The organism is Limnohabitans sp. 2KL-3 (genome assembly GCF_001269405.1).
GTDB lineage: Bacteria > Pseudomonadota > Gammaproteobacteria > Burkholderiales > Burkholderiaceae_C > Limnohabitans_A.
Genome location: NZ_CXON01000011.1, coordinates 1 through 56079 on the forward strand (window position 1 = coordinate 1; position 56079 = coordinate 56079).

At 58.1% G+C, this 56079-nt stretch carries 56 protein-coding genes and 2 pseudogenes (1 of these 58 only partly in view); 25 read left to right on the forward strand and 33 right to left on the reverse strand.

All coding sequences use genetic code 11. The features are described from left to right. Positions 1 to 743: 743 nt before the first annotated feature. The gene (locus tag AMM41_RS13595; RefSeq protein WP_228769279.1) at positions 744 to 2303 is read right to left on the reverse strand and encodes a fatty acyl-CoA synthetase; all 1560 of its coding nucleotides are present in this window, start codon (positions 2301 to 2303) and stop codon (positions 744 to 746) included. A 108-nt stretch (positions 2304 to 2411) separates the two neighbouring features. Here AMM41_RS13595 and AMM41_RS13600 point away from each other — a divergent pair, with 108 nt between their 5' ends. Then, complete coding sequence (locus AMM41_RS13600; RefSeq protein ID WP_089959590.1) at positions 2412 to 2933, forward strand: DUF2889 domain-containing protein; 522 nt, start codon at positions 2412 to 2414, stop codon at positions 2931 to 2933. A 235-nt stretch (positions 2934 to 3168) separates the two neighbouring features. Here the strand turns inward: AMM41_RS13600 and AMM41_RS13605 are convergent, their stop codons facing one another. After that, complete coding sequence (locus AMM41_RS13605; protein ID WP_089959595.1) at positions 3169 to 3861, reverse strand: RloB family protein; 693 nt, start codon at positions 3859 to 3861, stop codon at positions 3169 to 3171. Then, positions 3851 to 5131 (reverse strand): AAA family ATPase, encoded by a 1281-nt coding sequence (locus tag AMM41_RS13610; RefSeq protein WP_089959599.1) that lies wholly within the window; start codon positions 5129 to 5131, stop codon positions 3851 to 3853. The genes AMM41_RS13605 and AMM41_RS13610 overlap by 11 nt, the downstream gene beginning before the upstream one ends. Before the next feature lie 193 nt (positions 5132 to 5324). On the opposite strand from AMM41_RS13610, the gene AMM41_RS13615 reads away from it, so the two are divergent. The 4 genes and pseudogenes from AMM41_RS13615 to miaB all read left to right on the forward strand — a co-directional run bounded on the left by AMM41_RS13615 (position 5325) and on the right by miaB (position 9712). Further along, positions 5325 to 5717 carry a helix-turn-helix domain-containing protein gene (locus AMM41_RS13615; RefSeq protein ID WP_089959604.1) on the forward strand — a complete coding sequence of 131 codons (393 nt, stop codon included), beginning with the start codon at positions 5325 to 5327 and terminating at the stop codon, positions 5715 to 5717. An 11-nt stretch (positions 5718 to 5728) separates the two neighbouring features. Then, positions 5729 to 6961: pseudogene (locus tag AMM41_RS22280) on the forward strand (VIT and VWA domain-containing protein); the annotation flags it as partial. A gap of 573 nt (positions 6962 to 7534) precedes the next feature. Continuing rightward, a pseudogene (locus tag AMM41_RS22285) lies at positions 7535 to 7654 on the forward strand (cell division protein FtsZ); the annotation flags it as partial. Positions 7655 to 8374: 720 nt separating this feature from the next. Beyond that, positions 8375 to 9712, forward strand: a complete 1338-nt coding sequence (gene miaB, locus AMM41_RS13625; RefSeq protein WP_089959612.1) for a tRNA (N6-isopentenyl adenosine(37)-C2)-methylthiotransferase MiaB — start codon at positions 8375 to 8377, stop codon at positions 9710 to 9712. 117 nt (positions 9713 to 9829) lie between these two features. Here the strand turns inward: miaB and AMM41_RS13630 are convergent, their stop codons facing one another. Further along, positions 9830 to 10225, reverse strand: a complete 396-nt coding sequence (locus tag AMM41_RS13630; protein ID WP_089959615.1) for a gamma-glutamylcyclotransferase family protein — start codon at positions 10223 to 10225, stop codon at positions 9830 to 9832. Positions 10226 to 10417: 192 nt separating this feature from the next. Here AMM41_RS13630 and AMM41_RS13635 point away from each other — a divergent pair, with 192 nt between their 5' ends. Genes AMM41_RS13635 through AMM41_RS13645 form a run of 3 tightly spaced genes read left to right on the forward strand, consistent with a single transcriptional unit; the run spans position 10418 to position 13631 of the window. Then, a complete protein-coding gene (locus AMM41_RS13635; protein ID WP_089960059.1) occupies positions 10418 to 11809 on the forward strand; it encodes an aromatic ring-hydroxylating dioxygenase subunit alpha in 1392 nt (463 codons plus the stop codon). Further along, positions 11806 to 13287 carry a glutamine synthetase family protein gene (locus AMM41_RS13640; RefSeq protein ID WP_089959620.1) on the forward strand — a complete coding sequence of 494 codons (1482 nt, stop codon included), beginning with the start codon at positions 11806 to 11808 and terminating at the stop codon, positions 13285 to 13287. Before AMM41_RS13635 ends, AMM41_RS13640 begins: the two co-directional genes overlap by 4 nt. 14 nt (positions 13288 to 13301) lie before the next feature. Next, entirely contained in the window at positions 13302 to 13631 is a 330-nt protein-coding gene (locus AMM41_RS13645) for a 2Fe-2S iron-sulfur cluster-binding protein (RefSeq protein WP_089959624.1), read from the forward strand. 109 nt (positions 13632 to 13740) lie between these two features. On the opposite strand, the gene ffh is transcribed toward AMM41_RS13645, so the two are convergent. After that, complete coding sequence (gene ffh, locus AMM41_RS13650) at positions 13741 to 15126, reverse strand: signal recognition particle protein (protein WP_089959628.1); 1386 nt, start codon at positions 15124 to 15126, stop codon at positions 13741 to 13743. Positions 15127 to 15203: 77 nt separating this feature from the next. On the opposite strand from ffh, the gene AMM41_RS13655 reads away from it, so the two are divergent. From AMM41_RS13655 to AMM41_RS13680, 6 genes are all read left to right on the forward strand, one after another. After that, entirely contained in the window at positions 15204 to 16007 is an 804-nt protein-coding gene (locus tag AMM41_RS13655; protein WP_089959632.1) for a cytochrome C assembly family protein, read from the forward strand. After that, complete coding sequence (locus tag AMM41_RS22385) at positions 16004 to 16237, forward strand: PP0621 family protein (RefSeq protein ID WP_089959637.1); 234 nt, start codon at positions 16004 to 16006, stop codon at positions 16235 to 16237. The genes AMM41_RS13655 and AMM41_RS22385 overlap by 4 nt, the downstream gene beginning before the upstream one ends. A gap of 56 nt (positions 16238 to 16293) precedes the next feature. Further along, on the forward strand, positions 16294 to 16878 hold the full coding sequence (ampD, locus tag AMM41_RS13665) for a 1,6-anhydro-N-acetylmuramyl-L-alanine amidase AmpD (RefSeq protein ID WP_194944787.1): 585 nt from the start codon (positions 16294 to 16296) through the stop codon (positions 16876 to 16878). Positions 16879 to 17246: 368 nt separating this feature from the next. Next, a complete protein-coding gene (locus AMM41_RS13670) occupies positions 17247 to 20159 on the forward strand; it encodes a ribonucleoside-diphosphate reductase subunit alpha (protein ID WP_089960065.1) in 2913 nt (970 codons plus the stop codon). 143 nt (positions 20160 to 20302) lie between these two features. Next, a complete protein-coding gene (locus tag AMM41_RS13675) occupies positions 20303 to 21442 on the forward strand; it encodes a ribonucleotide-diphosphate reductase subunit beta (protein WP_089959641.1) in 1140 nt (379 codons plus the stop codon). 192 nt (positions 21443 to 21634) lie between these two features. Further along, the gene (locus AMM41_RS13680) at positions 21635 to 22207 is read left to right on the forward strand and encodes a histone (RefSeq protein ID WP_089960068.1); all 573 of its coding nucleotides are present in this window, start codon (positions 21635 to 21637) and stop codon (positions 22205 to 22207) included. 79 nt (positions 22208 to 22286) lie between these two features. Here the strand turns inward: AMM41_RS13680 and AMM41_RS22465 are convergent, their stop codons facing one another. From AMM41_RS22465 to AMM41_RS13710, 6 genes are all read right to left on the reverse strand, one after another. Next, on the reverse strand, positions 22287 to 23177 hold the full coding sequence (locus AMM41_RS22465) for a zinc-ribbon and DUF3426 domain-containing protein (RefSeq protein ID WP_089959646.1): 891 nt from the start codon (positions 23175 to 23177) through the stop codon (positions 22287 to 22289). Between the two features lie 33 nt (positions 23178 to 23210). After that, positions 23211 to 24104, reverse strand: coding sequence for a 50S ribosomal protein L11 methyltransferase (prmA, locus tag AMM41_RS13690; protein ID WP_089959649.1), 894 nt, complete (start codon positions 24102 to 24104; stop codon positions 23211 to 23213). 6 nt (positions 24105 to 24110) lie between these two features. Continuing rightward, on the reverse strand, positions 24111 to 25460 hold the full coding sequence (accC, locus tag AMM41_RS13695) for an acetyl-CoA carboxylase biotin carboxylase subunit (protein WP_089959652.1): 1350 nt from the start codon (positions 25458 to 25460) through the stop codon (positions 24111 to 24113). Positions 25461 to 25475: 15 nt separating this feature from the next. Continuing rightward, on the reverse strand, positions 25476 to 25922 hold the full coding sequence (gene accB, locus AMM41_RS13700) for an acetyl-CoA carboxylase biotin carboxyl carrier protein (protein WP_089959658.1): 447 nt from the start codon (positions 25920 to 25922) through the stop codon (positions 25476 to 25478). 161 nt (positions 25923 to 26083) lie between these two features. After that, on the reverse strand, positions 26084 to 26626 hold the full coding sequence (locus AMM41_RS13705; RefSeq protein WP_089959664.1) for a TlpA family protein disulfide reductase: 543 nt from the start codon (positions 26624 to 26626) through the stop codon (positions 26084 to 26086). A gap of 14 nt (positions 26627 to 26640) precedes the next feature. Further along, the gene (locus AMM41_RS13710; RefSeq protein ID WP_089959668.1) at positions 26641 to 27225 is read right to left on the reverse strand and encodes a hypothetical protein; all 585 of its coding nucleotides are present in this window, start codon (positions 27223 to 27225) and stop codon (positions 26641 to 26643) included. Positions 27226 to 27296: 71 nt separating this feature from the next. Here AMM41_RS13710 and mpl point away from each other — a divergent pair, with 71 nt between their 5' ends. Both mpl and AMM41_RS13720 read left to right on the forward strand, forming a co-directional pair. Continuing rightward, on the forward strand, positions 27297 to 28667 hold the full coding sequence (mpl, locus tag AMM41_RS13715) for a UDP-N-acetylmuramate:L-alanyl-gamma-D-glutamyl-meso-diaminopimelate ligase (RefSeq protein WP_089959671.1): 1371 nt from the start codon (positions 27297 to 27299) through the stop codon (positions 28665 to 28667). 5 nt (positions 28668 to 28672) lie between these two features. Further along, positions 28673 to 29557 carry a DMT family transporter gene (locus tag AMM41_RS13720; protein ID WP_089959674.1) on the forward strand — a complete coding sequence of 295 codons (885 nt, stop codon included), beginning with the start codon at positions 28673 to 28675 and terminating at the stop codon, positions 29555 to 29557. A gap of 57 nt (positions 29558 to 29614) precedes the next feature. On the opposite strand, the gene AMM41_RS13725 is transcribed toward AMM41_RS13720, so the two are convergent. The 9 genes from AMM41_RS13725 to AMM41_RS13765 all read right to left on the reverse strand — a co-directional run bounded on the left by AMM41_RS13725 (position 29615) and on the right by AMM41_RS13765 (position 38025). Beyond that, positions 29615 to 30736 carry a 3-deoxy-7-phosphoheptulonate synthase gene (locus AMM41_RS13725; protein ID WP_089959677.1) on the reverse strand — a complete coding sequence of 374 codons (1122 nt, stop codon included), beginning with the start codon at positions 30734 to 30736 and terminating at the stop codon, positions 29615 to 29617. A 230-nt stretch (positions 30737 to 30966) separates the two neighbouring features. Continuing rightward, entirely contained in the window at positions 30967 to 32427 is a 1461-nt protein-coding gene (gene tldD, locus AMM41_RS13730; RefSeq protein WP_089960074.1) for a metalloprotease TldD, read from the reverse strand. 111 nt (positions 32428 to 32538) lie between these two features. Further along, positions 32539 to 33615 carry a DmpA family aminopeptidase gene (locus AMM41_RS13735; protein ID WP_089959680.1) on the reverse strand — a complete coding sequence of 359 codons (1077 nt, stop codon included), beginning with the start codon at positions 33613 to 33615 and terminating at the stop codon, positions 32539 to 32541. A gap of 67 nt (positions 33616 to 33682) precedes the next feature. Further along, positions 33683 to 34570 (reverse strand): NAD(P)-dependent oxidoreductase, encoded by an 888-nt coding sequence (locus AMM41_RS13740; protein WP_089959684.1) that lies wholly within the window; start codon positions 34568 to 34570, stop codon positions 33683 to 33685. Continuing rightward, complete coding sequence (gene rodA, locus AMM41_RS13745; protein ID WP_089959690.1) at positions 34567 to 35721, reverse strand: rod shape-determining protein RodA; 1155 nt, start codon at positions 35719 to 35721, stop codon at positions 34567 to 34569. Before rodA ends, AMM41_RS13740 begins: the two co-directional genes overlap by 4 nt. After that, entirely contained in the window at positions 35722 to 36720 is a 999-nt protein-coding gene (locus AMM41_RS13750) for an NAD(P)H-dependent glycerol-3-phosphate dehydrogenase (RefSeq protein ID WP_089959693.1), read from the reverse strand. Between the two features lie 27 nt (positions 36721 to 36747). Further along, on the reverse strand, positions 36748 to 37212 hold the full coding sequence (secB, locus tag AMM41_RS13755) for a protein-export chaperone SecB (protein ID WP_089959696.1): 465 nt from the start codon (positions 37210 to 37212) through the stop codon (positions 36748 to 36750). 118 nt (positions 37213 to 37330) lie between these two features. Continuing rightward, on the reverse strand, positions 37331 to 37591 hold the full coding sequence (gene grxC, locus AMM41_RS13760; protein WP_089959699.1) for a glutaredoxin 3: 261 nt from the start codon (positions 37589 to 37591) through the stop codon (positions 37331 to 37333). Between the two features lie 32 nt (positions 37592 to 37623). Then, the gene (locus tag AMM41_RS13765; RefSeq protein WP_089959702.1) at positions 37624 to 38025 is read right to left on the reverse strand and encodes a rhodanese-like domain-containing protein; all 402 of its coding nucleotides are present in this window, start codon (positions 38023 to 38025) and stop codon (positions 37624 to 37626) included. Positions 38026 to 38139: 114 nt separating this feature from the next. On the opposite strand from AMM41_RS13765, the gene gpmA reads away from it, so the two are divergent. The 3 genes from gpmA (at position 38140) to AMM41_RS13780 (ending at position 41204) form a co-directional block, all read left to right on the forward strand. Further along, complete coding sequence (gene gpmA / locus AMM41_RS13770) at positions 38140 to 38877, forward strand: 2,3-diphosphoglycerate-dependent phosphoglycerate mutase (RefSeq protein WP_089959705.1); 738 nt, start codon at positions 38140 to 38142, stop codon at positions 38875 to 38877. 99 nt (positions 38878 to 38976) lie between these two features. Further along, positions 38977 to 40425, forward strand: coding sequence for a S41 family peptidase (locus AMM41_RS13775; protein WP_089959709.1), 1449 nt, complete (start codon positions 38977 to 38979; stop codon positions 40423 to 40425). Positions 40426 to 40448: 23 nt separating this feature from the next. Then, positions 40449 to 41204: a HesA/MoeB/ThiF family protein gene (locus tag AMM41_RS13780; protein ID WP_089959714.1), complete on the forward strand. Its 756-nt coding sequence runs from the start codon at positions 40449 to 40451 to the stop codon at positions 41202 to 41204. Between the two features lie 144 nt (positions 41205 to 41348). On the opposite strand, the gene AMM41_RS13785 is transcribed toward AMM41_RS13780, so the two are convergent. Together AMM41_RS13785 and AMM41_RS13790 are read right to left on the reverse strand one after the other, a co-directional pair. Next, positions 41349 to 41798 (reverse strand): thermonuclease family protein, encoded by a 450-nt coding sequence (locus AMM41_RS13785; protein ID WP_228769280.1) that lies wholly within the window; start codon positions 41796 to 41798, stop codon positions 41349 to 41351. After that, positions 41795 to 42367, reverse strand: a complete 573-nt coding sequence (locus AMM41_RS13790) for a MarR family winged helix-turn-helix transcriptional regulator (protein ID WP_089959716.1) — start codon at positions 42365 to 42367, stop codon at positions 41795 to 41797. Before AMM41_RS13790 ends, AMM41_RS13785 begins: the two co-directional genes overlap by 4 nt. A gap of 114 nt (positions 42368 to 42481) precedes the next feature. Between AMM41_RS13790 and AMM41_RS13795 the strand changes: the two genes are divergently transcribed. From AMM41_RS13795 to AMM41_RS13810, 4 genes are read left to right on the forward strand one after another with little or no spacing between them, the layout of a single operon-like run. Next, positions 42482 to 43480, forward strand: a complete 999-nt coding sequence (locus AMM41_RS13795) for a Bug family tripartite tricarboxylate transporter substrate binding protein (RefSeq protein ID WP_089959720.1) — start codon at positions 42482 to 42484, stop codon at positions 43478 to 43480. Between the two features lie 28 nt (positions 43481 to 43508). Continuing rightward, positions 43509 to 44483, forward strand: a complete 975-nt coding sequence (locus AMM41_RS13800; RefSeq protein WP_089959723.1) for a Bug family tripartite tricarboxylate transporter substrate binding protein — start codon at positions 43509 to 43511, stop codon at positions 44481 to 44483. A gap of 32 nt (positions 44484 to 44515) precedes the next feature. After that, a complete protein-coding gene (locus AMM41_RS13805) occupies positions 44516 to 45847 on the forward strand; it encodes a sulfatase family protein (RefSeq protein WP_089959728.1) in 1332 nt (443 codons plus the stop codon). A gap of 23 nt (positions 45848 to 45870) precedes the next feature. Next, positions 45871 to 47556 (forward strand): SulP family inorganic anion transporter, encoded by a 1686-nt coding sequence (locus tag AMM41_RS13810; protein WP_089959732.1) that lies wholly within the window; start codon positions 45871 to 45873, stop codon positions 47554 to 47556. A 9-nt stretch (positions 47557 to 47565) separates the two neighbouring features. Here the strand turns inward: AMM41_RS13810 and AMM41_RS21940 are convergent, their stop codons facing one another. The 5 genes from AMM41_RS21940 to AMM41_RS13840 all read right to left on the reverse strand — a co-directional run bounded on the left by AMM41_RS21940 (position 47566) and on the right by AMM41_RS13840 (position 50899). Next, positions 47566 to 48285, reverse strand: a complete 720-nt coding sequence (locus AMM41_RS21940; RefSeq protein WP_194944789.1) for a hypothetical protein — start codon at positions 48283 to 48285, stop codon at positions 47566 to 47568. Between the two features lie 136 nt (positions 48286 to 48421). Next, positions 48422 to 49378, reverse strand: a complete 957-nt coding sequence (locus tag AMM41_RS13825) for a putative transporter (RefSeq protein WP_089959747.1) — start codon at positions 49376 to 49378, stop codon at positions 48422 to 48424. A 12-nt stretch (positions 49379 to 49390) separates the two neighbouring features. Continuing rightward, the gene (locus tag AMM41_RS13830) at positions 49391 to 49780 is read right to left on the reverse strand and encodes a cupin domain-containing protein (RefSeq protein ID WP_089959752.1); all 390 of its coding nucleotides are present in this window, start codon (positions 49778 to 49780) and stop codon (positions 49391 to 49393) included. 184 nt (positions 49781 to 49964) lie between these two features. Continuing rightward, positions 49965 to 50420, reverse strand: a complete 456-nt coding sequence (locus tag AMM41_RS13835; protein ID WP_089959755.1) for a GNAT family N-acetyltransferase — start codon at positions 50418 to 50420, stop codon at positions 49965 to 49967. After that, complete coding sequence (locus AMM41_RS13840) at positions 50417 to 50899, reverse strand: pyridoxamine 5'-phosphate oxidase family protein (RefSeq protein WP_089960082.1); 483 nt, start codon at positions 50897 to 50899, stop codon at positions 50417 to 50419. Before AMM41_RS13840 ends, AMM41_RS13835 begins: the two co-directional genes overlap by 4 nt. Before the next feature lie 186 nt (positions 50900 to 51085). Between AMM41_RS13840 and AMM41_RS13845 the strand changes: the two genes are divergently transcribed. Next, entirely contained in the window at positions 51086 to 51382 is a 297-nt protein-coding gene (locus AMM41_RS13845) for a BrnT family toxin (protein ID WP_089959759.1), read from the forward strand. Further along, positions 51345 to 51683: a BrnA antitoxin family protein gene (locus tag AMM41_RS13850; protein ID WP_089959762.1), complete on the forward strand. Its 339-nt coding sequence runs from the start codon at positions 51345 to 51347 to the stop codon at positions 51681 to 51683. The genes AMM41_RS13845 and AMM41_RS13850 overlap by 38 nt, the downstream gene beginning before the upstream one ends. A gap of 15 nt (positions 51684 to 51698) precedes the next feature. On the opposite strand, the gene AMM41_RS13855 is transcribed toward AMM41_RS13850, so the two are convergent. From AMM41_RS13855 to AMM41_RS13880, 6 genes are all read right to left on the reverse strand, one after another. After that, on the reverse strand, positions 51699 to 52793 hold the full coding sequence (locus tag AMM41_RS13855; protein ID WP_089959766.1) for a DNA glycosylase AlkZ-like family protein: 1095 nt from the start codon (positions 52791 to 52793) through the stop codon (positions 51699 to 51701). Positions 52794 to 52845: 52 nt separating this feature from the next. After that, positions 52846 to 53058, reverse strand: coding sequence for a DUF4287 domain-containing protein (locus AMM41_RS13860; RefSeq protein WP_089959769.1), 213 nt, complete (start codon positions 53056 to 53058; stop codon positions 52846 to 52848). 117 nt (positions 53059 to 53175) lie between these two features. Then, positions 53176 to 53700, reverse strand: a complete 525-nt coding sequence (locus AMM41_RS13865; protein WP_089959774.1) for a GNAT family N-acetyltransferase — start codon at positions 53698 to 53700, stop codon at positions 53176 to 53178. Then, complete coding sequence (locus AMM41_RS13870; RefSeq protein WP_228769281.1) at positions 53691 to 54257, reverse strand: GNAT family N-acetyltransferase; 567 nt, start codon at positions 54255 to 54257, stop codon at positions 53691 to 53693. Before AMM41_RS13870 ends, AMM41_RS13865 begins: the two co-directional genes overlap by 10 nt. Beyond that, positions 54220 to 54825, reverse strand: coding sequence for a cysteine hydrolase family protein (locus tag AMM41_RS13875; RefSeq protein WP_089959782.1), 606 nt, complete (start codon positions 54823 to 54825; stop codon positions 54220 to 54222). The genes AMM41_RS13870 and AMM41_RS13875 overlap by 38 nt, the downstream gene beginning before the upstream one ends. A gap of 453 nt (positions 54826 to 55278) precedes the next feature. Continuing rightward, on the reverse strand, positions 55279 to 56079 hold the 3' portion of the coding sequence (locus tag AMM41_RS13880) for a DUF429 domain-containing protein (protein ID WP_194944791.1). Its footprint extends 24 nt past the window's final position; the window shows 801 of its 825 coding nt (coding positions 25–825); the start codon falls outside the window, past its right edge — the gene reads right to left on this strand; the stop codon is at positions 55279 to 55281.

Genomic DNA, 56079 nt, shown 5'->3' on the forward strand with positions numbered 1-56079 from the left:
ACGGGGAGCCGCCAACCACATGGGTGGCCCGCATGTCGTTTTATCCACCAAAACAACGCATGCGATGTGTTTCAGGCTTCGCCTTCTCCCAGCCAGCTCGCCGCCACTCCCTGCCGAATCGAGTTCGCTTTACTGCGCACCGCCAGTTCGCCTCCGGTTGCTCTCCACCCCGCTTCGCAGCGACGCAGTTACCTTCGACTACGGGGCCTTGGCTTACCCCGACATGGACTCTCACCATGCTGTGTACGCGCCTTCACGGGCGCACTGGAAGCGACGCCCTCGTCGCGATCACCCTTGCAGACCCCCAACCATCGCCCCGAGGGCGGGGCTCCCACAAAATGCAGGGCATTCCCCCTGTAGGAGCGGCGCCCTCGTCGCGATCAAGCCTCGCAGACCACGCCCCATCGCCCCGAGGGCGGGGCTCCTACAAAATGCAGGGCAATGCCCTTGTAGGAGCGACGCCCCCGTCGCGATCAAGCCTCGCAGACCACCAACAATCGCCCCGAGGGCGAGGCTCCCACAAAACACAGGGCAATGCCTCCGTAGGAGCGACGCCCTCGTCGCGATCAAGCATCGCCGACCACCCACCATCGCCCCAAGGGCGGGGCTCCTACAAAATGCAATCGCCCCGAAGGCGGGGCTCCTACAAAAAGAACATCGCCCGGAGGACGGAATGCCCACACCGATCGCTATGCCAAGTCAAGCCTTTCACTTGAAACTTCACAGGGCCGGCTCAATGAGCTTCAGGCATAGTGCACCCGCAAATCGCGCTTGAGCAGTTTGCCGCTGGGGTTCTTGGGCAGCGTGTCGGTGAAGACCACCCGTTTGGGGCACTTGAAACCGGCCATGTGCTGGGCGCAGTGCGCGATCACCACCGCCTCGTCCAAGGTCTGACCGGCCTTGACCACCACCACCGCCGTCACAGCCTCCACCCATTTGGGATCGGGCAGGCCAATCACCGCCACTTCGCTCACTTGCGGCAAGCGGTAAATCATTTCCTCGACCTCGCGGCTGGCCACGTTTTCGCCGCCGGACTTGATCATGTCCTTCTTGCGGTCCACCACGGTGATGTAGCCCTCCTCGTCGATCATGCCCAGATCCCCGCTGTGGAACCAGTCGCCCTCAAACGAAGCTTGGGTGCGCTCGTCGTCGTGAAAGTAACCCAGCATCAAATGCGGCGAGCGGTGCACGATCTCGCCCACCTCGCCCACAGCCACGTCTTGCATGGCGTCATTCACCACACGGGTTTCGACGTTGCGCACGGCCTTGCCACAAGAACCCGGTTTGCGCAGCTGGTCTTCGGGGGCCAGCATGGTGGCCAGCGGCGCGATTTCGGTCTGGCCATACAGATTCCACAGCCGCACTTGGGGCAGGCGCGAAGCCAGTTCTTTGAGCACCTCCACCGGCATGATGGACGCGCCGTAGTAGCCCTTGGCCAGTTGGACGAGTTTGCCCGCATCCATCAGCGGTGAGCGCAGCAGCGCGATCCACACCGTGGGCGGCGCAAAGAAGCTGGTGATGCCGAACTTTTCGAGCATGGGCAGCAGGTTGTCGGGCGTGGGTTTGGATGTGATGACGTTGGTGCTGCCCATGTAAATGGCTGGGCCAAAGAACACATCAAGCTGGGCGCAGTGGTAAAGCGGCAGCGCGTGCAGGGCCACATCGGACTCGGCAATTTCGGCGTCGATCACGCAGCTGACGTATTGCCACATCACCGCGTCGTGCGTGAGCTGTGCGCCTTTGGGCGACGACTCGGTGCCACTGGTGTAGACGATCTGCGCCACGTCGTAGCTGCCCAGCCGCAAATCGGGCAATGCATCGGTGCAGGCTGCCAGCACATCAAAGCTGTGCATGCCCGCCACGCTCTGGCTCGGGTCTTCGGAGGGCAGCCAGATGAACTGCTCAACTTTTGTGTCCAGCTTGCTGGCGGCCTGCGCCAGCTCGGCCAGGCCGCTGTCGGTGGCCAAAGTTTTAGCCCCCGCGTGGCGCAAGATGTAAGCGACTTCTTCGGCCTTGAGCATGAAGTTGATCGGCACCATGACCGCGCCCCGGCGGGCCAGCGCAAAGCGAAGCGCCGCAAACCCGTGCGAATTGCGGGCCAACACTGCCACCTTGTCGCCCTCGGCCACGCCGATGCTGGCCAGGCCTGCGGCCAGACGGCTCACCAGGGCGTCGAACTCGGCATAGGTCCAGGTGGTGGCACCACACACGATGCCGGTCTTGGTGGGCAAGCGGATCGCGGTGCGGCGCAAGGCATCGGCAATGGTCTGGCGGCGAACGGCGGGGTGGATGGACTGCGACATGCTCAGGACTCCTCTGTAGATATGATTGAAGCATTCAACATCACCCATCAGAGAATTCCATTGGCACTACCCCCAGCATCCCCCCGAAAACTGTCACATACGCGAACCGTGGTGTACCAAGGTTTTGACCGCGAAGACGGTCTGTGGGACATCGAAGCCCAACTGACCGACGTCAAGACCTTCAACTTTCAGGTGCCCAATGAACGGCTTTTCCCTGGCGATGCGCCAATCCACAACCTGAAAATCCGCGTCACATTGGACAACCAGATGGTCATCCAGGACATCGCCACCTCCATGGACGACATCCCCCACGCCGAATGCACCGGCGCTCCACACAACATGCACAAACTCATCGGCTGCACCATGGGTCCGGGCTGGCGCAAGGTCATCAACCAACATGTGGGCGGCACCGACGGTTGCACACACCTGCGCGAGATGTTGTTCAACATGGCCACAGCCGCTTACCAAACCTTGCCTTCCGGCCAATGGCAGCGCCGCGAACTGGCAGGCCAGCCCCACCCCGAAATGACCCAAGCGCCCTATTTCCTGGGCCAATGCCACAGCTGGGCTTTTGACAGCCCGACGGTGCAGAGGGCGTATCCGATGTTTTTCAGGCCGAAGGCTGTGTAGGGGTCCAATGAATCTTGAGAAAAAATTGCACCCAATCCAGTCGTCCCCCCAGCGCCATGCCGACTTTCTGACGCGTGTTCTCATCACGATTGAGATGCCCCCCAGTCCGGAAATGACGTGCCAACAGAACTTGTAATGGCCATACTGGATGCCAAATTGGCGATAGCTCGTGAACAGTTGACGAATTTTAAAAACCGTCAAACCCTAGAAGAGTCTCGATAAGCCTCAAGCGGTATCAACGCTTCAAGCCTTCGATGTACTGCACCACTTCATCCACATTGGTCCAAGGGTTGGCGTGGATTTGCGGGTCTTGTTTGAGCGTTTTGACAGCGGACTGACGCAACTGGCTGGCGTGCTTGCTTGCGAGCGCCAATTTGTCTTGTAACAGCGCTGCCAAGCCGCGCTGAGCCTTGCCATATTGCGCCAAACCCGCTTTGGTTTTGAATTGGCTGACCACCACATCGCCCACCGATTTGTTGCCTGCCTTGGCAAAAGGCGCATCCGAATAGCCAAAATGCAGCAAAAACCAAAACTCAAAACAAGGCGTTGACGTGATGGCTTGGAAAGGCTTGCCACCAGCTGCCAGCTCGCGTGTGCGTTGCACGGCGGGACTGAATGTCGGGTGAGCATCGCGGTCAAAGACGCAAAAAACCTGGTCAAAACTGTCGCCCATCCGAGCATCTTCGGCATACAGTTTCTCAGCCGTTTGCACCACACGGTCTGGTGAAGAACCCTCGCTGGGCTTGATGCTCACCCATGAATGGGGAATGCCCCACACCTCGCGCAGCTCAGCCAGATAATGCGGCTCGGTCTTGCTGCCTTCACAAACGATCAAGCAGCGTGGACTTTGCGCCCGCTGCTGCTGCAGCCGGGCCAGGGAATTACTGGCCCTGGCCTTGCGCTTTTTGAAAAGATCGTCAGACCCCATAAAAGTCCAAATCCTTCAAAAATGGAATACCGCCATAACGGCCATTCAAATAACCACGCTCAATCGCTTCGTTTTCGCGTGGGCTGAAATCTGACAGGGGATACAACTTGGACGCCCGTTGCGCGTCTTTCTCCATGAACCACACCTGATCACGCCGCAGAATTTTTTGGCTCAACAACGTGGTGTCGTGTGTCGTGAAAATCAACTGCGCTTTGGCGTTTTCCAAATGCAAACGCTTGACCAGGTAATGGACCAGCATCGGGTGCAAGCTGGTATCGAGCTCATCCACCACCAGCACGCGGTTGTTTTCGGTCACGTCCAGCCAAGGCCCGGCAAAAGCAAACAAGGCGCGGGTGCCGTCAGACTCTTCCTCTTCTGCAAATTCAACGCCCTCGCCAGTGACCACATCTTGGTGCACAAACTTGACCGAAGTGATTTTCTTGCCATCCAGGTCCTTGGCCATTTGATCGCGCACAGCAGACGGCATCCCTTTGGGCAACTGGTCAACTGCAAACGTGGACTCTTCCAGCCGAAGGTCTGCAATGCACAGATCGGCCATGTTCATGAATTCCACAATCCGTTGTCGGTCTGCAGCGTTTTGGCAGCGCTGCAGGGTGTACCCCGCGCTCAGACTGTGCGGTGCGGCCACCACGCGCAATCGGTCTTTGAACCAATCAAACACGGGGCGAAGTTGCTCCTGCTTGTTTTGAACCGCTTTGGAGAAATACAGCGTGTTCTCCAAGGTTTCATCGGCCCAGTCCTGGCGTTTGCGCCCGCCAACAAACTGGGCGCTGAACTTGTAAACGTCTTTGCCTGCCTCTCCATCCCACACACGGTGGAACCACTTTTGAGCACGTCCTTGCGGATAAGCAAACAGCCACTCTTCGGTCACCCGTACGGCGTTACAGCGCACGCCGTATTCATAGCGCACACCCGCTTCCAGAAAAGTGATTTCAAACTCGCTGTCTTCTGCCCGGGACTGGGGAGACAGCTTGAAAGGAACCACGTCAAGTGAGTCACCCGCCTGATGCAGGTGCGAACGCAAGACCAAGGCTTGCAGGAAATCGAGCGCCGCAATGAGCGTGCTTTTGCCAGAAGCATTGGGGCCGTACAACACGGCCGAACGCACCAAACGCGGCAGGCTGGTGCCTGCACTGGCCTCAAACGTGTTCGACGCCAGCAACTCGTCATAAGCAGGCGCAGCCGCCATGCTCAGGGTCTGGCGTTGGTGGATGGAGCGGTAATTACTCACTGAAAATTCAATCAACATAGATGAAATTATGCATCAGATGCATTTTTTTGCATGTTATACGCAAAAATTATGATGGAAATTTAATTTATCCGGGATGAGGTGAACCACAACCACAGCCCCTGCAAGTTTTGAAACGCCCAACTTAACGACAGGATAAGGTTCGTTTTATTAATGACAGTTATTGCGACAGCAGTTGTGTCACAATAACCCCATGACCACCATCTACTCCATTGACCAGCTCTGTGCGCTGACCGACTTGCCCAAGCGCACGGTTCGCTACTACATGCAGCTGGGCCTGGTGGACCGCCCTGTGGGCGAGACCCGGGCGGCGCATTACACGCCTGTGCATTTGGGCCAGCTCATGCAGATACGCAAGTTGGCCGATGCCGGGGTGTCGCTGGAGCGCATCCGCACCGTCTTGGCCGGCGGCGAATCGCCCGTGCCCGAGGGCGAGCGCCAACCCGGGGCCATCCGCGTGCACAGCCATGTGTTCATCGCGCCGGGCATAGAGCTGCAAATCGACCCGCAAGAAGCGGGCTTGTCGCCCGAACAACTCCGCGCCTTTGTGCGCAGCGTCATGACCGAATGGGAGAAAACAAAATGAACCACACTGTGATGGGCCTCAAAAGCCGAGACAAAGATGAAGCAGTGGCCCTTCAATCGGTGCATGCCCAAGGCCAACTGCAAGGACTGGTGCTGCGCATGAAGCTGCGGCAGGTTTACCGCAACACCTCCAGCGACAACCTCGAATGCGTCTACACCTTTCCGCTGGCCTGGGGCAGCGTGCTGCTGGGCATGGCGGTCGAACTCAACGGCAAGCGCATGACCGGCACGGTGGTCGAAAAAAAAGAAGCCGAAGCCACTTACGAAAAAGCCATCCAGTCGGGCGACCTGCCCGTGATGCTGGAGCGCTCGGGCAAAGACCTCTACACCGCCAACCTGGGCAACATCTTGCCCGGCGACAACGTGGTGATTGAGCTGGAATATGCCCAACTGCTGCGCCTCGAAGGCGGCATGTTGCGCCTGGCCCTGCCCACAACAATAGCCCCGCGCTATGGTGACGAGCACCTCCAAGGTGGCCTGGCCCCGCACCAAACCGCTGTGGCCAGCCCCCTGGCCGAATACCGCCTGCATGTGTCGCTGGACATTGCCAACCCCTTGGCCCAGGCCACCATCACCAGCCCATCACACGGTGTGCAACGGGTCCAACACCACAACGGTGTGCTGGTCAAACTGCAAGACAAAGCCTGGCTGGACCGTGACTTTGTGCTGACACTGCACGGCCTGAAAGACATGGCTTTTGCCATGGCCAGCGCCGATGCCACCCAACCGGGCCAATACACCCTGCTGAGCAGCGCCACCGCCCACTGGGACGCGGCCCGCACGCCACCCGCCCCGCTGCGCATGAAAGTGCTGGTAGATGGCTCAGGCTCCATGCAAGGCGACAGCAACGCACAAGCCCGGGACGCGCTGGACTGGCTGTTTCACCAACTCGCAAGCCAAGACGAAGTGTCGATGACCCGGTTTGGAAACAAACCCTTGCATGTGCTGCCGCGCCTGCAAAAGTGCACCGAAGCCTACCAACGCCGTCTGCGCTCAGAAGCCCGCAACCTCCAGGCCGACTTGGGCGGCACCGAAATGGACGCCGCACTGCAGGCCGTGATCCGCATCACCACCGAGGACGAGCGCCCGGTGGAAGCCGCCAGCATCTTGCTCATCACCGATGGCGAGGTCTGGAACATCGAACACATCGTGGCCACCGTGCGCCAATCGGGCCACCGCCTTTTTGCGCTGGGCGTGGGCAGTGCCCCGGCCGAAAGTCTGCTGCGCGAGCTGGCCGAAGTCAGTGGCGGTGCCTGCGAAATGGTCAGCCCCCAGCAAAGCATGCAACAAGCCGTGGCCCGTTTGCTCGAACGCATGCGCCACGCCTGCGCCATCGACTGCCGCCTGGAAAGTGATGAAGAGCTGCTCTACCAATCGCCCAGCCCGCGCGAAATCAGCCAAGGCGACACCGTGCACCAATGGGCACAAAGCAGCCACAAGCCGCTGGCTGCCCCCCGCCAGCGCTGGACACTGTCTGGCCAAACCCTCATTCACCAAGCCGAACAACTGCTGTGGGACACCGACGGCGTGCTGCCGCGCCTGTGCGCCGCACAACGCTTGCATGACACCACCGACATCCAGCGCCAGCGAGCGCTGGCCGTGCAATACCAACTCGTCACGCCACACACCCACTTCATCTTGGTGCACACACGCGCAGAAGGCGAGAAAGCGCAAGACCTGCCCCTGCTGCAACAAGTGGCGCAGATGCAGGCGGCGGGCGTGGGGGGGCATGGCACGGTGATGCGTGAGCTACAGGTCAATTTCAGCATGGCAGCCGATACTGTTTTTCGCATGGAACCGACAAGACAACATGTGCCCATGAATACACCTGCCGTCTGGCGATCCGTCCGCACCCACGCAGCCGCCAAGATCGATGGCATGGCCAATGCGGGCATGGACGACATTGAGATTCCGGCCTTCTTGCGCAAAGCCGCGGACGGTGCGGACACGCCTGCCTTGCCTTTACCCAAGTCCATCAGCAAAGCCTACAGCCCGCCGCCAAACACCACAGTGTCAGCGCCTGTGCCCACGCCCGTACGCCCCCCACCACCCGCACCCACCCGGCAGGCCCTGCCACCGGACTATTGGCAACAACAACGCCAGCGCACCTACAGCAACACCTTCACCCAACTGAGCGTGGTGCTGCAAAGCCTGGACGCCCCCAACAACCCACTGGTGGACCTGCTGCAACAGTTCAACACCCAGGCCTACGGCAAACGCAGCTTCCGCGCCGCCCTCTCGGTCAGCCTGGGCACCGCACGCACCGCCTTCATGGCCGACTTTGTGCTGCACCACGCCAAAGCCCTGGGCAGCCCCGCCCTGGTCTGGGCCGTGTTGCTGCTGTGGCTGGCCGACGAAAAAAGCTTGCCCCTGGACCGCCATGCACGGCGCTTGCTGGAGGTGGAATTGGCCAACGTGGACAGCAGCGCCAAGACCCGCTTGATCACGGGTTTGGAGGGGGCGCTGAGTTCGAGGGGCGAGGACAAGGCGGCGTAGCAGCGATAATCCCCCCTCCCCAGCGCCCCAAGCGCTTCCCCTCAACAGCCTCTGGATCTACACCATGAACCGCTGCACTTTGGCCCTTTCCGGGCGTGCTTTACTTTGGCGTGCTTTGCTTTGCCTTGACTTCATCACATCCCTTGATTCCGTGGAGGCTGCATGAGCAAGAAGGTCTTCATCAAAACATTTGGCTGCCAGATGAACGAGTACGACTCGGACAAGATGGCCGATGTGCTGGGCGCGGCCCAGGGCTATGAGCCCACGCAGGACGTGGACGAGGCCGATCTAATTTTGTTCAACACCTGCTCGGTGCGCGAGAAGGCGCAAGAAAAAGTGTTCAGCGACTTGGGCCGGGTGCAGCACCTGAAAGCCAAAGGCGTGCTGATTGGCGTGGGCGGCTGTGTGGCCAGCCAGGAAGGCGCCGAGATCATCAAGCGTGCACCTTATGTGGACGTTGTATTTGGCCCACAGACCCTGCACCGCCTGCCCGAATTGCTGGCCGAGCGCGAGCGCAAGCAGCGCCCGCAGGTGGACATCAGCTTCCCCGAGATTGAAAAGTTTGATCACCTGCCGCCTGCCAAGGTGGACGGTGCCACCGCCTTTGTGTCGATCATGGAAGGCTGCAGCAAATATTGCAGCTACTGCGTGGTGCCCTACACCCGGGGCGAAGAGGTCTCTCGCCCGTTTGACGACGTATTGGTCGAGGTGGCGGGCCTGGCCGCGCAGGGCGTGAAAGAGATCACGTTGCTGGGCCAGAACGTGAACGCTTACCGGGGCAAGATGGGCGGCACGGCAGACATTGCTGACTTTGCCTTGTTGCTGGAATACGTGGCCGACATGCCGGGCATCGAACGCATCCGTTACGTGACCAGCCACCCCAACGAATTCACCCAGCGCCTGATCGATGCGTACGAAAAGATCCCCAAACTGGTGAGCCACCTGCACCTGCCGGTGCAGCACGGCTCGGACCGCATCTTGATGGCCATGAAGCGCGGCTACACCGCCATGGAATACAAGAGCACGATCCGCAAGCTGCGGGCGATCCGCCCCGACATGTCGCTCAGCAGCGATTTCATCGTGGGCTTTCCCGGTGAGACCGAGGACGACTTCCAGAAGATGATGAAGCTGATCACCGATGTGGGCTTTGACACGAGTTTCAGCTTCATCTTCAGCCCCCGCCCTGGGACACCAGCGGCGAACCTGCACGACGACACGCCACACGCCGAAAAACTGCGCCGCCTGCACCACCTGCAAGCCACCATCGAAGAGAACGTGCAGCGCATCGGCGACAGCCGTGTGGGCACGGTGCAGCGCATTTTGGTCGAGCGCCCCTCACGCAAGGACGCCACCGAGCTGGCGGGCCGCACCGAGTGCAACCGGGTGGTCAACTTCCCCGGCGGCCCCAACATGGACCGGCTGATTGGTCAGATGGCGGATGTGCGCATCACCCAAGGGCTGTCGCATTCGCTGCGGGGGGAGTTGGTGATTCGGGATTGATGCGTCCATGTCGGATTTGAAAGTGCCGATCTGCGTTTTTTGTAGGTCGGTGGCTTCAGCCCCGACACAGCACATCCCCAAGGCATGTCGGGGCTGAAGCCACCGACCTACGGGGAATCAGGAGTCGCGACCGACTTCGCGGATATAGCGGCGGTAGTCGCCGTGCGGGATGGGCGTGCAGCCATCCACAGGGTGGTTGTACACATAGGTCTGCACATGCTGGCCTTGCAGCGGGCCGCTGAGCACAGTTACTTCTTCGCGCCAGTATTGAGAGGCGTTGCGGTCACCGGGCACCACGCCTTCCACCTCATCCAGACGAGCCAGGTGAGCATCATCCACTTCATAGACTTCACCAGTGACTTGCCCGTCTCCCTGAAGTAGCCCGGGGTAACGGCCCACATCGATCAATCGCCCCGCGATATGGGCTGGCCCCACAAAGCGGGCGCCGTGCATTTCGGCTTCCAAGCGCAGGCCGGGCATCAAGGTACCGTAGATGAAAAGTGTGTGTTGCATGAACTGGATTTTGCGTCATGGCGGTCTATCTGGTCAGCTCAAAATTGACACACATCAAGCCCCAATCACCGTGTCGCCTGTTGGCAGGACCCGCCCATGCAGCCGTTTAAACTGACTGGCAAGAAACCTGCGTGGTCCCTCAAAATCGGACGCACGCCAACGGCAGACACACAGCGCAAGCCAGAGACCCCCATGAAAGCAGAACAAAACGAACTCATCACCCGCATTGGCCCGGGCACACCCTGCGGCGCGGTGATGCGCCACTATTGGCAGCCCGTGGCGCTGGTGGACGAGTTCAACCCCGCGCTCGACCCGCGCATGGCGATTCGCCCCGTGAAGGCGGTGCGCATATTGGGACAAGACCTGGTGCTGTTTCGCAACGCGCAGGGCGACTATGGTTTGCTCGACCGCGACTGTCCACACCGGGGCGCGGACCTGTCCTTTGGCCGAAACGAAGGCGATGGCCTGCGTTGCCCTTTTCATGGCTGGAAGTTTGACGTGACGGGCCAGTGCATCGAAACGCCCGCCGAGCCCACCGGCAGCACGCTGTGCAAGCGGGTGCGCCAACGCAGCTACCCGATCATCGAGCGCAGTGGCATTTTGTTTGGCTGGTTCGGCCCCGAAGGCCAGACCCCGCCGCCTCTGCCGGGCATCGACGCTTTCAGCGCCCCGGCCACCCACACCTTTGCATTCAAGGGTCTGTGGCACTGCAACTGGCTTCAGGCCTTTGAGGTGGGCATTGACCCGGCGCATGCGTCGTACCTGCACCGATTCTTCAATGACGAGTCGCTCGAAGGCAGTTATGGCCGCCAGTTTCGCGGCGCGAGTGCGGGCGATGTGCAGGGCGAGCGCTGGCCCATGACGCGCGTGATGCGCGAGCTGGACCAGCCGGAAATTTCGTTTGAGCCCACCGATGCGGGCCTGCGCCTGACGGCCCTGCGCCCGATCAACGAGGCGCTGACCCATGTGCGAGTGACCAATGCGCTGTTCCCGCACACCTTTGTGATTCCGCTGTCCGAGACCATGACCATCACGCAGATGCATGTGCCGGTGGACGACACGCACACTTATTGGTACTCGGTGTTCACCAGCTTTGACGGCCCGGTGGACAAAGAGGCCATGCGCAACCAGCGCTTGCCCTCGGTCACGCTGCCCGACTACATCCCCAAAGCGGGCAAGCACAACCACTGGGGCTTCAACCCCGAAGAGCAGGTCTCGCGCACTTATCTGGGCATGGGCGAGGACGACATCAACGTGCACGACCAGTGGGCCTGCGAGAGCATGGGCGCGATCCAGGACCGCACCCGCGAGCACTTGGGCACCAGCGACAAGGTGATCATGGCGAACCGGCGCATCTTGCTCAAAGCCATCGAGACGGTACAGGCCGGAGGCTTGCCGCCCGGCTTTGCGCAAGCGGGTGTGGCCAGCCAGCGTTTGGGCCCCGACACGGTGGATGGCATCGCCCCCAGCGGCCAGTGGCCACAGTGGTGGCGCGAAGCCTGCGACGCCAAGCGCAGCAGCGCACCGTGGGACGCGGCACTGCCGGGTGATGTGGCCGCTTCAGCCGACACGAGCGCGGCATGAGCTTCGCTGAACGCTGCGGCCTGCACAGCCGCGAACGTGAAGCCGCTTGCGAGCAGCTGGTGCGGCAGGTGGAAGCCTCGGGCATCGAGCTGATCCGCCTGGGCTGGTGCGACCTGCACGGCGTGGTGCGCGGCAAAACCATCGTGGCCTCGCAGCTGCGCAGTGCGCTGGCCAATGGCATCGGCATGGTCAGCACCTTGCTGCTCAAAGACAGCTCGGACCGCACCGCCTTCAAGGTGTTCGAGCCGGGCATTGAAGAGACCCTGCCCGGCTTTGCCGGGGCCAGCAATTTCACGCTCATGCCCGACCCGGCCAGCTGGCATGTGCTGCCCTGGACCGAAAAAACCGGCTGGCTGCAGTGCCAGCCCTATTTCGCGGATGGGCGCATCGTGCCGCTGGATTCGCGCCATGTGCTGCAGCAAGCCGTGAAGCGCTTGGCCGATCGCGGCTGGCAGATGCAATGCGGGCTGGAAGTTGAATTCCACATCTACCGCCTGAAAGACCCGCTGCATGGGGCAGACCTGGACCCGGACCGCGCCGCCTGGCCCGGCCCCGCGCCCGAGGTCAGCCTGATCCATCCGGGCTACAACCTGCTGACCGAAGCCTGGATGGACAGGTCCGAAGAGCCGCTTCGCATCGTGCAGCGCACCGCCCAAGCGCTGGGCCTGCCGCTGATCTCGCTCGAAATTGAACTCGGCCCCAGCCAGGTGGAGGCGGTGTTTGACGTGCGCGATGTGCTGACGGCCGCCGACCACATGGTGCTGTTTCGCAACGCCACGCGCCAGGCCCTGCGCCGCGCTGGGTACCACGCCACCTTCATGTGCCGCCCGCCGTTTGAACACATCATGTCGAGCGGCTGGCACCTGCACCAATCGGTTTGTGAATTGACCACGGGAAGTAACGTGTTCATGCGCGATGCTGCAGCATCGGGTTTGGGTGCACTGGATGCAAAACAGGTGCTGAGCGATGTGGGTGCGTCTTGGCTGGCGGGTCTGCTGGCACATGCACCGGCATTAACGGCCCTGTGCACATCCACCAGCAATGGCTACGGGCGTTTCAGGCCCAATGCCATGGCGCCACAGTCGATTTTGTGGGGCCGTGACAACCGGGGCGCCATGCTGCGGGTCATTGGTGCGCCGGGCGACAGCGCCAGCCGCATTGAAAACCGCTTGGGCGAACCGGCGGCCAACCCTTATCTGTACATGGCCTCGCAAATCCACGCCGGGCTGGCCGGGGTGGACGCACAGCTGCAAGCGCCGCCCGCCACCGAAACGCCCTACTCTGCAGGCGCTGCCACCATCCCGAGCAGTCTGGCCGATGCGGTGCGGGCGCTGCAAAAAGATACGGCGTTGTGCCAGGCGCTGGGCCAGCCCTTTGTGGACTACTACAGCACCATCAAGCAGGCAGAACACCAGCGCATGGCGCAGGCCGAAGACGCCCAGGAATTCCACCGCCGCGAATACTTCGGGCGCATTTAAAAAACCCCTTGAACATGATCACCATCCACCTGCAACCCCACGACCCCACACAAGCGGTGCACACCCTGCAAGCCCAGCCCGGCCAAAGCCTGATGCAGGCTGCGGTCGATGCCAACTTGACGGGCATTCAAGCCGATTGCGGCGGGCTGCTCACCTGCGCGACTTGCCATGTGGTGGTGTCAGGGGACTGGCTGGCGAAGTTGCCAGCCATGACCGGCGACGAAGACGGCATGCTGGCCTTCACCGCCCAAACGCGCGAGCCGGGCAGTCGCCTGTCATGCCAGATCATGCTGACGCAAGAACTGGATGGCCTGCTGGTGTCGCTGCCCGCGAACCAGTATTGAACAGTATTTGTAGGTCGGCGGCTTCAGCCCCGACATGGGCCTGTGCCGGAGCGAACAATCGTCGGAGCTGAAGCTACCGACCTACAGGGCATCTGGTAGGTCGGCAGCTTCAGCGCGGCATGCCGGGAAAGCCCCCGCCACCGCCCATCATGCCTTTCATGGCACCCATGCGTTTCATCATCTTCATCATGCCGCCGCCGGACATCTTTTTCATCATGTCCTGCATCTGCTCAAACTCCTTGAGCATGCGGTTGACGTCCTGCACCTGAACGCCTGCGCCAGCGGCAATGCGCCGCTTGCGGGTGGCTTTGATCAATTCAGGCTTGCTGCGCTCTTTGGGCGTCATGCTGTGGATGATGCCTTGCTTGCGGCCAATGTCTTTTTCGACTTTGTCCATGTCCATAGACCCGGCCTTGGCGGTCAACTGGCTGGGCAGTTTGTCCATCAGGCTCGACAGGCCGCCCATTTGCTTCATCTGCTGGATCTGGGCCAAAAAGTCATTCAGGTCAAAGCTGCCGCCACTCTTGACCTTGGACGCCAGCTTTTGCGCGGCTTCCATGTCCACACCCGCTGTGACCTGCTCGACCAAGGCCACGATGTCGCCCATGCCCAGCACCCGGCCTGCGTGGCGTTCGGCGTCGAACACTTCCAGGCCGTCAATTTTTTCACTCGTACCCGCAAACTTGATGGGCACACCCGTGATCTGGCGCACCGACAGGGCCGCACCACCGCGTGAATCGCCATCGAGTTTGGTCAGCACGATGCCCGTGAGCGGCAAGGCGTCGCTGAAGGCGCGAGCGGTGTTGGCCGCGTCCTGACCCTGCATGGCATCGACCACGAACAGGGTTTCAACAGGCTTGAGTTCAGCGTGCAGCGCCTTGATCTCGGCCATCAGGGCTTCGTCAATCGCCAGGCGACCGGCCGTGTCGACCAGCAACACGTCAAAAAAGTGCTTGCGGGCGTAGTCAATGGCGGCGCGGGCAATGTCGATTGGCTTTTGGTCGGGCGAGCTGGGGAACCATTCGGCACCGGCTTGGGCGGTGACGGTTTTGAGCTGTTCGATGGCGGCGGGGCGGTACACGTCACCCGAGACCGTGAGCACTTTCTTTTTGCGCTTTTCAATCAGGTGCTTGGCCAGCTTGGCGGTGGTGGTGGTTTTACCGGCACCTTGCAAACCTGCCATCAGGATCACGGCGGGCGGCTGCGCGGCCAAGTTGATGTCCGACACCCCCTCGCCCATGGTGGCGGCCAGCTCGCGGTTGACCACACCCACCAAGGCTTGGCCGGGCTTGAGCGAGCCCATGACCTCTTGGCCCAGGGCTTTTTCCTTCACGCGGGCGATGAAATCGCGCACCACCGGCAGGGCCACATCGGCTTCGAGCAAGGCCATGCGCACCTCGCGCAGCATGTCGGCCACGTTCGATTCGGTGATGCGGGCCTGTCCGCTGAGGGTCTTGACGAGGCGTGAGAGTTTGTCGGTCAGGGCGGAGGCCATGGGGGAATCCAGAAAAAACCGGTCAAGCGTGTTGGCGAAGCCCCTGTGGCTGCGCCTGAAAGGCTAAACTCGGACCCATGATTTTAGCGAGTGCTCCTTTCTGGACGCTGCCCTTCTCTGCATTGGCGGCGCTGACCTATGCCTTGCCCGCTTTGGTGCCTCGACACCTCAGTGATGTCCACGCCAGACGACTGTTGCTGCTGGCCTGGGCATTGCACGCGCTGAGTTTGCTGATGCTGCTCATGGGTCCGGTGCGTTTTGGTTTTGCCCCTGCACTGTCGGTCACGGCTTGGTTGGTGGTCACGGCTTACATGATCGAGACCCAGTTTTTCCCCAAACTCAAGGTCCGCTGGGCCGTGGGGAGTTTGGGTGCCGTCACGGTGGTTTTGGCTTGGGTCTTTCCCGGTACGCCTTTGACCGCACAAGCTTCGGCCTGGCTGCCCCTGCACTGGGCCTTGGGTTTGTCGGCCTACGGCATGTTTGCAGCTGCTGTGGTCCACGCCTGGATGATGACGCGCACCGAACACGACATCCGTCTGGCCCATGACGCCACCAGCGGCCTTCCTTTGCTCACCCTGGAACGCCTGACCTTTCGCTTTGTGACTGCAGGCTTTGTGCTGCTGACGGCCACCTTGGTGGCGGGAGCGCTGTTTGGCGAAGCCTTGTATGGACAAACCCATACCCAATGGCACTGGGACCACAAGCGGGTTTTTGCCCTCTTGTCCTGGATCACTTTTGCCACTTTGTTGATTGGACGCCAGCAATGGGGCTGGCGAGGTCGCCGCGCCGTGCGGGTGCTCTACATTGGCGCGGCACTGCTGCTCTTGTCCTATGCTGGCTCACGCTTTGTTTTGGAAGTTTTGATCGGGCGCGTTGGATGAAATATCTTTTGTTGATTTTGCTGGTATTGGTGGTCATTTGGGCCCTCAAACGAAACCGCAGGGACACGCCAGCACCTCCACCACAAGACAGCCCAAACCAGCCTTCCAACATGGTTGCATGCACACACTGCGGCATCCATCTTCCCCAAGACGAAACCGTGAACGGTGAAAAAGGCGTGTACTGCAGCACCGATCACCGAACTGCGGCACAAGACCGCAATCCGTCCTGATCCTTGGCCAGTCTTTCTCGTTCTTATTCAATTCTGTGGTCCAACAAATCCAGCACTTGGAAAAACTCCTCTCAGAACCCATCGGTCTTTGGCAAGACGGTTGGTACCGTCATGCCACACGCTTGGACTCGCCAAATTTTGGATTGCGACCCAACGGGGCCTGTGTTGACTTGGTGGTTATCCACTCGATCAGCCTGCCACCCGGCCAATATGGTGGCAACGAAGTTCAAGCGCTGTTTACCAATCAGCTGGACTGGGAGGCTCACCCCTATTTTTCGCAAATCCGGGGTTTAGAGGTGTCAGCCCACTTTTATATCCGGCGCGACGGCACCCTTTGGCAGTTTGTCAGTATCGATCACCGCGCTTGGCATGCAGGCCAATCTGAGTACCGGGGCAGAAACCAATGCAACGATGACTCCATCGGCATAGAACTGGAAGGCCTGGAAGGTGAAACATTTGAAGAGGCTCAGTACACACAACTGAGCCAACTTTGCCAAGCCTTGCAGCTTCACTGCCCCATTGCCCATGTCGCGGGGCATGAGCACATTGCCCCCGAAAGAAAACAAGACCCCGGTGCTGGTTTTGACTGGAATCGACTGAAATCAATGTTAAATTTCCCACCTAGCGTTTACCCTAGGTAGCTCTCAGTTTTTCAATCGGATCGCCGTCCATCTGCAGATCCGCCATCGCCCCAAAGCATCAGGCATGCAAGACGAAAATCACTTGCATGCCCCATCACCACTGACCTTTTCGTGAAAAAACCCATTTTGACGGGGCTTGAAGCGCCCCATTTCAAGTTCTGAAAAGACCCATCACTCTTACCCAGTGTGGTCTGGCCCACCTGAGTAGAGTGTGGTGTCTTTTGGAGACGGATACACTACCTGTAGTGGCTTGCCATGCCCCGAGACACCAGATATAGTGTCTTTTACAAAATCTCACAATTGATCAAAAGAGGCTTTGCACTCTTTTGATCGGCCTCATCTTTGACTTTTCCCATACAAAAATGAACATGCAAACCGATCTGACCCCTCCTTTGTCGCCCACCAGCCAGACGAACTTGTCCGAAGCCGATCGTGCGGGCCATTCTTCTGCGCAACCCTTGAACCATTACCAAATCATTCGCCGCAACGGTGCCGTTGTGCCGTTCGAACCCAGCAAAATCGCCATCGCGATGATGAAGGCGTTTTTGGCCGTGCATGGCACCCAAGGCGCTGCGTCTGCCAGCGTGAGAGAGGTGGTAGAGCAACTGACCCAAAACGTGGTTCGTGCACTCATGCGTTCACGACCCGGGGGAGGCACTTTTCACATTGAAGATGTGCAAGACCAAGTGGAACTGGGTCTGATGCGCAGCAGCAATCACGAAGTCGCTCGCGCCTATGTGCTCTACCGTGAACGCCGCACCCAAGAACGCAGCCAACAGTCACATGCTGAGCCTGCCGTTCAAGAGCCCGTGTTGCATGTTCTGGACGGTGGCCAACGCGTGGCCCTGGACCTGAATTACCTGAAGTCCTTGATGATCAATGCTTGCGCCGGTTTGGGCCCTGACGTGAGTCCTGAGCCGATCGTGGCGGAAACCATGCGCAACCTGTACGACGGTGTGCCCATGGAAGAGGTGTACAAAGCCTCCATCTTGGCATCGCGAACCCTCATTGAAAAAGACCCAGACTACACCTACGTCACGGCCCGATTGTTGATGCACACCATTGCCAAGGAAATTTTGGGCAAGGAAGTGACCCAAGATCAGATGGCTGGCGAATACATCCAATACTTCCCCAAGTTCATCCAAAAAGGCATCGACAACGAACTGCTTGACCCCAAACTGGCGCAGTTTGACTTGAAAAAACTGGCAGAAGCGCTCAAGCCTGAACGCGATTTGCAGTTTGATTACCTGGGTCTGCAAACCCTGTATGACCGTTATTTCCTTCATGTGCGCAAGCAACGCATTGAAATGCCCCAAGCATTTTTCATGCGTGTGGCCATGGGTCTGTCGGTCAGCGAGGCCAATCGCGAAGCCCGTGCCATCGAGTTTTACGAAGTGCTGTCCTCCTTCGATTTCATGTCTTCGACGCCGACCTTGTTCAACAGCGGCACATTGCGTCCGCAGCTGTCGAGCTGTTACCTGACGACTGTGCCTGACGACCTCGATGGCATCTACGAATCCATCAAAGAAAATGCCTTGTTGTCCAAGTTCGCTGGGGGATTGGGCAACGACTGGACCCGTGTGCGAGCCATGGGGTCGCACATCAAAGGCACCAATGGCGAATCACAAGGCGTGGTGCCGTTCCTCAAAGTGGTCAACGACACCGCAGTTGCCGTCAATCAGGGTGGTAAACGCAAAGGCGCGGTCTGCACTTACCTTGAGACTTGGCACCTGGACATTGAAGAATTCCTGGAATTGCGCAAAAACACCGGCGATGATCGCCGCCGCACGCACGACATGAACACCGCGAACTGGATTCCTGACCTGTTCATGCGTCGCGTCATGGAAAAAGGTGACTGGACACTGTTCTCTCCTTCAGATTGCCCAGATTTGCATGACAAGTACGGGGCTGATTTTGAAAAAACCTACACGGCCTACGAAGCCAAGGCCGAACGGGGTGAAATCAAACCCAGCAAAAAATTGCCGGCCAATGACTTGTGGCGCAAGATGCTGTCCATGCTGTTTGAAACAGGACACCCTTGGATCACCTTCAAGGACCCTTGCAATATCCGCTCGCCACAGCAACACGTTGGCGTGGTGCATTCGTCCAATCTGTGCACAGAGATCACACTCAACACCAGCGACACCGAAACTGCCGTCTGCAACTTGGGTTCGGTCAACCTGTCCCGACACCTCAAAGACACGGCCAACGGCAAAGTGCTTGACCACGACAAGCTCAAAAAGACCATCTCGATTGCCATGCGGATGTTGGACAACGTGATCGACATCAACTACTACGCAGTCAAAAAAGCGCGTGATTCCAATGTGCGTCATCGGCCTGTGGGCTTGGGTCTCATGGCTTTCCAAGACTCGTTGTATGAAATGCGCATCCCTTACGCTTCGCAAGCAGCGGTGGAATTTGCTGACCGCTCCATGGAAGCCATTTGCTACTTCGCCTACTGGGCCTCGACCGATTTGGCCAAAGAGCGTGGCGAATACTCCAGCTACAAAGGCTCTTTGTGGGATCGCGGCATTTTGCCTTTTGACACGATCGACTTGTTGGCACGCGAACGAGGCGGCTATGTTGAGGTCGACCGCTCGTCCGCCCTCGATTGGGATGCTTTGCGTCAAAAAATCAAGACAGACGGCATGCGCAACTCCAACTGTGTCGCCATTGCACCCACAGCCACCATCTCCAACATCATTGGCGTGGATGCGTCCATCGAGCCGTGCTTTGGCAACCTGTCAGTCAAATCCAATTTGTCAGGCGAATTCACCGTCATCAACAGTTATTTGGTGCGCGATCTGAAGCGCTTGGGCTTGTGGGATGACGTGATGGTCATGGACTTGAAACACTTTGACGGCTCTTTGCGGCCCATCGATCGTGTGCCTCAAGACATCAAAGCGCTCTACGCCACAGCATTTGAAGTCGAAACGACTTGGCTGGTTGAAGCTGCTGCACGACGTCAAAAATGGATTGACCAAGCCCAATCTCTCAACATTTACATGGCTGGTGCGTCGGGCAAAAAACTCGATGACACCTACAAACTTGCATGGCTGAGGGGTCTTAAAACCACTTATTACCTGCGCACATCCAGTGCCACCCAGGTTGAAAAATCCACGGTCAAAGCTGGCTCACACAATGCGGTGTCTTCTGGCTCTCCCGCTTCTGGAAGCAGTGCTGTGGCATCCACGGTGGCGGCACCGGCCATGAATGCTGTACCCGCAACAGACGTTAAATTTACAGCCATTGACGATGTTGGCTGTGAGGCTTGTCAGTGATGTCATGACCTCGCATCGCACTGCGCCAGCCTGCAATGTGCGATGCAATTGAACAACACTTCAAGCGTGTGGTTTTGCATCATGTCAATGACTTCTTTGCAATTTCACCGCATGCTTTCATAATCTGAGAATTGGAATTTTTTATGTTGTCTTGGGACGATCAAGTTAAACCCGCATCGCAAACTGCAATGCCTTCCGTTCATGGCTCTGATGCATCGACCATCACCGAGGCAGCGCTGTTTCACGCCACGACTTCGGCAGCGCCGCGACGAATGAATGCAGCGGACAAGCGGATCATCAATGGCCAAACCGATGTGAACCAGTTGGTTCCTTTCAAGTACAAATGGGCTTGGGAAAAATACTTGGCCACTTGCGCAAACCATTGGATGCCGCAAGAAGTCAACATGAACCGAGACATCGCTTTGTGGAAAGATCCCAATGGCCTGACAGAAGATGAGCGTCGCATTGTCAAACGCAATCTTGGTTTCTTCGTGACAGCAGACTCTTTGGCTGCCAACAACATCACACTGGGTACTTACCGGCACATCACGGCACCTGAGTGCCGTCAGTTTCTGTTGCGTCAAGCCTTTGAAGAAGCCATCCATACCCACGCCTACCAGTACATCGTTGAATCTTTGGGGCTCGATGAAAGCGAGATTTTCAATGCATACAACGAAGTCAAATCCATCCGCGACAAAGACGAATTCCTCATTCCCTTTATCAGTGCGATCATGGATCCGCACTTTAAAACCGGCACATTGGAAAACGATCAGACCTTGCTCAAGTCGCTGATTGTTTTCGCTTGCTTGATGGAAGGCTTGTTTTTCTACGTTGGTTTCACACAAATTTTGGCTTTGGGTCGCCAAAACAAGATGACGGGCGCGGCTGAACAGTACCAATACATTTTGCGCGACGAGTCGATGCATTGCAATTTCGGTATCGACTTGATCAATACCGTCAAGCTTGAAAATCCTCAACTCTGGACTGCCGAGTTCAAAGCAGAAATCAATGAGCTTTTCTTGAAGGCGGTGGAACTGGAATACCGTTATGCCGAAGACACCATGCCCCGCGGTGTGCTGGGCATGAATGCCTCCATGTTCAAAGGCTACTTGCGCTACATTGCCAACCGCCGCGCCACACAAATCGGTTTGGACGCCTTGTTCCCCAACGAGGAGAACCCTTTCCCATGGATGAGCGAAATGATTGATCTGAAAAAAGAGCGTAACTTCTTTGAAACTCGGGTCATCGAATACCAATCAGGCGGCGCTTTGTCTTGGGATTGATGGTCTGACCTGCAAATCAATGAAATCCATTAAACAGCCACGCACCACAATGCCCTCGGGTGATGTGGTGTGTGGCTTTACTGCGTTCATGGTGCTGAGGAGCCCCTCAACACCATGGATCGTTTTGTGCAGTCCAACAAGCACAAAGCGTTCCCTTTCCGTTGAGATCTCAACTTGATCAAGGAGAAAATCATGGCAACTGCAAAAAAAGCAACAGCAAAAAAAGCTGCTCCCGCGAAAAAGGCCGCTCCGGCCAAAAAAGCTGCTGTAGCAAAGCAACCCGCAGCCAAAAAAGCTGCACCGGCCACCAAGGCAGCACCGGCTAAAAAAGCGGCTGTCGCCAAAAAGCCAGCAGCTAAAAAAGTAGCACCTGCAACCAAAGCTGCTCCCGCCGCTAAAAAGGCTGCAAGCGCTAAAAAAGCCGCTCCTGCTAAAAAGGCCGTAAGCGCTAAAAAAGCAGCTCCAGCGAAAGCAACCGCTCCAGCGAAAGCAGCTGCTCCAGCGAAAGCAGCTGCTCCAGCTAAAAAAGCCGTTGCAGCCAAAAAAGCTGCTCCAGCGAAAAAAGTCGCAGCAGCGCCTAAGGCAGCACCTGCAAAAAAAGCTGCAGCCAAAAAAGCAGCTGTCAAAAAACCAGCAGCCAAAAAAGCCGTTGTGAAGAAGGCAGCCAAAAAACCAGCGGCAAAGAAGGCATCCAAAGCGCCTGCTGCTCAAACCACTCTGAATCCTCAAGCAGCCTGGCCGTTTCCTTCAGCAGCCAAGCCCTGATTCAACAGGTCATACCTGACCGCCAAACCCGTCACTGGTTTCAGTGCCGGGTTTTTTTGTTGTCAAAAAAGGGATTTACTCAGGGGTAGAAACTCAAAATTCGATAATCGCTGAACGGCGTCTCATGGGCTGTGCGCAAACTCAATTGCCCCGTCCAAGTTTGACCTGCTGGGAGAGACTTCGGTGCGCCCATTTCTTGGGGCAAAACCACTTTGCGTAAAACCGGTTGTTGGTTTCCAGACAAAAGAGTCAACTCCAATGCCGTCATGGCCACCATGCTGTCCGAGGTATTTCGAAGGGTCCAGGAAAGTAAAAAATCGTCAGTGCGTCGCACCAAAGTCGAGCTTTCAATGACCAAAGCCTCCACATCTTGCGAAGGCTCGAGCGTACATCCCACGGATTGACACACAGCATCAAAACTCACCGCAACTGCAGGCCAATGCAAAGCAAGGACATGCCTCTGCACAAACGCAGCCTGCAAGATCAACATCAAGACCAACAATACAAATGTGGCGGGCCAAAGCTTGGATGGATTGACTGTATTGGGTCTGTGCGCAAGCGACAATTCGCCCGTGACCTGAGGGGCATCTGCGCGAAGGACGGTGGATGCCAGGTCGGAAGGCAAACTCAGTGGTTGACGAAAAGACGACAAAGCATTTTCAAATGAGACCAAGGCCTCGTTGCTTGGAGAACTGGCTTGCAAAGTGCCTGGATCTTCGACTTTTAACAGTCCATCTGTTGGGACAGATTCATGGCCCAAGGGCATGGCGGTGGCTGCGCTGACCGGCGTTTCACGAGTGACATGCGTGAGATCCGACTCTGCCAAGGGTTCCCAAAACAAAACCAAGCCAGTGCTGTCAAAAGCATGCTCGCAATGTCCACATCTTAACCAACCGCCCGCAGCTTGCAACTGTTCTGAGTCCACACGGTAGACTGTGGCGCAAGCTGGGCAGCGAGTTATCCTGTTCATCCGCTGATTGTAGTCAGGCGATTGAGCAGATTGCTATGCATGCTCGTTGGCTTTGGCGGTCATCAAAATCCAGCCTTCTTGGGTATCTGCCACCTCTAAACGGATCCAAGGGGCATAGGCCAGCTTGAGTTCATCAGCCTGTCGCTCCAAAATACCCGCCAAGACCAAGGAACCTCCAGGGGCCACATGGGCACAAAGCAATGGGGCAAGCACCTTGAGCGGTGTGGCCAAAATATTGGCCAGAACTGTTTGGTACTGGCCTTTTGCCTTGTCTGGCAAACCTGCCGTCAATTGCACACCATTGGCTTGCGCATTGAGTTCGGTCGATGTCACGGCCGCATCGTCAATATCCACAGCATCAATGGCTGTTGCACCGTACTTGGCTGCACCAATGGCCAAGATTCCGGAGCCGCAACCGTAATCGAGGACACGTTGGTTTTGAACACCATTTTGAGCAATCCAGCGCAAACACATGCGCGTGGTGGGGTGGGTGCCCGTACCAAAAGCCAAACCCGGATCCAGCCGGATGATTTGGCGAGCCTGACTGGGGGGTTCATGCCAAGTGGGGACAATCCAAAAGTCGGAGGTCACCTCGACAGGCGCAAATTGGGATTGCGTGAGTCTCACCCAATCTTGATCCTCCAATGTCTGAATGCCTAAAACTTCGCAGTCTTCAAAAAAATCTTGAAGCTCCAGCAAGGCCAATGCATCGTTAGCTTGCACCTCTTGTGCAAACAAGGCAACGACTTTGGACCGTTGCCATCCCTCTTTGGGCGGGGGCATGCCGGGCTCACCAAACAAGGCTTGCTCAGCAGGGGTTTGGGCATCGGCATCTTCGACAGACACACTCAAAGCATCCAACGCATCGAGTGCATCGCTCAAGACATCGACCCGGTCTTCTGGACACAACAGACTCAGTTCAAACATATGGCCTCAGCGTTTGTGCTGGCTCAGCCAGTGTTCAAGGTAATGGATGTTGGTGCCACCTTGCATGAATTTGGCATCGACCATCAACTCCCGGTGCAAGGGCACATTGGTGTTGATGCCCTCGATCACGGTTTCATTCAAAGCCGTTTGCATCCGGGCCAAAGCTTGCTCGCGGGTGTCACCATGAACGATCAATTTGCCAATCATCGAGTCGTAATTGGGCGGCACAAAATAATTGTTGTAGACGTGCGAGTCAACACGCACACCCGGGCCACCCGGCATGTGCCATGAAGTGACGCGGCCAGGTGATGGCGTGAACTTGAACGGATCTTCGGCATTGATGCGGCACTCGATGGCATGACCCCGAATTTGGATCTGCTTTTGCGTGAAGGGCAGTTTTTCGCCCGCAGCGACCATGATCTGGGTTTTGACGATGTCGACCCCAGTGATCCATTCGGTCACAGGGTGCTCCACCTGCACGCGGGTGTTCATCTCAATGAAATAAAATTCACCATTTTCAAACAAGAACTCGAAGGTGCCCGCACCACGGTAGCCAATTTTCTTGCAGGCGGCAACGCAGCGCTCGCCAATTTTGTCGATCAATTTGCGGGGAATGCCTGGTGCCGGGGCTTCTTCAATCACTTTTTGATGGCGACGCTGCATGGAGCAATCACGCTCACCCAAGTAAACAGCATTTTTGAACTTGTCAGCCAGAATCTGGATCTCGATGTGGCGCGGGTTCTGGAGGAATTTTTCCATGTAAACCGCAGGATTGCCAAAGGCTGCACCGGCTTCAGCTTTGGTCATTTGCACCGCATTGACCAAAGCAGCCTCGGTGTGCACCACACGCATGCCGCGACCGCCACCACCACCCGCAGCTTTGATGATCACAGGGTAACCCACCGCTTTGGCAATGCGACGAATTTGCACAGGATCATCGGGCAACTCACCTTCGGATCCTGGCACACAGGGCACACCCGCACGGATCATGGCCTGTTTGGCAGACACCTTGTCGCCCATGATGCGAATGGACTCGGGTGTTGGTCCAATGAACTGGAACCCGCTTTTTTCGACACGTTCGGCAAAATCGGCGTTTTCACTCAAAAACCCATACCCTGGGTGAATCGCTTCGGCATCGGTCACTTCCGCTGCTGAAATGATGGCGGGCATATTCAGGTAACTCAGCGAAGACGCCGCAGGACCGATACAAACCGCTTCTTCGGCCAATTTGACGTATTTCGCTTCTTTGTCGGCCTCTGAGTAAACCATGACCGCTTTGACACCCAACTCTCGGCAAGCCCGTTGGATGCGCAAAGCGATCTCACCACGATTGGCGACCAGGATTTTCTTGAACATGAAATCCCCGTTGGCTTATTCGACGATGAACAAAGGCTGACCGTACTCCACGGCCTGACCGTTTTCACACAAAATCTGCGTGACCGTGCCGGATTTGTCAGACTCGATTTCGTTGAGAATCTTCATCGCCTCAATGATGCACAAGGTATCACCCTCTTTGACCACCGAGCCGATCTGGATAAACGGTGCAGCACCCGGACTGGAGGACCTGTAGAAAGTACCGACCATGGGCGACTTGACCGCATGCCCCACTGGTGCAGCAGGGGCCGCAGGTGCTTCTGGAGCGACAAAAACGGGGGTCACAGGCAAAGGTGCAGGTACTGCTTGCTGCATCACCACAGGCGCGGCCAAACCGTTGCCTTTGACAATACGGACTTTGCCTTCGGCTTCGGTGATTTCCAGTTCGGTCACATTCGAATCGGACACCAAGTCAATCAATGTTTTAAGTTTGCGTAAATCCACGGATCCTCCATTGCTGTAAGCACATGTAATCGATCGAATTTACACCAAATTTCGGTAAAACCCCTCAAAAATCTGCTTACAGACCAGATTTGAGATGCGGTCGACCAGAAAAAGGGCACTTTTCAGACGAAGGAAGGGCAAAAATCTCCATCACACCCGCTTCAGACGCTGTTGCGACGCCACTCATCCAGATCAGCCTGGGTCAATTGACCCATCTTTTGACGCCAAATGCTGCCATTTGAATTGAAAAAGACGGTAAAGGGCAATCCACCTGCTGCGTTACCCAACGACTTGGCCAAATTGGTGCCCTCCAAACCGGCCAAACCCACGGGAAAAGCCAAAGGTTGTCGCTCCAGAAAACGGCGAACCGCACTCGGTTGATCAATGGCCAATGCCACAACTTGATGACCGTTCGGTGCATTTTCACGCCAGAAGGCGTTGATCATGGGCAACTCTTCGATACAGGGTGGACACCAAGTGGCCCAAAAGTTCAACAACAGGGGTTGACCTTTGAAACTGCCCATCGACAAAACAGCACCCGCAGGGTTTTCGAATTGCTGACTCCAAACAGGGTGACTTTGGACGTTGGCCACCACCTTGGGCTCAAAACGCCATAAGGACAAGCCAACACCTGCCACAGCAGCCGCTGCACCCGCCCCCAACAGCAAATTGCGCCGAGAAGCATTTGAATTGAGATTGTTCATGCGTGGATTGTCTTTCAAGCAGACAGCAAGCGCTCCAGAGCGGCCAAATCGCCACGAGGTGAACGGCCTTGCCCATCGGGCAGCAAAGCACCGCGCAAATCGTTGAGGTCGTAAATGCGCAGGTGCACGCCCACATCTTCATTCAAACCCATACAAAAACTGTGCAGGCTCAGCACCTCTACATCGTCGCCATGCAGTCCGCGCACGGTTTGGGTCTCGTAGCGCTGGTTCTGGTTGATCAGGGCGATTTCGGCCGATTTGGGGTCATCACAAAACAAGGCCAGATCCACGTCACACAGGCGCGTGGCCCAGCCTTGCCAGACCGCACCACCCAGGTGCGGACGAAATTCGGCCAAGCGCTGCATCCAGACCCGCGCCAATTCGCGCAAGGCCATTAACTCGGCGGGCTGGGTGTCGGCACAAAACAAGGCAATGTAGTCGCGCACCTCGGCCTCGACCACATCGTTGGTGGGCAAAGCGGTGCGCGTGGGCAGGCCCAGCTCTTTGAGGGCGCGGTGCTTGGCCGGGCCAAAGGCCAAGCCTTCTTCCACCACCAAACGGGCAGCAGTGGCGGCAATTTCAAGGGCAAACTCGTTCATGGGCACCGATTGTGACCGGCCCCAGCGGCTCGCGGTCCAGGCTGTGCCCGATGGCCCCCTAAAATCCGGGCATGCATATACATATCTTGGGCATTTGTGGCACCTTCATGGGGGGCTTGGCCGCGCTGGCCCGCGAGGCTGGGCATCGGGTCACGGGATGTGACGCGGGTGTTTATCCACCCATGAGCGACCAACTGCGCTCTTTGGGCATCGAGTTGATCGAGGGTTTTGACGCCGACCAGATGGCCCTCCAACCCGACCTGTACGTGATCGGCAACGTGGTCAGCCGCGCCCGCCTGCCAGACGGCAGCCCCAAATTCCCGCTGATGGAAGCCATATTGGAGGCCGGTGCGCCCTATACCAGCGGACCCCAGTGGCTGTCCGAACATGTGCTGCAAGGCAAACATGTGCTGGCGGTGGCGGGCACACACGGTAAAACCACCACCACCTCGATGCTGGCCTGGGTGCTGGAGCAAGCAGGGCTGGAGCCGGGCTATCTGGTGGGCGGCGTGCCGCTCAACTTTGGCGTCTCGGCACGTCTGGGCGGCGGGAAGTATTTCGTGATCGAAGCCGACGAATACGACACCGCCTTTTTCGATAAACGCAGCAAGTTTGTGCACTACCGCCCGCGCACTGCCATCCTGAACAACCTCGAGTTTGACCACGCCGACATTTTTGACAACCTGGCGGCCATTGAACGCCAGTTCCACCACCTGGTGCGCACCGTGCCTGGTTCGGGCCGGGTGGTGGTCAACGGCCTGGAAGAAAGCCTGACCCGTGTGCTGGCGCAAGGCTGCTGGAGCGAAGTGCGCAGCTTTGGTTCGACCGTGAGCGACTTTGTGGCCGAAGGCGAACCCTCGCAGTTCCGAGTGTTGCAGTCTGGCCAATCCGTGGCCGAAGTGCGATGGGCCATTGGCGGCGTGCACAACCAGCTCAACGCACTGGCCGCCATCGCCGCCGCCGAGCATGTGGGCGTGAGCCCCGCTGTGGCGGCAAAAGCCATGGCCTCGTTTGAAAACGTCAAACGCCGCATGGAAGTACGCGGTTGTGTGAACGGCATCACCGTTTACGACGACTTTGCCCACCACCCCACCGCGATCCGCACCACCGTCAACGGCCTGCGCCGTCAGGTGGGCCAAGCCCGCATCCTCGCCATCTTCGAGCCACGCAGCAACACCATGAAGCTGGGCACCATGAAAGCCCAACTGCCCTGGAGCCTGGAAGAAGCCGATTTGGCCTTTTGCCATTCGGGCGGACTGGGCTGGGATGCCACTGCAGCCCTATTGCCCATGGAGGCCAAAGCGCAGGTGGGTGCCAACATAGACGAAGTCATCGCCCAAGTGCTGGCCAAAGTGCAGCCCGGCGACCACCTGCTGTGCATGAGCAACGGGGGCTTTGGCGGCATTCACGCCAAGTTGCTCCAAGCCATTCAAACGGTCTAAAGGGCATGCTCAACAACAGCAACCGGCGACTGGGTATTGGACTGGTCACCTTGACCACCCTGATGTTCGCGGTGCTGGACACCACGGCCAAGTGGCTGGTGCTGAGTTTGCCGGTGTTGCAAGTCGTGTGGCTGCGTTTTCTCACGCACTCGCTGTTTTCCTTCGCAGTTTTCGCCCCCAGCATGGGGCTGTCACTGGTGCGCTGGCACCATCCCCGGCTGCAATTGCTACGTGGTCTGATGTTGGCCTGCATGACGGGCCTGAACTTTTGGGCCCTGCAATACCTGCAACTGGCAGAAACCGGTGCCATGCAGTTTTCCGTGCCCATCTTGATTGCTGTGCTCTCGGCCTGGTGGCTGGGAGAAAAGCTGGATGCCCGGCGCTGGGCCGCCATTGCCGCAGGCTTCATCGGCGTGCTGATCATCATTCGCCCGGGCAGCCAAGCTTTTCACCCGGCCATTTTGCTGTCTGCGGGCAACGCCGTTTTGTACGCCCTGTTCAACTTGCTGACGCGCCGCCTGGCCAGCCAAGAACATCCGGCCACCATGCAGCTGGCATCGGCCCTGGTGTCCACCGCTGTGCTTACCCCTTTTGCGCTGTGGACATGGCAAACCCCCAGCAGCGGCTGGCAGTGGCTGCTGCTGGCACTGGCCGGACTCAGTGGCGGCGCGGGTCACTATTTCGCAGCGCAAGCCCACCGATTTGCTTCTGCCGCTGTGCTGGGGCCGTTTCTCTACCAGCAGATCCTCTACATGACCCTGGGCGGCTGGCTGGTCTTTGACCAAGTGCCCGACCGTGCGGTGTTGTTGGGCGCGACCGTGGTGGTGGCCAGCGGTCTTTACCTGTTGTGGCGCGAGTTCCAAGTCAAGACCGAATCACCTGCGGTCTGAGCCCGAGGGCAGCGCCTGAAGGCTGGACAGGCAGTCCAGCCCACAGACCTCTGCAGTTCAGCCTGCGCGGCGTGCCTTCACCGCATCGGACAACACCTGCAACACGCCCTCGCTGTCGTCCCAGCCAATGCATGCATCGGTGATGCTCTGGCCATAGGTCAGATTCGCCACATCGTGCTGGCCGGGTGTGAACTTCTGGGCACCGTCTTTGAGGTGGCTTTCAACCATGACGCCGAACACCTGGCGTGAGCCGCCGCTGATTTGTGCGGCGATGTCCTTGGCCACGTCGATCTGGCGCTCGTGCTTTTTGCTGCTGTTGGCGTGGCTGCAGTCCACCATCAAAGTGGCAGGCAGCTTGGCAGCTTCCAGTTCCTTGCACGCGGCGGCCACGCTATCGGCGTCGTAGTTGGGCGCTTTGCCGCCGCGCAAAATCACATGGCAGTCCTGGTTGCCCTGGGTCTGCACAATGGCGACTTGGCCATTTTTGTGCACCGACAAAAAGTGGTGGCCACGGGCTGCCGCCTGAATCGCGTCAGTGGCGATCTTGATGTTGCCATCCGTGCCGTTCTTGAAGCCAATGGGGGCCGACAAGCCCGAAGCCAACTCGCGGTGCACCTGGCTTTCGGTGGTGCGGGCACCGATGGCGCCCCAGCTGATCAGGTCGCCGATGTACTGGGGCGAAATCACGTCCAGGAACTCGCTGCCTGCGGGCAAGCCCTGGCGGTTGATCTCGATCAGCAGCTGGCGGGCGATGCGCAGGCCTTCGTCGATGCGGTAGCTCTCGTCCAAGTAGGGGTCGTTGATCAGGCCTTTCCAGCCCACGGTGGTGCGGGGCTTTTCAAAGTACACGCGCATCACGATCTCCAACGTGTCGGCGTATTTTTCACGCAGGGGCTTGAGGCGGCGGGCGTAGTCGAGGGCTGCAGCCGGATCGTGGATCGAGCAAGGGCCGATGATGACGAGCAGGCGGTCGTCTTGGCCGTGCACGATCTTCTGAATGGATTTGCGGGTTTGGGAGATCAGGGTTTCCGTCGCCGTGCCGGCAATCGGGAAAAAGCGGATCAAATGTTCTGGGGGCGGGAGCACGGTGATGTCCTTGATGCGTTCGTCGTCGGTCTGGCCGGTACGGTCGGCGGCATTCGGATACCAGCTCTCGGGGGCTGCGGTTTTGGCGTTCATCGTGGACTCCTCAGATTGAAAAAAGGTCAAAAAAAACCGCCGGGCTTTGGAGCTCCGGCGGTGTGTGTCGAGATGTTCGGGTGCTTATTCGCTCGCCTCTCGTCCGCCGGGGACTGAGAACCAAAAATAAAAAAAGTAAAAAGCGATGCGCGAAAACATGGGGATCAATGTATCACAGGTTGATGACGCTTCCTGACGGGTCCGCCCAAGGGCAAACCCGAACAGGCGCCTCAGGCCGTACCGCCCACGGTGAGGCCATCAATGCGCAGCGTGGGCTGACCCACGCCCACCGGAACGCTCTGGCCCTCTTTGCCGCAGGTGCCCACACCCGAGTCGAGCTTCATGTCGTTGCCGATCATGCTGATCTTCTTGAGCGACTCGGGGCCGCTGCCGATCAAGGTGGCGCCCTTGACGGGGTATTGGATCTTGCCGTTTTCCACCCAGTAAGCCTGGCTGGCCGAAAACACAAACTTGCCGCTGGTGATGTCGACCTGGCCGCCGGCGAAGTTGGTGGCGTACAGGCCCTTTTTGATGCTGGCCACGATTTCTTCGGCGCTCTTGTCGCCACCCAACATGTAGGTGTTGGTCATGCGTGGCATGGGCACATGGGCATAGCTTTCGCGTCGGCCGTTGCCCGTGGGCTTGACGCCCATGAGGCGAGCGTTCATCGAATCCTGGATGTAGCCGCGCAAGATGCCGTCTTCGATCAGCACGTTCTTTTGGCTGGCGTGGCCTTCGTCGTCCACGTTGAGAGAGCCGCGACGGTCAGAGATGGTGCCGTCATCGAGCACGGTGACGCCTTTGGCCGCCACGCGCTGGCCGATGCGGCCGCTGAAAGCGCTCGAGCCCTTGCGGTTGAAGTCGCCTTCCAGACCATGGCCTACGGCTTCATGCAGCAGCACACCGGGCCAGCCATTGCCCAGCACCACCGTCATCTCGCCCGCAGGCGCGGGGCGAGCTTCGAGGTTGATCAGTGCGGCCGAGACGGCTTCTTGCACATAGGTCTCGACCATGCCGTCGTCAAAGTAGGCCAGACCAAAGCGGCCACCGCCACCCGCACTGCCCACTTCGCGGCGGCCGTTTTGCTCGGCAATCACCGTGACCGACAGGCGAATCAAGGGGCGCACGTCGGCGGCCAGGGTGCCATCGGCCCGGGCCACCATGACCACGTCGTATTCGGTGGCCAGACCGGCCATGACCTGCACCACACGCGGGTCTTTGGCTCGGGCGATTTTTTCCACGCGTCCGAGCAAATTCACCTTGGCGGTGCTGTCCAGCGTGGACATCGGGTCGAGCGAGGGGTAGAGCGAGCGGCTGGCTGAGACCTTGCGGGCAGGCACTTTGATGCGTTTGTTTTGCGTCGCCTGCGCGATGGTGCGCACCGTCATGGCTGCATCCATCAAAGAAGCTTCGGAGATGTCGTCCGAGTAGGCGAAGGCGGTTTTCTCACCCGACACGGCCCGCACGCCCACACCTTGGTCGATGCTGAAGCTGCCGGTCTTGACGATGCCCTCTTCCAGGCTCCAGCCTTCGGAGCGGGTGTACTGAAAGTACAGGTCAGCGTCGTCCACAGCGTGGGCCTTGATGGCGGCCAAAGCACGGCTGAGGTGAGTTTCGTCCAAGCCAAAAGGCTCAAGCAAGAGGGAGCGGGCCGTGGCCAGACGTTCGATGGTGGGTTCGCGTGAAATCATGGGAGCCATTGTAGGCAGGGATCAAGACCCTTGCCGGGGCTGGAGAGACCAGGACCGTGCCGAACAGGACCGAACGAGGTTCGCGGGTCCGCAGACGGCCGACCCAAAAGCCTACATCCGGCCATGCTGGCGCATCAAGTCCAGCAGCTTGTCTGTGTCCAGCGCAGGCACCACATGCCCGGCCGGTTTGACAGTGGGCACATCCTCGCCCTGCACCAGGGCGTTGATGACCGCCTCGTCCACGGCCTGCACCGCGGCCTCGTAGAGCACATCCAGCACCTCCCAGTTCAGGCTGTGACGCTGAATCACTGCGCCCATTTTTTCGGGGTGAGACATGGGGTCGGCCACCGAAAAGGCCAGAAAAATATCGCCCGATGAATTGCCCCCCGGACTGCCCGAACGAGCAATGCCCAAGCCCGCCCGCTTGGCCAGCGAACGCAAGATGGCATCCGACAGGGGCGCATCGGTGGCCAAAATGACAATGATGGAGCCACTTTCTTTCTTGGCAAAGCCGCCCGGCATGGCTTGACCCACAGGCACCCCCAACACCGACAGCCAGTGACGCCTGCCGTAATTGGCCTGCACCAAGGCGCCCAGGGTGTAGGTCTGGCCCGCCACCTGGATCTGGCGCGAAGATGTGCCCGTGCCGCCCTTGAATTCGTAGGCGATCATGCCGTTGCCACCCCCCACCGAGCCTTCGGCCACCGGCCCGCTGGTGGCGGCATCGAGTGCGGCCACGGCATGCGCCGCTTGCACATGCAGGGCATTGATGTCGTTGAGCACCCCGTCGTAGGTTTCGGCCACCACAGGCATGGCCCAGGCGTGGTGGTTTTGAAAATGCTCGGCGTAACGGCCCAACATCCATTGCACCGCCCCCTGGTGGCACGCCCCCACCCCATGGGTGTTGGTGATCAGCACGGGCCCCAGAAAATACCCCGCATCGTTGATCCAATGAACACCGGTCATCTCGCCATTGCCGTTGAGGGCATGAAAACCCGCCCACACGGGCATGGGGTTGTTCGCATCCTGCCGGGGCACGATGGCCGTGACCCCGGTGCGCATGCGGCGCGAGGGATCGGTCAGGGTGGTGAAGCCCACCGTCACCCCGGGCACGTCGGTGATGGCGTTGAAGGGGCCGGTCTGGCCCGCAAAAGGCAGGCCCAATTCACGGGCTCGGGGTCGGCTCATCGGCGTCCTCTGGTTTCACAAGTTGCCACGAGGCGGGCATCCACAAGCGCTGCCGATGGCTGCTCGTTCAGCGCTGACGCATCAATTGCAGCAAAGCCGCATCGTCCAGGTCGGCCCAGCCTTGCGCAAGGGCTTGGGCAAACAAACCGCGTGCAATCCTGCCCAACGGGGGATCAAAGGCCACTTCTTCGGCGGCCTGCAGAGCCAAGCCCGTGTCCTTGGCCAGCAAAGTGACATGGGCGCGAGGCTCGAAGTCACCGGCCAGGGCCCGACGCATGCGGTCAGAGCCAATCCAGCTTTGCCCGCTCGATGCCTCGATCACAGACAGCGTGGCCGCGGGGTCCAGACCCAGCCGCTCGGCCAAGGCCATGGCCTCGGCGGCTCCGGCCAAATTCACGGCGGCCAACAAATTGTTGACCAACTTGGTGCGTGCACCGTCTCCTGGGCGCGTGCCGACACGAAAGACTTGTTGGCTCAAGGCATTCAACAGCGTTTGGCTACGCTGCCACACCGCATCCGAGCAAGACACCATCAAACTCATGGTGCCCTCTTTGGCACGCAAAGGACCACCTGACATGGGGGCATCAATGAAATCGATACCCCTTTGCGCCAGTCGTTCGGCCTGCCCTTGCACCGTTACCGGCCCAAGCGTAGGACACAGCATGACCGACTGACCCGGTTGCATCACCGGGCCAGCACCGCCTTCGCCCCAAAGCACCACCTCGGTTTGGGCCGCATCCACCACGACCACCATCAACACGCCGTCGGGCGAAAGAAGCTGAGCGGCCTCCTTGGCAGAGCCACAAGCAACCGCCCCCAATGCCGCCGCATGCGACTGAACCTGCGGGTCAACGTCGTGGACCGCCACAGACCAGCCAAGACCGCGCAAACGGGTCAGCATGCCACCGCCCATATTGCCCGCACCCACCACCGCGACCTGCATCAGTTTTGTCATGTTTGCACCAGTTGTTTGGATTTTGCAATCGACATCAAAATCCCCAAAGCCAGACCCAATGTCACCATGGCCGTGCCGCCATAACTGATGAAAGGCAAGGGCACGCCCACGACAGGCAAGATGCCACTGACCATGCCCATGTTCACAAATGCGTAAGTGAAAAATATCATGGCCATGCTCGCTGCCAACAATCGACTGAACAAGGTTGGCGCTTGCATAGCGATGATCAACGCCCTGTAAATCAAAAAGAAATAACAAGAAATTAAAAACAGGCCCCCTGCAAAACCAAATTCCTCGCCATAAGCTGCAAATATAAAGTCAGTGGTGCGCTCAGGAATGAACTCCAGATGCGTCTGGGTTCCTTGCATAAAGCCCTTGCCCCAAAACCCACCTGAACCAATCGCAATCATGCCCTGGATGATGTGAAACCCTTTGCCCAGAGGATCGCGAGCAGGATCCAGCAAAGTACAGACTCTTTGCCTTTGGTATTCATGCAGAACGTGCCAATCCACGTTGGCTGCGCACAAAGAAGGTTCAAATGCCACCAAAGCAACAATACCAACCACAGCCAAAGCCAAAGGCGGCAAAATCCATCGCCATTTGAGACCGGCAAAGAAGATCACGGCCAAACCCGCTGCCAACACCAGCAAAGCTGTCCCTAAATCAGGTTGCTTCATGATCAAACCCACGGGCACACCCAATATCAACAAAGCCACTGCAAAATCAGATGAGCGAAGTTGACCTTCCCGTTTTTGAAACCAAGCAGCCAGCATCAAAGGCAAGGCAATTTTCAAAATCTCACTGGGTTGAATGACCACCCCCAGATTGACCCAACGCCGAGCCCCTTTTTTAGTGATGCCAAACAAAGCCACTGCGATCAACAAAATCACACCCATGGTGTAAACCGGGACAGCCCACGCCATCAACTTAGGTGGTGGAATTTGAGCCACCACAAACATGATGGCACCCGCAATGAGCATGTTTCGCCCATGATCAACAAAGCGCGTCCCGTGATCAAAGCCCGAGGAATACATGATCAGCAAACCGGCGCAAGCCAGCATGAAGACAGCAAACGCCAAGGGACCATCAAAACCCTCAACAAAGCGCCACAGGCGTTGCAGTACGGTGGGTTTATGAATCGAGGCGACCATTTATGACTCACCTCTGGGATGACGCCCCATCAAGGCCTGAACGGCCTGCTGCGCACTCAAGTTGCCGTCCAACAAGGCCACCACAGCTTGTGTGATGGGCATCTCGACGCCCAACTGACGCGCCCGCAAAAGCACTGTGCGGGCACTGTAAACGCCCTCGGCCACATGCCCCAATGAGGCCAATGCTTCGTTCAAGTTGAGGCCTTGAGCCAACAACAAACCCACCTTGCGGTTGCGACTCAAATCACCTGTCGCCGTCAAGACCAAATCACCCAAGCCTGACAGCCCCATAAAAGTATCACTTTTAGCCCCCAAAGCCATTCCCAAGCGGGTCATTTCTGCCAAACCCCGAGTGATCAGCGCGGCTCGGGCATTCAATCCCAAATCGAGGCCATCGCATAAACCGGTGGCAATGGCCAAGACATTTTTGACTGCACCACCGACCTCGACACCCACCATGTCATCGTTGGCATAAACACGCAAAGCCGGACCGTGAAAGCCCGCGACAAGGGCATCGCGGACACAGGCATGGGGACTTGCTGCGACCAAGGCCGTGGGTTGATGCCGCGCCACTTCAAGGGCAAAACTCGGTCCACTCAAAGCACCCGCCAGCAAGTGGGGTGCCACATCACGCTGCACCTCGTGCGGCATCAGACCTGTGCCCGACTCAAACCCTTTGCAAAGCCAAGCCACAGGCGAACGCACCCCTTGCATGAGCTCGAGTGTGGGCCTCAGACCCGACATGGGCGTGGCAACGATGAACAATGTTTGCGCATCGGCATCAGCGAGCAAGGGCGTCCAATCTCCACCCGAAATTTGCAACCGTTCGGGCAACTTGATACCGGGCAGATAACGCCTGTTCTGCCCTTCATCGCGCATGGCCTGCGCCTGTGCCGCGTCCCGAGCATGAAGGCGCACATCGTGATTGGCTGGATGCTGACAAGCCGCCAGCGCCAATGCAGTGCCCCAGGCACCTGCACCAATCAGGGTGATGTGCATCGCAACATGTCCGGCAAACGCTTGGAATTACTGAGGCAAGGACTCAGCTTGCTGTGCTTGCTGCTGCTCGTACATGGCTTGGAAGTTGATTTCGGCCAAGTGCACAGGAGGGAAACCGGCACGCGTGATCAAGTCGGCCACGTTGCCGCGCAGGTAAGGGTAAACAATTTGCGGGCAGGCAATCCCCATGACAGGGCCCATTTGATCATCGGGCAAGTGACGGATCTCAAAAATACCGCCCTGCTTGCACTCAGCCAAAAACACCGTCTTGTCTGCAATCTTGGTATGCACTGTGGCGGTCACGCACACTTCAAACACGCCATCAGCCACAGGCGTCGCCTCCACACCGAGTTGGATGTCAACGCTGGGTTGCTGCTGGTCCAGCAAAATGGCGGGGGAATTGGGTTGTTCCAATGAAGCCTCTTTCAGATAGACACGTTGAATCTGAAAGACAGGTGCTTGGACTTCGTTTGTGACAGCGTTTTCAGTCATTTTTTACTCTTTTAAAAATAGTCTGACACCAGCGTCAGACGTTTGGGGCCATAAACAGCCAATTATCAACCATCCAAGCTCAGTCAAGTCACCTTGATGCCTTGGGTGCCACCGCAAGTCAAAGCGATTGCAAAAGGGGCACCAAACCACCCCGAGCATCCAGCGCCATCAAATCGTCGCAACCCCCCACATGGGTGTCGCCAATGTAAATTTGAGGCACCGTGCGCCGACCTGTGATTTGCATCATGTGATCGCGCTGAGCAGGATCGGTGTCGATGCGGACTTCTTCAATCTCAAGGACGCCTTTGGATTTAAGAATTTGCTTAGCCCGAACACAATAGGGGCACACAGCGGTGGTGTACATCTTGACGGCTTGCATGAGATCTCCAGTTGATGTTTAAAAATTCAAAATCAGGCTTTTTCTGTGGGCATGCTGGCAGCAGTCCACGCCTTCAAACCGCCAGACAACGATTGAACATTCTCATAACCGAGCTTACGAGCTGTCGCTGCAGCACGAGCTGAACGGGCACCCACTTGACACACCATGACCACTTGGCTTGATTTGTTTTTCACCAACTGCCCCAATTTGGCCTCTAACTGACCCAATGGCAGGTTTTTCGCCCCGATCACATGGCCTCGGGCAAACTCATCGGGTTCACACACATCAATCACCACCGCTTTTTCACGGTTCATGAGTTGCACCATGCCTTGTGGATCCAAGCCATTGCCCTTGGTCAAAGCAGGCAACATCAACGCCACACCTGAGGCCAAGGCCACGCACAGCAACATCCAGTTTTCGAGGAGAAAGTTCACGAATCACACCCTTGTTCGGCAAAAAAAGAGGCCCGTCAGCGGGCCGCCAAAATTGCAATTCTAAAATGACAGGCTTAACCTCTGTTTTGAAGCGCCTCTTAGGGCCATTTGCTTATGTACAAACTTGTCCTCATTCGCCACGGCGAATCCACCTGGAACCTGGAAAACCGCTTCACCGGTTGGACCGATGTTGACCTGACCCCCACGGGCGTGAGTCAGGCCATGTCAGCAGGCAAACTGCTCAAAGCCGAAGGTTGGGATTTTGACCTGTGCTACACCTCGGTGCTCAAACGCGCCATTCACACGCTGTGGTACACCCTGGACGAAATGGACCGCACCTGGTTGCCAGTGGTCAAGGATTTTCGTCTGAACGAGCGCCATTACGGCGCACTGCAAGGCCTGAACAAGGCCGACATGGCCAAAGAGTTCGGCGATGAGCAAGTCTTGATCTGGCGTCGCAGCTACGACACCCCCCCACCCGCACTGCAAGCCACGGACAGCCGCTGTGAACGTGCGGATCGGCGCTATCCCTCGCCGGACCTTGTGCCACTCACCGAATGTTTGAAAGACACCGTGGCCCGAGTCTTGCCCGCTTGGAATGACAGCATCGCCCCCAGCATCCAATCGGGCAAACGCGTCCTGATCGCAGCCCATGGCAACTCCATACGTGCCCTGATCAAGTACCTTGATGGCATATCTGACACCGACATCGTGAACCTGAACATCCCCAACGGCATCCCCTTGGTGTATGAACTCGACGCACAGCTCAAACCAATACGTCACTACTACTTGGGCGATGCCCAAGCCGCCGCCGCAGCAGCTGCCGCAGTGGCCAGTCAGGGCAAGGCCTGATCACACCTGAGCCTTTACATGAAATTACACGCGCTGCCCCACACCTTGGGGCTTGCGGGTGTATATTGATTCGAACTTCATTGGACACCAACTCGCAAAATGGGACACAAACTCAAGATCGTCGGCTTGCTCAGCGTGGGCGCATTGGCCGGTGCATTGACCACCGTGTCATTGCAAACCGTGGCGCGTGGCAACATGGCCCCCTTGCCCTTGGAAGAACTGCAGCAACTGGCCGCAGTGTTTGGCATGGTCAAAAGCGACTATGTCGAGCCGGTGGACGAGAAAAAACTGATCACCGAAGCCATCTCCGGCATGGTGTCCAGTTTGGATCCTCACTCGCAATACTTTGACAAGAAAAGCTTCAAGGAATTTTCTGAAGGCACATCGGGCAAGTTTGTGGGCGTGGGCATCGAAATCAGTCAAGAAGACGGCTTGGTCAAGGTGGTCTCTCCCATTGAAGGTTCCCCTGCTGACCGTGCTGGCCTGAAACCCAACGACTTGATCACCAAGATCGACGATACGGCAGTCAAAGGACTGTCTCTCAACGACGCGGTCAAGCGCATGCGTGGTGAACCCAAAACCAAGGTCGTCCTGACCATCTTCCGCAGGAGCGAAAACCGCACTTTTCCGGTGACGATCACACGCGAAGAAATCAAAACGCAATCGGTCAAATCCAAATTGATCGAACCGGGTTACGGCTGGATTCGCGTTTCACAATTTCAAGAGCGAACGGTTGAAGATTTCGCTCGAAAAATTGAAGACATGTACAAGCAAGATCCTCAACTCAAGGGCTTGGTCTTGGACTTGCGCAACGACCCAGGAGGTCTGCTCGACGCTGCAGTGGCACTGTCTGCTGCCTTCTTGCCGGACAATGTCACGGTGGTGACCACCAATGGTCAATTGGATGAGAGCAAATTCACCTACAAGGCGTCGCCACAGTTTTGGCGGCGCAACAGCAGCAACGACCCCATCACACGCATGACGCAAGCCACAGGTGGGGCCTTGAAAAAAATCCCCTTGGTGGTCCTGGTCAACGAAGGCTCTGCCTCAGCCAGTGAAATCGTCGCAGGGGCGCTACAAGACTACAAGCGTGCCACCCTCATGGGCAGCCAGACCTTTGGCAAAGGTTCTGTTCAGACCGTGCGTCAACTCGGCCCGGACACTGCTTTGAAAATCACCACGGCCCGTTACTACACACCGAACGGGCGTGCCATCCAGGCCAAGGGCATCGTGCCTGAAATCATGCTCGACGAGACTGAGAACGGCAATGTTTTTGCGGCCTTGCGCACACGGGAAGCGGATCTCCAAAAACACCTGAGCAACGGGAAAGAAGCCGAAGAAAAGAAAGACCCTGCACGCGAACAAGCTCGCGAAGAGGCTCTTAAAAAACTTGAAGAAGAAGCCAAAAAACCGGCTTCTGAACGCCGCTTGCCTGAATTCGGGTCGGACAAGGATTTCCAGTTGATTCAAGCCATCAAACAGCTCAAAGGCCAGCCTGTCAAAGCCAGCACCACATTGGCTGAACGCAAAGCTGAGAAAAAAGACTGAGTCTGAATTCACGAAGCCGCCACATGGATGACACCCAGCTGCTGCGTTATTCGCGGCACATTCTGCTCAATGAGTTGGGCATTGACGGACAAGAAAAACTGCTCAAATCCCATGCGCTGGTGATCGGCGCAGGAGGACTCGGCTCCCCCGTCTGCTTGTATTTGGGCAGCGCGGGTGTGCGTGACATCACCGTGGTGGATCACGACACGGTGGATTCCACCAACTTGCAACGGCAAATTGCCCACACCTTGGACCGTGTGGGCCAATACAAAGCCGACTCGGTGCGAACAGCCATTGCACAAATCAACCCCGATGTTCGTGTGACCCCCATCACGCACCGTGCAGACGCCTCCTTGCTGGACACCTTGGTGGCGCAGGCTGATGTGGTGATTGATTGCTGCGATAACTTCGAAACGCGTCAGGCCGTCAACCTGGCCTGCGTGGTCCACCGCAAGCCATTGGTGTCAGGTGCAGCCATCCGGATGGACGGACAAGTGTCTGTGTTCGACAGCACGCAGCCCGATGCCCCTTGCTACGCCTGCATTTTTCCGCCCGCACAACAACCGGAAGAGACGCGTTGCGCCACCATGGGGGTGTTTGCCCCTTTGGTGGGCATCATTGGCACGGTGCAAGCCGCCGAAGCGCTCAAAATCTTGAGTGGCATGGACAGCCACATGGCAGGGCGCTTGCTGATGCTCGACGGCCGCGAGCTCTCTTGGACCGACATACGCATGCAGCGCAATCTGTCTTGCCCGGTGTGCGCCGCACACCGCAACTGAGCGGCCAAGTTTTGTCATTCACGCTCAGACGTGATTGTCATCAACAACCCTGTCTTCACAAGAGCCGGTCATGGCTCCAAAAATTGCCCCATCCATCCGTCATGACGCTGAATGCGTGCCTGCGGATTGCAACACCACCGCCCATCAAAGACCATGGCAACTGCCATGAAACTTTCTGAAAATATGCGGAGACATGGCATCTTCGTTGGCCGCAAACAAGCCTCGCTTGTGTTTTTGTGCCTGGCGTTGCAAAGCTGCATACGGACCTTTACCAGAACTGAACCTGTAGGCCCACGCCATGCCTGAGCGCACCATCTCGGCCCCCAAATCGCGCCCTTCCACTGACAGACGTCCGATTTGCCGACCATAACTGTCATGGCTCACCTGCACGACCTGAACTTGTTTGCGCAAGGCCAAGCGGATCATCATGTCTCGGGCTTCAGGCCCTCCGGGCTGACAGGTTTCAGGCGCATCGATGCCATCAATGCGCAATTTGATCGGCTCCTGATGCCCCTCACGCACCAAAACCAAGGTGTCACCATCCATCACCCAACTGACCCACCCCACCCAGGTCTCGCTGGCATGAACAGTCACTGCCCCCAACAAGACCCCAACAAGTGCAAATCGCCGCCACACCTTAATACCGCATCCTTGCCACGCTGCCCTTGATGCCGATTGGCCCTGGGCAAATCGGGACTCAACTGTGCCAACAAAGATTCGGCACGGGCCTGCAAACGATCGAGCGCCTCATCGAAATACACAATTTCTTGGCCTGACATTGCGTCAATGATTTGACTGTTGATGGCCTGAATTTGCGGCATCAAGACATCGTAAAGTTGTCGACCAGCGGGGGTCAGCTCAACCAATGCACTGCGCCGGTCATGCGCCGTGATGGAGCGCATGACCAATTGCTTGCGGGTCAACGCCGTCAAAATGCGCGAGGTGCGGGCCCGGTCTCGGTGCATGCGCTCAGCCAAAACCGAGGGGGGTAAACACCCGTTTTCATAAAGATGAGCCACAACGGCCCACTCACGACGTGTGATGCCATAGCCACCCTCACACAAACGAACCACCATCGCACCGGCCACCCCCGATAACCGTCCCAAACGGTACAAAAGCAGGTCATCAATCGACGCCAAGCGCTGGGAGGGAGACAAAGACATCAGGGTTTTCCAAGGGGATGGTTGTTTAGATCAATTGTCGATCGGGGCGTTACATTGTGGATGAACTTGAATTTTCTATAAAAAGACTTTAAAGCCCGTCATCCGGGGACCTTCATGAATACCATCCGCCAACTCATCCTGAGCCGCACCAAGGCACTGACACGCACAAGCTTGGGCTTGACTGCCTTGTGTTTGGCCATGCTTTCACCTCAAATTCATGCCCAAGACAAGCCGCCTCTGAAGATCGTGGTGGGCTTTCCGCCCGGTGGATCGGCCGACATTTTGGCCCGCATGGTGGCCGATGCGCTGCGCGATGACGTTGGCACCATCGTGGTCGACAACAAACCCGGCGCAGGCGGGCGTATCGCCTTGAATGCCGTGAAAACGGCCAAGCCTGATGGGCAAACCGTGATCATTTTGCCCAGTGGTCCAATGGTGTTGTTTCCACACGTCTACAAAAAACTCGACTATGACGCTGTCAAGGACTTCACACCCATTTCTCAAATCGCCCGCTTTCAGTTTGGCGTGGTGTCTGGCCCTTCCTCGAACGTCAAAAGCGTGGCGGAGATGATCGCCAAAGCCAAAACCGATCCCAATACGGCCAGTTACGGCACGCCTGGTGCGGGCACTCTGCCCCATTTCATGGGGGTTCTGATGGAGCAGTCCGCAGGCATTGGCCTGAACCACATTCCATTTCAAGGAGGTGCCCCGGCCAACAACGCTTTGTTGGGGGGTCACATTGGCTACAAGTTTGATGTCGTCTCCGAAACCGCTGAAATGCATCGCACCGGCAAAGTCAGAATCATTGCCGTGACCGGTAGCCAGCGCGACCCGCAGGTCCCCGAAGTGCCCACACTCAAAGAATCGGGAATCCAAATGGAAGCCACCGCTTGGTTTGCCATGTATGGCCCAGCGGGCCTGAACGGCGATGCGCTGACCCGACTGGAAAAAGCCATGATGAGAGTCGCTCGCGATCCTGCCATGAAAGACAAGATGCTCAAGCTCGGCTATGAGCCCATTGGTTCGAGCTCGGCCGATCTGGCCAAAGCACAAAAAACTGACCTGGCTCGCTGGGAAAAACCCATCAAAGCCACAGGCGTTCAACTCGATTAACCCTCACGAATTACACGGAAATCAGTCCATGACCGCACTCGTTTTACGACGCACCGCCTTGTTGGCAGGCCTTTTACTTTCTTTGACAGGCAGCCTTCAAGCCCAAAATGCGCCTTGGCCGAACAAACCTGTACGCTTTATCAACAGTTTTCCACCTGGCGGCCCGTCTGACATCCTGGCACGCGCCGTGGGCGATGTGCTTCAAAAGCAGTTCAATCAACCCTTCACGGTTGAAAACAAACCTGGCGCAGCGGGCAATGTGGGTGCCGACCAAGTGGCCAAATCCAGCGTCGATGGGCACACCTTGCTGTGGGGAATTGACACCACCCACACCATCAACCCGCACATTTACAAAACCATGGCCTTCAAAGAGGCTGACCTCAAACCACTGCTTGTGATTTCCAGTTCAGCCTTGTTGCTGGGTGTTCACCCCAGTTCTGGCATCAAAACGGTGAAAGACTTCATGCAAGTCGCGCGTGAGCGCAGTCTGAACTTCAGCTCTGGGGGCAATGGTTCACCCGGGCACCTCTGGGTCAATATGAGCAATGTGTCCGCCGCAACACGTCTGGTGCATGTGCCCTACCGAGGCAATTCGCCAGCCGTCATGGCGGTGGTATCTGGCGAAGTCGATGGCGGCACATTGGCCACTCCGGGCATGATGCCCCATGTCAAAGGCGGCAAAATCACTGCGCTGGCCGTGACCGGACGACAGCGCTCGCGCTTGGCCCCTGAGGTGCCCACTGTGGCCGAAGCAGGCTTCAAAGACTTGGAAAGCGAAGTGCTTTACGTGGTCATGGCCCCCGCCAACACACCCGCCCCCTTGATGCAGACCATGGCCAAAGCCATCACAGAGGCCCTGGGACGACCCGAGTTGCAAACCCGCCTGAAGGATCTGGACATGACTTATGAAGGCCTCACGGGCGCGGCCGCCTCTGAACGCCTGAAAAAGCTCTCAGACCACTACGGCCGTGTGATCCGAGCCACGGGCATGAAAGTCGATTGAGTTTGATCTTTCAGTCAAGCGCCAACACACCTATGACCACCCAACGCCCCAACATCATCTTTATCGTCGCCGACGACCTCGGCTTTGCCGATCTCGGCTGCTATGGCGGCCGCGACGCCAAGTTCGGCAAGGTCTCGCCCGTGCTCGACCAGCTCGCTGCAGCGGGTCTCAAGTTCACACAGGGTTATTCCAACTCGCCCGTGTGTTCGCCCACCCGCTTTGCGCTCATGACAGCCCGCTACCAGTACCGCCTGCGCGGCGGTGCCGACGAGCCCATCAACAGCCGCAGCCGTGGCAGCGCCGTGTTAGGCCTGCCGCCCGAACACGCCACGCTGCCCTCGCTGCTCAAGGCCAGTGGCTACCGCACCGCCTTGATCGGCAAATGGCATTTGGGTTACCCGCCTCACTTCAGCCCGCTCAAATCAGGCTACGAGGAGTTCTTTGGCCCCATGTCTGGCGGGGTGGACTACTTCACGCATTGCGCCTCCAGCGGGGCACACGACCTGTTCACGGGCGAAGACGAAACCCCTGAAGACGGTTACTTGACCGACATGCTGTCCAAGCGTGCGGTGGACTATGTTGAACGCATGGCCCGGGGCGCTGAGCAAGGCACCCCTTTCTTTTTGAGCCTGCACTACACCGCGCCGCACTGGCCCTGGGAAACCCGCGAAGACCATGCGCTGGCGCAAGAGGTCAAGGACAACCTGTTCCACTTGCATGGCGGCAACATCCACACCTACCAGCGCATGATCCACCACATGGACGAAGGCATTGGCTGGGTGGTGGACGCTTTGAGAAAAACCGGGCAGCTCGACAACACCCTGATCGTCTTCACCAGCGACAACGGCGGCGAACGCTTTTCCGACAATTGGCCCCTGGTCGGCGGCAAGATGGACTTGACCGAAGGCGGCATCCGCGTGCCGTGGATCGCCCACTGGCCGGCCGTCATCGCACCCGGCGGCACCTCGGCCCAGCACTGCATGACCATGGACTGGTCGGCCACCATGGTCGATCTGGCGGGCACCAAGGCGCAAGACGACTTGCCCTTTGACGGCGTGTCTTTGGCCCCCGTGCTGCGCGATGCAAAGCACCAGTTTGACCGCCCCCTGTACTGGCGCATGAACCACCGGGGCCAGCGCGCCTTGCGCATGGGCGACTACAAATACCTGCGGGTGGATGGCAACGACTACCTGTTCAACATCCCGGCCGACGAACGCGAACGCGCCAACCTGGGCGGTCGCCAAGCCGAGCGCCTGCGAGCCATGCGTGACGCGTGGGAGGCGTGGGACGCCACCGTGCCCGCGATCCCCGAAGACGCCACCGTCAGCCTGGGCTACTCGGTCAAAGACATGCCTCAGCGCTGAAGCCTTGGCGGCTAAGATCGGCCATGGCTGGTATGCAACGATTTTTAACTTTTCTCCAGTGGCCCCGCCTGACGGGCTCGCTGGCCCGAACCGAGGTCTTGGCCGGTCTGACGGTGGCATTGGTCATGATCCCCCAGGCTGTGGCTTATGCGGGCCTGGCCGGCATGCCCTTGGTCACTGGCCTCTACACCTGCTTGATTCCCGCTTTGCTGGCGGTGCTCTTTGGCAGCGCCAACAGGCTGTCCGTGGGGCCTGCGGCCTTGACCTGTGTGTTGATTGGCGCCTCGCTCACAGGCATGGCCGAACCTGGCTCGCCAGAATGGGTGGCGCTGGCCGTGTGGCTTGCCCTGCTCTCAGGGGCCATTCAACTTCTGCTGGGTCTGGGGCATTACGGCTGGCTCATCAACCTGGTCAGTGCCCCGGTCATGACAGGCTTCACACAGGCGGCCTCATTGCTGATCATGGCCTCACAAGTGCCTGGCTTGCTGGGCGTGAAAGCCTGGAGCTGGGACATCCAAACCTGGCCCATTTGGTTGCTCAGTTGGCCTGCGCTGTTCGGGCTCGGCAGCTTGGTGGTGCTGTTGCTGCTGCGACGATTCAAACCCCGCTGGCCCGGCATCATGATCGTCATGGGCCTGGCCTCGGCCATCGCTTATGCCACCGATTATCAAAACCATGGCGCAGTGGTCGGCCTGCTGCCCTCAGGCTTGCCTGATTTTTATTGGCCGCAATGGCCGGGCCTGGACATGCTCAACCAGCTGTGGGTGCCCGCCTTGGTGATTGCGCTGGTCAGCTTTTTGGAAACAGCCTCCAGCGCCCGAATCGAGTGCCGCCGCGACGGAAAATGCTGGGACGACAGTACTGAACTGTTCAGCCAAGGTTTGGCCAAAATCGCCTCGGCTTTTTCGGGCAGCTTTGCCACCAGCACATCTTTTTCACGCTCGGCCCTCATGCTTTATGCCGGGGCCCGTTCGGGTTGGGCGGTGGTCGCCTCGGTCGGCTTTGTGCTGCTGGCTTTGCTCATCCTCATGCCCGCGCTGCAATACGTGCCGCGCTCGGTCATGTCAGCGGCCGTGATCGTGGCCGTGCTCAATTTGTTTCAACCCCGCCAGTTTTTGAACCTTTGGCGCGTAGGCCGCATCGAGACCATGACGGCTGGCATCACCTTTGCCATGACCTTGTTGACCGCGCCACGCATCTATTGGGGCGTGATGACGGGGGTGTTGGTGGGCCTGAGCCACTTTTTGCACACCCGTCTGCACCCGCGCATCATCGAGGTGGGCTTGCACCCCGACGGCAGCCTGCGCGACCGACATCTGTGGAAATTGCCCCCCTTGGCTCCTCAGCTGTACGCACTGCGCATGGACGCGGAGCTTGACTTTGCTGCGGCCAGTGATTTTGACCGGGCCATCACCGACCACCTGGCACGCCACCCCGATGTGATGCATGTTTGCTTGTTTGCCCAGCCCATCAACCGCGTGGATGTGACGGGCGTGGACACCTTTGGGCAGCTGCAGCGCCAACTGGCCAGCAGGGGTATAACGCTGCACATCAGCGGTATCAAGCTTCCTGTGGAAACCACCTTGCGCCGAGCGGGTGAGCTGAAGGAAAGCCCTTACATCAAGCTTTACCGCACCGACGCCGAGACCCTTCAATCACTGGCCCAACTGACGCCTTTGCCCAACGACATTGGGGCAGCGGCCATTTGAGTCCCGCCATCAGCGGGCCACCCACAAAGGCAAGGCGTGGATGTTTTGGGCTTTGCCCATTTTGGGTTGTAATGACTCTCGCTCTGAATCCGCAGAGGCTGAGCCCAAAACCGATACATTAAAAAACTTGAGGTAAGTGGTTTTTTGAGGCCACTCACGGCCCACGAACACCTCCATTTGATCGGGCAATCGCCACACTGCGTGGTAGGGACCACTTTCTTCGCGCCCTGTCACACGCTGCGGACGTCCAAATCGGCTCTCGATGCGTGTCATCAACTCGCCCACATGCGCATTGTCAGAAAAAGTGGTGAACACATATTCCACCCTCGCCAGCTTTTGCCCATCTCGGGCATAACTGAACTTCAGCTGAAGCAAGCCAGGCATCAAATTGGAGGCCTCATAAATGTCCTCACTGAAAGCCTCATCCTCGCGTTGAGCCGCCAAGCCTTCCCTGCGGATGGCCTGGCGCATGTCCTCGCGCGTGGCCGTGCTCAATCGAACTCCGAACATTTGCAAAGACCCCTCACCCAAGCGAGTGGCTTCGGGCGCGGGTGCCGTGTTCAAGGGCGCTGGCGTCGAAGCCGCAATGCTGGACCGAGCAGCGGGCGCGGAACTGGGGGGCACCGCCGTGGTACCACGCCATCCCGTTTGTGCTGACACCTGCACAGTCAAAGCCAAACTACAGCCCCAAAAAACCTTGGGCGTGGCACGCAACAGTCGAAAAACCACGGGCCTGTTCAAAAATGAGCGAGTCGCTGAGCACATGAAAGTCCTGCCATGAAGGTTGAAAACGGACTTGAAGTGTACCCATGCAATCGACAAATGAAAACTAAAGATCACAAATAAACCATTTCAAAGCCTGGTATCAGGCCAGCGCTTTCTCGAACTCCGACAAACGCTTGTAAATAGAGCGCAGCTCGGTGATGTCAGTCCAGCGTTCGATCAGGTAAGAGAACGCGTCATTGACCTTGCCAAAGGCATTGCTCACTTGCTGGATCACCCCCAAGGTGATCAAACCCGTGAACAGCGATGGCCCCATGAGCAAGAAGGGAAAAATCACCATCATCTGGCCGTAAAAATTGCTCCATAAATGAAAGTAGGCGTAATGGTTGAACAGCCGGAAATTGTTCAGCCGCACCCCCATGAACAACTCCAGCACCGTGGGCAAATGCATGCGGCTGCGCTCGTCTTCGGCAAACACCAGGTCCTTGCGCAGCGCAGCCTCGGTCCTCTGGTTGCTGTACTCCAGCCCCGGCAGACGAATGCCCACAAACCACGAAATGACTGTGCCGCCCAGCGCCGTGGCCAACGCCACCCAAAACAGCGAGCCCTCAAACTGCAGCCAGGCAATCGCCATGCCCGCGGACAAAGCCCACAAAATCGGAATGAACGACACCAGCGTGAGCAGCGCACGCACCAAGCCCAGGCCTAAGTTTTCGGTCTGGCGGGCAAAGCGCATGCAGTCCTCCTGAATGCGCTGCGATGCGCCCTCCACCGTCGCGTCGGTACGTTGCCAGCGAGGCAGGTATGCCTCGGTCAACGCCTGACGCCAACGAAAAGCGAAGTGAGAAGCCAGATACGTCTCCAAGCTGCGCAGCAACATGAACGGAAAGGCAATCCACGCAAACTGCCACATGAATCCCCAGAACTTCTCCAGTCCGCCAACTTGTTCGGGCTTTTGCAACAGGTCATAAAACTCGCCATACCAAGCGTTCAACTTGACGGTCTGCTGCACCGTGATGAACACCAAAGCCACCAAGACCAGCAAACCACCCCAGGCCCACAAGGCCCAGCGGCGAGAGAGAAAGAAACTGCGGAGCATGGGCGCTTTCGTTCAGGGGTTGACGCTGTCGACCGTCTCGGTCTTGAAGTCGGCGGGCAGCACCACTTCGAGCAATTCCAGATCTTCACTGTGCCCGAGTTCGCGATGCCGGATACCCGGCGGTTGGTGCACACACGAACCCGCTTCCAGCCGAACGGCACCCTGCCCTTCGTATTCAAACTCGATCCAGCCCTTGAGCACATAGACCAGCTGAAACTCGGTGACATGCAAGTGCGGTTGGCTGGAAAACTCATGCCCCCCGGCGGCACGGATCACACTGGCCGTGACTCGCCCCTGTGTGGCCTGCTTCATACCCAAATCACGGTACTCAAAAAACGAGCGCAGACCGCGCTCGAACTGCGCATCTTTGGCGTGCGTCACCACAAAACCTTGCGTTGTCATGGGTATCTCCTGTGAACTTGGCTGAATTGATTTGAACAACCCTGTGCATCCTAAGGCCAAGTGACCCATGGATCACGACCTGGGCAAGTTCTGTTTTTGTCACCCCGGGCGAAGACCCGGGGTCCATCACCCTTTCAGGCATGGCATCGCGTGCTGAGAAACATATTCTCTGATCACCTGCCCCTTACGAATTCAAGCTCAAGTGGTAGGCGTGGTACTTTTGATCGCGCGCCCAGCCCATGGACTCGTACAAGGCCTGTGCTGGCAAGTTCTGCACATCCGTGTTCAAGGACAAGCGCACAGCGCCCAGTTGGCGCGCATGCTCGGCAGCAGCTGTCAACAAAGCTTCGCCCACGCCCAAGCGCCTGGCCGTGGGTGCCACGAAGAGATCATTGAGCACAAACACCCGCGCCATCGACACGGAAGAAAAGCTGGGATACAGCTGCGTAAAGCCCACAGCTTGCCCTTGTGACTCGGCCAACAGCACCACCGATTGCCCATGCTCAAAACGCGCCTGAAGAAAAGTCCGTGCAGCCACGCCATCGCTGGCCTGTCCATAAAACTGGCGATAGCCATCAAACAGGGTGACCACGGCATCGAGGTCGGCCAACACCGCTTGACGGATGGTGATTGAACTCATGGTTTGTCCTTTTCTACAGCTTGGACCTTGTAGGCTCGCATGGCTGAGGCCACTTGCGAAGCCTCGGTGGTGTCATGCGGGTAAAAGCGATAACTGGGTGCCAAGATAGCGGTGACGGACTGCACATGAACCACCAACACGCTTTGGATGGTGAAGCGCTGGCCCACCATGGCCAGCAGTGGCTTGGCCCAGGTTGCAAATTCGGCATCCCCTGCACGCACCTCGCGCGCAGTACCCACCAGCTTGAAGCCCTTTTGCACAAACACATCGACAAAACTCAAACACACCTGCGGGTGCTGCGCAATGTTGCGCGCGCTCATGGGCGAAGCGATGTGCGCCACCACCACATGCTGGTCATCGGCAATGGCCCAGACTTCTTTGGGCGAGACATTGGGCTGACCCTCGGCGTCCACCGTAGCCAGCCAACACAGCACGCTGCGGCGGGCAGCTTCGCGGATGGGTTCGGTCAAAAGGGTCATGGGCATTCTCGAGGGTAAATAAAGCTCAGCGGCTATCGAAAAGGGTCGGATTTCATCGTATTACCTGATGTAATTATGTTTTAAAAAGTTTTCATTTATGGAAATGAAACAGATTACCAATGGAGCTCATCGTTCTTTTTTTGCTGCTTGACTTCAATATTGACGTTACTACAATAAAAAACCGCCATGCACCTAATTTGGGACCCAGAAAAACGGCAAAACAATTTGGCCAAGCACGGTTTGGACTTCATTGACGCCGTTGCAGTACTGGACAGTCCGTATCGCCTAGACGTGCAGAGCGTGCGAAACCAAGAGCTGAGAAGCCAATCATTTGCCTACGTGTTTGATGTGCTGGCGGTCTTGTCTGTGGTGCATATCTCGCGTGAAAACCAGATGAGGATCATCAGCTTTAGACCCGCGAGTGAACTAGAAAGGACCGCTTACCATGACTGGCTTGAATACAACTTCGATGACGCTCGCTGAATTGCGTGAGGCCTCTGTGACGGGCAAAAGCAAGACGCAAAAAAAACGAGTCCAGACCGCTACACCCTATGTATGGGATGGTGAAGATGAAGATGATCGACCGCTGACGCACGAAGAAATGCAGGTGGGCATCGAGGCTTACCGGCGTCAACGCGGACGACCCACAGGCAGCGACAAGGAGTCCACCACCATACGGTTTGACCGTGACGTGCTGGCCGCCTTTCGCGCAGGCGGCCCAGGATGGCAAACTCGCATGAACGCTGCGCTGCGCGACTGGCTCAAGATGCACACGGTTGCATGACGCGCTCTTTGGGCATTAAGCTTCTTTCAGCCTCAAGAAAACAGCCATGCGGTGCAGCTCATCGTCCAGGGCCACAGCAAAGGCCTTGCACTTGGGGGCTGCGTTCACGAAGCCCAGGTCAGGCGTCAGCTCACCGGACTTGGCACTGACGTTGGCCCACCCAATGACCTGATCGCGCCAAAGCAAAGGCATGGCGTAGTGACCACGCACCCGCTTGGCAGCAGGGGTGTAGGCCTCAAAGCGGTAGGCCCAGCCCCACAGCTGCTCAAAGCGGCGGCGGTCCCAAACCACCGGGTCAAAAGGTGCCAGCAATCGCACTTGATCCTCCTCACCGTGGCGGCGCGATGAAGGGTTTTCGCCTTCGGGCCAAAACCAGGTCGTGCCGTCCACAATTTGACTGGGCAAACGCAGGCGCGCTCTTTCAAGCATGGCTTGGCGATGCTGTCGCCACTGCGGAACACCACCCGCCAGCAGGCTGACGAGCTGCCCCAGACTGGCTGCAGGCAAAGGGGCGTACTTGGCCACGATCACATCGACCAGCCGGTCCATGATGGCCTCGGGGTCGAGCCCACTCGGTTCATGCGCGCGAACAGCGTACAGGCGCTGACCGCCCTCGCGCCGCACCACTCGCCACAGACCCCGGTAGTGCATTCCATCGAGCAGTTGGGTGCTGGCCTTGCTGTTGCCGCCGAACCAGTTGACCACGCGCCCATGGTCAAAGTGGGCATCCACCTGTGCGGGTCTGACAAAGCCCGCCTCGCGCACAAACGCCAACACCTCGTGCGCTTGCTTCATGCGAGCGACGGACCACACGATTCGGGTCGTCCGTGGGTGCATCAGGTGGTGCACATCACGCCGCACAAAACCGTAGTTGACGAAAAAATCTTCCTCGATGGGCAGTTTGGGGTAATGCGCCTCAAGATCCCCGACCCGGTAGCCCGCCACGCGGTGGCGCAGCGTCAGGTCTTGCGCGCGGGCAGGCGCACGCAAGGGGTCAGCCTGCACAAAACCCAGGCGTTGCAATGCCATGGTCAAGGTAGTGGGCGCGAACAGGCTGCGCGCGACTGCATAGCGGCGCAGCTGATCCAAATTCAAAACGGGGCTAGCCATGGCCGCATCATGCCGCAGATGTACCGTATCCGCAGACTTACCGCATGGACTGTTATTTCTTGGCCGCCATCCAATTAGCCACGATGGCATTGGCATGCCCGTGACCCATGCCGTGCTCGGTCTTGAGCCAGGTGACCATTTCCATGTGTTTCATGCCCTCGCACGATGGGAGCAAGTCCAGCCAATGCGCGATGGGCTGACCGTACTTTTTCTCAATGGACGGAAAATACGAAGCGGGGCCTTTGGGTTTTTCGGGGGTGGTCATATGGCGGGTGTCCTCGTTCACTTGTGTGCAGCAGCGATTGTCGCCACTCCATCCAACTTCAGCGCCATCTGAGCCGCTTGCTGGAATCGGTTGCTGGCTTTCATCGCATCTGAACTTTCAGGCTTGATTTTTTGCCAAGGCCAAATCCAGCCACATGTGAACTTTGGATCGGTAGCCGTCTGGGGTCCAAACAGCCATGGGCTCCACCCCAAAGGGCACAAATCCCAGACTTTGGTACAACTTCTCTGCGGGGGCATTGCCTTGCGTCACTTCCAGCTGAAGCACGCGAAGACCTTGACGCGCCATGCCATGCTCAACAGCTGCACGCATCAGTTTGCGGGCCAGGCCTTGGCCGCGAAAATGTTCATGCACAAACATGGCCACGATCAAGCCCTTGTGGCGTGTTTTGGTTTTTGCGGCGTACTCGACTGCCACAGTACCCACCAGTTCAGCCCCTGCAAAAGCACCCCACACCCATGTCAGCCCTGAAGGATCAACGATGCGCCCGCGCCACCAACTGTCCGGCTCCAATGCACGCTCTTGTGGCGTGGAAGTGAACGAATCGGCCGCATGCTCGTAGGCATGCAACATCAGGGCCTTGTAGGCCATGGCGTGTGCGGCGGTGAGTGGGCTTATGTGCATGTTGGTATGCGACCGATCAAGACAAGATTTTCATGGCGCTGGTCACCCAGCACAAAATCTGTCGTTCCCTGCTTTGTAAAGCCTTGGCGCATGTAAAAACCGATGGCTTGTGCATTGTGGGCATTGACGGTCAACCAAAGCGGCACACCTGCCAGATCGAAGGCTGTTTTTTCGGCCACAGACAAAAGCTGCCGCCCCACACCTTGACCCACAAAATGCGCTTGAACATAAAGCGTCTGGAGTTCCGCCAACGTCGAGGCTCGGGTCGGACACGGAACGCCCATGTTGAGCACCGCAAAACCGATGAGGTGGGCACCCCGCTCTGCCACCCAGATGTGGGCCAAAGCATCGTTTTGGATGGCTAGGTACTTGTCCGGGGTGAATTCGGACCTCGTGTAGTCGGCTATTCCGGCAGAAATGCCCTCTGTGGCATAGGTGTGAAGCCAAACCTGCGTGGCCAAGACGGGGATGCGGGCAGCATCGTCATGCCGGGCGTTGCGGATGTCCGTTTGCATTGGATCAAGCCAAGCAGCGGTCTGAGGGCTTGTTGACAACATGCTGTGATCCATCCTCAAAGCGAACCGCATCGTGCGCCATGGCCGTGACTCTGGGGCCGAAGCTGGAGATGTGGGTCAGCGTGGCGTTGTGGTGCGCAATGACCTGCTGCGGACTGATAGACGCATTACCGGCCGAAGTGTGCGCATCGGACACCAGCACCACCGGATAACCCAGCGCCAAGGCCTTGCGCGTGGTGGTGTCTACACAAAACTCGGTATGCATGCCGCAAACCACCAAATCCTGGACACCCAGAGCTTGCAAAGCCTCGTGCAGTTCTGTGCGCAAGAATGCATCTGGCGTGGTTTTGCGAATGCGCCGATCACCCGCCAGCACCTGCAAGCCTGTTGCCAATTGCCATTCACGGCTGCCGTGCTCCAGATCGCCTGCGCTCGACTCGTGCTGAATGAAAAACACCGGCACCCCCGCAACGCGTGCCCGGTGCGTGACGGCGTTGATGCGAGCTATGGTGGCGGGACAATCGTGCGCAGCATCAGGGCCTTCGCACAGGCCTTGTTGGACATCAATGACCAGGATGGCGGTGTGCGTGGTGAAATTTTGGGGGTTCATTTTCAATTTCCATAGATGCAGACAGTACTTTCAACTTGATCCCTATTGCCTCACTGGTCCCGATTCACAAGCGCCAGTTTCATGAACAAACTGTGCGCGTTGGCCTCGTCGTCTGCAAATGGGCCTGAGGGCTTGAAACCCATGCTCAGGTACAGCGGCTGTGCGGGCATGAATGCGGGATGTGTCCCTGTTTCCAGGCTCAATTTTCGATCGCCGCGCTGCATCGCCGTTTCCACCACTCAAAGGAACAAAGCACGACCAGCGCCACGGCCACGGTGTTTGTTGGCTGTGCGCATGGTGATGTGGCTGTCTCTGGCTTGGACGGATAAAACGAGGCATCGTGGCTGTTTGGCCAACAGCCAACCGGCAGCGGCTCCAGTGACCCATGACTTAATCTATCACGTGACCCATGATGTCACAACAAAATAATACCAAAGGAAACAATTAAACCACTCACGCCGTCACGATCCACCCCTCCAGCGGATCACACGGCGGCAAGCCGTATTGCGGGTGCCCGGCTTCGTGCTGTTGCTGCGCCCAGGCCGCTTGCATCAGGCACAAGGTGGCGTCGAGGGCGTCGCCGCTCGCGTCGTCGGCCAAACGCCCCAGCAGCGCGTTGCTGGCCACCAGGCGCAGACCCAAGCGGGTCTGGCCGCGCTCCAGCGCACTCAAGAGTTCGCGCCGGGCCAGCAGGCGCTCGGGGGTTTGTTTGGCTTTGTCGTCGCTTTTGTAGCTCTGGTTGCCCAGCACCTCACGCGCCAGCAAGCCGGGGTAGGCCTCCAGCGCCACACGCCGGGCATCGCCCGCATGCAGGCCGGGCAGGTGCACACCCGCTTGCCGAAACAGGGGCACGCCCGCGTGCAGCATGTAGGCCACCGGCGGGTTGACCCATTTCATGGAGGGACTGGAGCCTGCGGGTCCATCTGCGGCGCGGTGGGCAAACTTACCGCCTACAGGGCGGGCGTTGCAAAACGCAGCAAACTGCTCGCGGATGTCGCTGCGCTCCAAGGCGCAGTAATGGTCCATGCAGGTGGCCCAGTCGGTGGGCCAGCCCAGCTTTTCGACCAGCTCACGCGGCAGTCCAAAGGGCAAGTCAAAACCCCCCACCCAGTCGGCGGGCTGCGCGAGCCAGTCGCCAAAAGCTTTCAACGTTTCAAAAGTCTGCAGCGCTTGCAACTGCACCCTGCCCTGCCGGGCTTGGCCCAGCGCCAGCACGATGGCTTTGCGTTTGCTGGGGCTGCTGGAGAAGTCGCA

Bases quoted from the DNA above. Each gene is read 5' to 3' on its own strand.
- AMM41_RS13655 (WP_089959632.1), top strand. From the start codon at position 15,204: ATGATTTTAGCGAGTGCTCCTTTCTGGACGCTGCCCTTCTCTGCATTG.
- mpl (WP_089959671.1), top strand. From the start codon at position 27,297: ATGCATATACATATCTTGGGCATTTGTGGCACCTTCATGGGGGGCTTG.
- AMM41_RS13835 (WP_089959755.1), bottom strand. From the start codon at position 50,420: ATGAGTTCAATCACCATCCGTCAAGCGGTGTTGGCCGACCTCGATGCC.
- AMM41_RS13855 (WP_089959766.1), bottom strand. From the start codon at position 52,793: ATGGCTAGCCCCGTTTTGAATTTGGATCAGCTGCGCCGCTATGCAGTC.
- AMM41_RS13615 (WP_089959604.1), top strand. From the start codon at position 5,325: ATGACCACCATCTACTCCATTGACCAGCTCTGTGCGCTGACCGACTTG.
- AMM41_RS13640 (WP_089959620.1), top strand. From the start codon at position 11,806: ATGAGCTTCGCTGAACGCTGCGGCCTGCACAGCCGCGAACGTGAAGCC.
- AMM41_RS13830 (WP_089959752.1), bottom strand. From the start codon at position 49,780: ATGACAACGCAAGGTTTTGTGGTGACGCACGCCAAAGATGCGCAGTTC.
- AMM41_RS13780 (WP_089959714.1), top strand. From the start codon at position 40,449: ATGGATGACACCCAGCTGCTGCGTTATTCGCGGCACATTCTGCTCAAT.
- AMM41_RS22385 (WP_089959637.1), top strand. From the start codon at position 16,004: ATGAAATATCTTTTGTTGATTTTGCTGGTATTGGTGGTCATTTGGGCC.
- AMM41_RS13750 (WP_089959693.1), bottom strand. From the start codon at position 36,720: ATGCACATCACCCTGATTGGTGCAGGTGCCTGGGGCACTGCATTGGCG.
- AMM41_RS13875 (WP_089959782.1), bottom strand. From the start codon at position 54,825: ATGAACCCCCAAAATTTCACCACGCACACCGCCATCCTGGTCATTGAT.
- AMM41_RS13680 (WP_089960068.1), top strand. From the start codon at position 21,635: ATGGCAACTGCAAAAAAAGCAACAGCAAAAAAAGCTGCTCCCGCGAAA.
- AMM41_RS13630 (WP_089959615.1), bottom strand. From the start codon at position 10,225: ATGCAACACACACTTTTCATCTACGGTACCTTGATGCCCGGCCTGCGC.
- AMM41_RS13845 (WP_089959759.1), top strand. From the start codon at position 51,086: ATGCACCTAATTTGGGACCCAGAAAAACGGCAAAACAATTTGGCCAAG.
- AMM41_RS13740 (WP_089959684.1), bottom strand. From the start codon at position 34,570: ATGACAAAACTGATGCAGGTCGCGGTGGTGGGTGCGGGCAATATGGGC.
- AMM41_RS13610 (WP_089959599.1), bottom strand. From the start codon at position 5,131: ATGTTGATTGAATTTTCAGTGAGTAATTACCGCTCCATCCACCAACGC.
- AMM41_RS13710 (WP_089959668.1), bottom strand. From the start codon at position 27,225: ATGAACGAGTTTGCCCTTGAAATTGCCGCCACTGCTGCCCGTTTGGTG.
- grxC (WP_089959699.1), bottom strand. From the start codon at position 37,591: ATGCAAGCCGTCAAGATGTACACCACCGCTGTGTGCCCCTATTGTGTT.
- AMM41_RS13870 (WP_228769281.1), bottom strand. From the start codon at position 54,257: ATGTTGTCAACAAGCCCTCAGACCGCTGCTTGGCTTGATCCAATGCAA.
- AMM41_RS13860 (WP_089959769.1), bottom strand. From the start codon at position 53,058: ATGACCACCCCCGAAAAACCCAAAGGCCCCGCTTCGTATTTTCCGTCC.
- tldD (WP_089960074.1), bottom strand. From the start codon at position 32,427: ATGATTTCACGCGAACCCACCATCGAACGTCTGGCCACGGCCCGCTCC.
- AMM41_RS13795 (WP_089959720.1), top strand. From the start codon at position 42,482: ATGAATACCATCCGCCAACTCATCCTGAGCCGCACCAAGGCACTGACA.
- AMM41_RS13725 (WP_089959677.1), bottom strand. From the start codon at position 30,736: ATGAACGCCAAAACCGCAGCCCCCGAGAGCTGGTATCCGAATGCCGCC.
- AMM41_RS22465 (WP_089959646.1), bottom strand. From the start codon at position 23,177: ATGAACAGGATAACTCGCTGCCCAGCTTGCGCCACAGTCTACCGTGTG.
- AMM41_RS13810 (WP_089959732.1), top strand. From the start codon at position 45,871: ATGGCTGGTATGCAACGATTTTTAACTTTTCTCCAGTGGCCCCGCCTG.
- AMM41_RS13670 (WP_089960065.1), top strand. From the start codon at position 17,247: ATGCAAACCGATCTGACCCCTCCTTTGTCGCCCACCAGCCAGACGAAC.
- AMM41_RS13805 (WP_089959728.1), top strand. From the start codon at position 44,516: ATGACCACCCAACGCCCCAACATCATCTTTATCGTCGCCGACGACCTC.
- AMM41_RS13775 (WP_089959709.1), top strand. From the start codon at position 38,977: ATGGGACACAAACTCAAGATCGTCGGCTTGCTCAGCGTGGGCGCATTG.
- AMM41_RS13645 (WP_089959624.1), top strand. From the start codon at position 13,302: ATGATCACCATCCACCTGCAACCCCACGACCCCACACAAGCGGTGCAC.
- accC (WP_089959652.1), bottom strand. From the start codon at position 25,460: ATGTTCAAGAAAATCCTGGTCGCCAATCGTGGTGAGATCGCTTTGCGC.
- secB (WP_089959696.1), bottom strand. From the start codon at position 37,212: ATGACTGAAAACGCTGTCACAAACGAAGTCCAAGCACCTGTCTTTCAG.
- AMM41_RS13865 (WP_089959774.1), bottom strand. From the start codon at position 53,700: ATGCACATAAGCCCACTCACCGCCGCACACGCCATGGCCTACAAGGCC.
- prmA (WP_089959649.1), bottom strand. From the start codon at position 24,104: ATGTTTGAACTGAGTCTGTTGTGTCCAGAAGACCGGGTCGATGTCTTG.
- AMM41_RS13675 (WP_089959641.1), top strand. From the start codon at position 20,303: ATGTTGTCTTGGGACGATCAAGTTAAACCCGCATCGCAAACTGCAATG.
- AMM41_RS13595 (WP_228769279.1), bottom strand. From the start codon at position 2,303: ATGTCGCAGTCCATCCACCCCGCCGTTCGCCGCCAGACCATTGCCGAT.
- AMM41_RS13840 (WP_089960082.1), bottom strand. From the start codon at position 50,899: ATGACCCTTTTGACCGAACCCATCCGCGAAGCTGCCCGCCGCAGCGTG.
- AMM41_RS13800 (WP_089959723.1), top strand. From the start codon at position 43,509: ATGACCGCACTCGTTTTACGACGCACCGCCTTGTTGGCAGGCCTTTTA.
- AMM41_RS13825 (WP_089959747.1), bottom strand. From the start codon at position 49,378: ATGCTCCGCAGTTTCTTTCTCTCTCGCCGCTGGGCCTTGTGGGCCTGG.
- miaB (WP_089959612.1), top strand. From the start codon at position 8,375: ATGAGCAAGAAGGTCTTCATCAAAACATTTGGCTGCCAGATGAACGAG.
- gpmA (WP_089959705.1), top strand. From the start codon at position 38,140: ATGTACAAACTTGTCCTCATTCGCCACGGCGAATCCACCTGGAACCTG.
- AMM41_RS13705 (WP_089959664.1), bottom strand. From the start codon at position 26,626: ATGAACAATCTCAATTCAAATGCTTCTCGGCGCAATTTGCTGTTGGGG.
- AMM41_RS13735 (WP_089959680.1), bottom strand. From the start codon at position 33,615: ATGAGCCGACCCCGAGCCCGTGAATTGGGCCTGCCTTTTGCGGGCCAG.
- AMM41_RS13850 (WP_089959762.1), top strand. From the start codon at position 51,345: ATGACTGGCTTGAATACAACTTCGATGACGCTCGCTGAATTGCGTGAG.
- rodA (WP_089959690.1), bottom strand. From the start codon at position 35,721: ATGGTCGCCTCGATTCATAAACCCACCGTACTGCAACGCCTGTGGCGC.
- AMM41_RS13790 (WP_089959716.1), bottom strand. From the start codon at position 42,367: ATGTCTTTGTCTCCCTCCCAGCGCTTGGCGTCGATTGATGACCTGCTT.
- AMM41_RS13720 (WP_089959674.1), top strand. From the start codon at position 28,673: ATGCTCAACAACAGCAACCGGCGACTGGGTATTGGACTGGTCACCTTG.
- AMM41_RS13635 (WP_089960059.1), top strand. From the start codon at position 10,418: ATGAAAGCAGAACAAAACGAACTCATCACCCGCATTGGCCCGGGCACA.
- ffh (WP_089959628.1), bottom strand. From the start codon at position 15,126: ATGGCCTCCGCCCTGACCGACAAACTCTCACGCCTCGTCAAGACCCTC.
- AMM41_RS13605 (WP_089959595.1), bottom strand. From the start codon at position 3,861: ATGGGGTCTGACGATCTTTTCAAAAAGCGCAAGGCCAGGGCCAGTAAT.